Below are 57,671 nucleotides of genomic sequence, written 5' to 3' on the forward strand. Positions count from 1 at the left end.
TCCGGAGCCGGCGGCGCATCCGGAGCCGGCGGTGCATCCGGAGCCGGCGGTGCATCCGGAGTCTGCGGTGCATCCGGAGACGGCGGCAGGTCGGGAACGGGCGGGACGTCGGGTGCCGGGGGAACGTTCAAAACGGACGTGTCGCCGGCGATGCCGTCGGGAGCGGCCGGCGCCCCGGCAGGCGGAACCGGCAGGCCATCGGGTCCGATCGGAGAATCAGGAGACGAGACGAACCCCTGCTGCGGAGGCGACGGCGTGTACGACTGCTCGTAGTACTGATTCGGTTCCAGGAACTGGCTCTGCTGAGCCGTCGGGTAACCGGTGTAGTAGGCGTTCCAGTCCGGCGAGCCGTCCTGCAGCACCGGAAGCGGCGTCACGCCGTCGGCATAGGTCGGCCACTGCTGCTGAATCGGCTGCTGTTGAGCGGGCTGCTGGACCGGTGCCGCAATCGCCGCGGCGGAGCCGTAGGTCTGAGGCGCGTAGTAGCCGGCGGGCGCCGCAGGCGCCTTCTTCGGAGCGAACAACGCGTTCAGCAGCGGGATCAGTGTCGTGCCGACCGCTGCGAGTATCGCGAGCGCGACGACGATGCGCCAGTAGAGGTCGCCGTAGCGGAAGGTGTCGGGGAGCGTGAGATAGATGATGAGCATCGCGACCAGCAGCACGAGAACCGCGATCGTCACGTAGTAGATGACCGTGGTGAACGTCGTGATGTAGCGCTTGACCGCAGGAGTGAACAGTCGCACGTGCAGCAGCGCGAGTTGCAGCACGCCGATCACGAGCAGCAGCATGAAGAAGCGCCCGACGCCACCGGCGTACTCCCCCGGCTCTTCCGGCAGCCAGATCTTGATGGCGCCGACCAGCAGCGCGACGATCCAGGTGATCATGCTCGCAAGGGCCAGCCAGTCCGGCCTCTTCGGCGCGAGACCCGCCTCGAGGATCGCGATCCCGGCGAATCCCGCGAGCAGCAGGATCGTCAGGAAGGCGCGGCCGACGATGCCGTCCTGATCGCCGATCAGCACCCACACCACGCAGACGAGCGCTGCCGCGATCAGCGCACCGATGGCGATCCAGATCGCCCCTCGGATCAACAGGGAGGCGTTCGTCTCCCCCTTGGTTTCCGTGCTGACCTCTGACATGGCGTTCCCCTCTTCGGCCGACTGCTCTCATCCTGCCACGCCGTGCGGCGCGCGCGCAGGGCTCGCCGCCGGCCTGTGGGCAACTCGCGCTGAACTCAGCGTGCCTTCTTCGCGGATGCTGCGGCGAACGCCGCGACGCGAGCCTTTGCATCCGGAGTCTCGAAAGCCGCGCCGATCGAACGTGCCTCTTCATCGAGCTGCTCGGCGAACGTGCGCTCGGGACGCGAGCGGACCAGCCGTTTCGCCTGCCCGTATGCGCCCGCGGCACCGGCGAGCCAGAAGCGTGCCACCTGCTCCGCGCGTTCGCGCACGCGATCGGCCTCGTCCGCAGCATCCGCACCGCTCACGACCTCGGCGACCAGGCCCCACTCCTGCGCTTCCTCCGCGCTCAAGAGGCGATCCTGCAGCACCAACTGCAGCGCGCGCCGCTGTCCCACGGCGGCGGCGAGCTGCGCAGATACCGAGAGGTCGGGGGTGAGGCCGATGTTCGCGTAGAGGCTGCCGATCTTGGACCGCCCGCCGACGACCGCGTAGTCGGAGCAGAGCAGGATGCCGAGGCCGCCGCCCGCCGTCGTACCGTGTGCTGCGGCGACCACCGGGATGGCCGACTGCGTGAGCGCACGGATGCCGACGTTGATCACTTCGGCGAGGTCGGCGATGTCGGATCCTGCGCCCATCGTGGTCGCCATGTCGAGCACGTCGCCGCCGGCGCAGAAGGCCGGACCGGAAGCATCCAGCAGGATCGCCTTGACGTCATCGCGCGAGGTCGCCTCGGTCGTGACATCGCGCCACGCGCGAGCGAGATCCGCGTTGAACGCGTTGAGACGTGTCGGACGATTCAGCGTCAGACGCGCCAATCCATCGTCGACCGAGAACAGGATGGGATCGCTCATGGCATCTCCTTCGAAGCACAGGGTGAAGTCGTCGCGCCCAGCGTATGACTCAGACCAGCGGGTCCAGAACTCGTTTGGCGAAACCCTCCATACGACGCCGTGTCCCGTCGAGGCGAACGTCAACCTGGCCGGGGACGCGGATCTCATTCGGGGCGAGCGGATGCGCGAGCCGCACGTTCTCATGACACGACAGATCGGCGCAGATGTAGGTGCCGACGCTGTCGCCACGGCGTCCGGCATCCCCCGCCCGGCGCGCGGAGAACAGGGCGACCTGATTGCCGGGCTGCATCGTGTGGCAGATGTTGCACATGCCCGTACGTGCAGGTCCGGGGTCGGTGGAGCGCAGTACGACGCCGACGAGGCGCCCGTCGATCTCGACGACGACGCATCCGCGCTTGCTCGACGCCGGATCGCGCCAGGCGAGGAAATCGTGGAAGTCCCAGTCGACGAGCACGAAGTCGTGCGGCATCTCGATGAGCCGCAACTCCTCCTCCGTGGCGTTGACGAACGCCCCGCGGACATCGGATTCGGTGAGCGCTCGCATCGAACCAGTCTATGAATGCCGCAGTGCTATGAGGCCATCGCGGTCTGCGGTTCGCGCTCGCGGATGAGAAAACCAAACGCGAACGCCACGAAGAACATCAGCACGCCGTAGACAGCGGCCGGCAGGCTGAGCTCCGTCGATCCGAGGACGCTCTGCGCGATGACGATCGCCAACGTCGCATTGTGGATGCCGATCTCGAACGAGGTGGCGATCGACTCCCGCTTGCCGATTTTCAGCATCCGCGGCACCCAGAACCCGATCGCGAGGCTGATGAGGCAGAACAGGATCGTGATCAGTGCCAGCCCTGCGAAGTTCGCCGCGAGGAGTTCCCAGTTGGATGCGACGGCTCCCGCGACACGACGACGAGGATGACGACGCTGGCGATGCGCACCGGCCGATCCATGCCATCGGCGAACTTCGGCCAGAACCGCCGGATGAGCATTCCGAGGGCGACCGGGAGCAGCACGATCGCGAACACCTCGAGTGCTTTCGCCCACTGCAGACCGAGTTGATCGTCGAACGGCTGGAAGTACATGATCGCGAAGTTCGTGATCAGCGGGAGCGTGATCACGGCGATCACCGAGTTCACCGCCGTCAGCGAGATGTTCAACGCGATGTCGCCGCGGAACAGGTGGCTGTAGAGGTTCGCCGTGGTGCCGCCGGGCGATGCGGCGAGCATCATCATGCCCACCGCGAGCACCGGTGGCAACTGAAACAGCAGGACGAGCCCGAAGCAGATCACCGGCAGAATGAGCAGCTGGCACACCAGAGCCACGAGCACGGCCTTGGGCTGCTTCAGCACACGCGTGAAGTCCGCGATGGTGAGGCTGAGGCCGAGACCCAGCATGATGATGCCGAGGGCGACCGGTAGTCCGATGGTGGTCAACGCTGATCCCATGGGGCTCAGTATGGCGGATGCCGTTGCTCGCTGTCGCCGGTATCGGCAGAAGCCGCGGGCCAGGACTTATTGCTTCCGTGGACTCGTCGAACGACCTGAGCAGGTGCACGACGTGCCCGACGGGTGCCTCGAGTTCCACGATTCGCCTCCGCTGTGCTCGATGTGCTCGATGTGCTCGATGCGCCCGATGCGCCCGATACGCTCGATACGCTCGATACGCCCGATGTGCTCGACATCGTAGAGTGTGAAGGTTGCGCGCAGAGTTCGCCTCGGTCGGAGCTCACCGCACCCCGCTCTGCTCGATGAATGACTGAAGGCCCCCGCTGCGCGGAGGCCCTTCAGTCATACGGTGGCGAGTGAGGGATTCGAACCCCCGAATGCGATGCAGTCTGATTTACAGTCAGATCCCTTTGGCCGCTTGGGTAACTCGCCAAGTGCACACCCGTCCAGCTTGTACAGCCAATCGGGGGCGCGAGTATCAAGCATACCCGCCAGAAGCGGGTGCAAGAAATCGGCAGTTCAGCTGCCGCGGACCCCGCGTTCGCCGTCCTCGAGCGACTCCGGTGTGCGCAGCAGCCCACCCTCCGCGCGGCAGGTTGCGGCGGCGACATCCATCGCTCGATCGAGCAGCTTCTGCCATTCCTCTACCGCCTCCGGACGGGCACCGACGAGTCCCTCCGCCACGGCGGAGAGCGTCGCATCCCCCGCCCCGACCGTGTCGATCACTGGTCCGGGAAGGCTGGCGATCGGAGCGGTGAGGATGCCGGCATCCGCCTCGAGGATCGCACCATCCTTACCGGCCGTCGCCAGCACAGCGTCGGCTCCCAGCGCACGCAGCCGGGCACGCAACGCATCGAGATCGCCGTCGTACAGCAGCGCGGCGTCGTCGGCTCCGACCTTCACTATCGCGGCACCTGCGACGAGCCGCTCGAACCCGCGCACGAACTCGTCGCGGTCGCTGAGCATGCCGGAGCGCGGATTCGGGTCGATCGCCACCCTGACGCCCGCCAGGGCATCGGCGACAGCATCCACCTCGGCGGGCACGTCGAACGGGAAGCAGCTGATCACCGCGAGATCGGCGTCGGCGAGCACCGCGCGCGCCTCGTCTCCGTAGCGGATGCTGCGCCCCTGAGCCGCCTCATTGAAGACGTACGTCGGCTCGCCGCCGGCATCGCGCTGCACGACCGCGCGCGACGACCCGAGCGGAGCGTCACTGGAGATCAGGCTCACGTCGTGATCGGCAAGGTACTCGCGGATGTGGGCACCGGCCTCGTCATCGCCGACCATCGCGATGAGCGTCGTGGGCACGCCGAGCCGGCGGAGTCCGACGGCGACGTTCAACGCCGCGCCACCGACCAGTTCGCGCACTCCTCCGCTGTCATGGATCTCGTCGATCAACGCATCGCCGATGACGACGGCGCTGGGGGTGCTCTGCTGCATCCTGCCATTCTCGCGTATCCCGCCGCGGCTCGTTGCTGCGCGAGTGGGCGCGACTGGGCGGGAGGTGGCGGGATTGGCCGCCTGCGACCTGTGGAGACGGCACAACGCGCCACCTCCTCGCCAGGTGCACGACGCACCGCCGCGCGAGGTGTCGCGAAGTGCCGCCAAAAACGGTCCCACGCGGCACCAAGCGCCACCTCCCGCACGGGCTCCGGCCACCACCCGCTCAGGTACGAAGAAAGCCCCAGGGCGAACCCTGGGGCTTTCTTCAGTGGGCTAGAACACTCAGTTGTAGGTACCGGGCGTCACGTCATCCGTCGAGAACGCGTCGAAGTCGACGTAACCGAAGTCGCCCTCGGCGTACGCGCCGTCGGATGCGAAGATCCGGTTCGGGTAGCGCTCGCTCTTGGCTTCCTCAGTCGCCTCGACAGTGACATCGCGGTACTTCGCGAGGCCGGTGCCGGCGGGGATGAGCTTACCGATGATGACGTTCTCCTTGAGACCGACCAGCGGGTCGCGCTTGCCCTGCATGGCAGCCTCGGTGAGCACGCGGGTCGTCTCCTGGAACGACGCAGCCGACAGCCACGACTCGGTCGCAAGCGACGCCTTCGTGATACCCATCAGCTCCGAACGGCCGGAGGCCGGACGCTTGCCCTCGGCAACCGTCTCGCGGTTGATCGCCTGGTAGCGCTTGAGGTCGACCATCTCACCCGGGAGCAGGTTCGTGTCGGCGTGATCGACGACCGTGACCTTGCGGAGCATCTGACGGACGATGACCTCGATGTGCTTGTCGTGGATCGGCACACCCTGCGAGCGGTACACGCCCTGGACGCCGCCGACGAGGTAACGCTGCACCTCGCGAGCACCCATGACGCGCATGACCTCCTTGGGGTCGAGCGTGCCCACCAGGATCGGCTGACCGACCGTGACGTGCTGGCCGTCCTCGACGAGAAGCGTCGCACGCTTCAGCACCGGGTAGATGACCTCCTCATCGCCGTTGTCGGGCGTGAGGATGACCTTCTTGGCCTTGTCGGTCTCGTCGATCGTGATGCGGCCATCGGCCTCGGCGATCGGCGATGCGCCCTTCGGCGTACGAGCCTCGAAGAGCTCCTGCACACGGGGCAGACCCTGGGTGATGTCGTCCGCCGATGCCGAACCACCGGTGTGGAACGTACGCATCGTCAGCTGGGTACCGGGCTCACCGATCGACTGCGCCGCGATGATGCCGACGGCCTCGCCGATGTCGACGGTCTTACCCGTCGCCAGCGAACGGCCGTAGCACTGCGCGCAGACGCCGACAGCCGAGTCGCAGGTCAGCACGGAGCGCACCTTGATGGTGTCGACACCGAGCTCGACGAGCTTGTCGATCAGAACGTCTCCGACGTCGTCACCGGCAGAGGCGAGGATCTCGCCCTTGCTGTCGACCACGTCAGCGGCCAGCGTACGAGCGAACACCGAGTTCTCGACGTTCGCATCGCGCACGAGGTCACCCTGCGAGTTCGGAGCGGCGATCGGGAGCTCGAGGCCCTTCGACGTGCCGCAGTCCTCTTCGCGGATGATGACGTCCTGCGAGACATCCACCAGACGACGGGTCAGGTAACCCGAGTCGGCGGTACGCAGAGCGGTGTCAGCCAGACCCTTACGGGTACCGTGCGTCGCGATGAAGTACTCCGCCACCGACAGACCCTCACGGTAGGAGGAGATGATCGGACGCGGGATGATCTCACCCTTGGGGTTGTTCACCAGACCACGCATACCCGCGATGTTGCGGATCTGCAGCCAGTTACCACGAGCACCGGAGGACACCATGCGGTTGATGGTGTTGTCCTCAGGGAAGTTCTCGCGCATCGCGACCTGAACCTCATCTGTCGCCTCGGTCCAGATCTTGATGAGCTCCTGACGACGCTCGGCGTCGGTGGTGAGACCCTTCTCGTACTGGGACTGGACCTTCGCGGCCAGCTTCTCGTGCTTGGCGACGATCTCCTTCTTGTTCGGAGGCGTGAGCACGTCGCTCAGCGCCACCGTCACACCGGAGCGCGTGGCCCAATAGAAGCCGGCATCCTTGATGCGGTCCAGCGTCGCCGCCGTCTCGACCTTCGGGTACTCCTCGGCCAGCTTGTTGACGATCTGCGACAGCTTGCCCTTGTCGGCAGGCTCACGCACGAAGGGGTAGCCCTTCGGGAGCGTGGCGTTGAAGATCGCCTGTCCGAGCGATGCGTCGACGAGGTGGTGACGCTCGTAGCCCTCAGGCGCTTCGCCCTCGAGGAACGTCAGACCCGGGATGCGGATGCGGACCTTCGCCTGCAGGTCGAGGGTGCCCTCGTCCTTGGCGAGGATCGCCTCGGATACAGAGCCGAATGCACGGCCCTCGCCCTTCGCGCCGGCCTTGACCACCGTGAGGTGGTGCAGGCCGATGATCATGTCCTGCGAAGGCAGGGTGACCGGACGGCCGTCGGACGGCTTCAGGATGTTGTTCGACGCGAGCATCAGCACGCGGGCCTCGGCCTGAGCCTCGACCGACAGCGGCAGGTGCACAGCCATCTGGTCACCATCGAAGTCGGCGTTGAATGCGGCACACACCAGCGGGTGGAGCTGGATGGCCTTGCCCTCGACGAGCTGAGGCTCGAAGGCCTGGATTCCCAGACGGTGAAGCGTGGGCGCACGGTTCAGCAGCACCGGGCGCTCGCGGATGATCTCCTCGAGCACGTCCCACACCTCGGGACGCATGCGCTCGACGGAGCGCTTCGCGGCCTTGATGTTCTGCGAGTGACCGAGGTCGATCAGACGCTTGATCACGAACGGCTTGAACAGCTCGATCGCCATCGTCTTGGGAAGACCGCACTGGTGCAACTGCAGCTGCGGACCGACCACGATGACCGAACGGCCCGAGTAGTCGACGCGCTTGCCGAGCAGGTTCTGGCGGAAACGACCCTGCTTGCCCTTCAGCATGTCGCTGAGGGACTTGAGGGCGCGGTTGCCGGTACCGGTGACGGGGCGACCACGGCGACCGTTGTCGAACAGCGCGTCGACGGCCTCCTGCAGCATGCGCTTCTCGTTGTTGACGATGATCTCGGGGGCACCGAGGTCGATCAGACGGCGAAGACGGTTGTTGCGGTTGATCACACGACGGTAGAGGTCGTTGAGGTCGGACGTGGCGAAGCGGCCACCGTCGAGCTGCACCATCGGGCGCAGCTCCGGCGGGATGACCGGAACGACGTCGAGAACCATGGATGCCGGGCTCATGCCGGTCTCCAGGAACGAGCTGACGACCTTCAGGCGCTTGATCGCACGGATCTTGCGCTGGCCCTTGCCCTCGGAGATCTGCAGGCGCAGGTTCTCCGCCTCGGTCTTCAGGTCGAACGCTGCCAGGCGACGCTGGATCGACTCCGCACCCATGTGGGCCTCGAAGTACTGACCGAACCGGTCCTGCAGCTCGTGGAACACGTCGTCCTCTGGGCGAAGCGCGCCGACCTGAAGCGTACGGAAGTCTTCCCACACGCGCTCGAGCTTGGCGATCTGCTCGTCGTGGCCCTTGCGGAGGAGAGTCATCTCCTTCTCGGCGGCGTCCTTGACCTTCTTCTTCGCGTCGGCCTTGGCGCCCTCAGCCTCAAGGGCTGCGAGGTCCTCTTCCAGACGCGAGAGGCGCTCCGCGATCTTCGAGTCGCGGCGGTCCCCGAGCGTCTTCAGCTCGAGGCGGATGTTGTTCTCCTGCGTGGCCAGGTCGCGGTGACGAGCATCCTCATCGACTGAGATGACCATGTAGGCAGCGAAGTAGATGACCTTCTCGAGGTCCTTCGGAGCCATGTCCAGCAGGTATCCGAGGCGCGACGGAACGCCCTTGAAGTACCAGATGTGGGTGACGGGCGCGGCGAGCTCGATGTGGCCCATGCGCTCGCGACGGACGGAGCTCTTGGTGACCTCCACGCCGCAGCGCTCGCACACGATGCCCTTGAAGCGGACGCGCTTGTACTTACCGCAGGCGCACTCCCAGTCGCGGGAGGGTCCGAAGATCTGCTCTCCGAAGAGGCCGTCCTTCTCGGGCTTGAGCGTGCGGTAGTTGATGGTTTCGGGCTTCTTGACCTCACCGTATGACCAACCGCGGATGTCGTCAGCGGTGGCCAGGCCGATGCGAAGCTCATCGAAGGTGTTTGACTCGAGCACTAGTTCTCCTGTGTCTCAATAAATATTTAGGGACCCGGTCCCTGAGCTTGTCGAAGGGTGCGCGTCAGATCTCGTCGATCGAGGCGGACTCGAATCGGCTGGAGATGTTGATACCGAGCTCTTCCGCTGCGCGGAATGCCTCGTCATCGGTGTCGCGGAGGTTGACCGTCGTGCCGTCCGCCGAGAGGACCTCGACGTTCAGGCAGAGCGACTGCATCTCCTTCATGAGCACCTTGAACGACTCGGGGATGCCTGGCTCCTGGATGTTCTCGCCCTTGACGATCGCCTCGTAGACCTTGACACGGCCGAGGATGTCGTCGGACTTGATCGTGAGGAGCTCCTGGAGGGCGTACGCGGCGCCATAAGCCTCAAGCGCCCACACCTCCATCTCACCGAAGCGCTGTCCACCGAACTGCGCCTTACCACCGAGCGGCTGCTGGGTGATCATCGAGTACGGACCCGTCGAACGCGCGTGGATCTTGTCGTCGACCAGGTGGTGCAGCTTCAGGATGTACATGTAGCCCACCGAGATCGGCGCCGGGAACGGCTCACCGGAGCGGCCGTCGAACAGCTGCGTCTTTCCGGTCGAGTCGATCAGGCGGTCGCCGTCGCGCGTCGGCAGCGTCGAGTCGAGGAGACCTGCGATCTCCTGCTCTTCCGCACCGTCGAACACCGGGGTCGCGACCTTGGTGCCAGGGGCAGCCTCGAACGCGTCCTTCGGCAGGTTCGCAGCCCACTCCGGCTTGCCCTCGACCTTCCAGCCCTGCTTGGCGATCCACCCGAGGTGGGTCTCCAGGACCTGGCCGAAGTTCATTCGACCGGGGATTCCGAGCGGGTTCAGGACGATGTCGACCGGGGTGCCGTCCGGAAGGAACGGCATGTCCTCGATCGGCAGGATCTTGGCGATGACACCCTTGTTGCCGTGGCGGCCGGCGAGCTTGTCGCCCTCGGTGATCTTTCGCTTCTGGGCGATGTAGACCACGACGCGGCGGTTGACGCCGGAGCCGAGCTCGTCGTCACCGTCTTCGGCGTTGAACTCCTTGACCGCGATGATCGTGCCCTGCTCACCGTGCGGCACCTTCAGCGAGGTGTCACGGACTTCGCGGCTCTTCTCGTTGAAGATCGCGCGGAGCAGACGCTCCTCGGCCGACAACTCGGTCTCGCCCTTCGGCGTGACCTTGCCGACGAGGATGTCGCCGGGGCGGACCTCGGCGCCGATGCGGATGATGCCGCGCTCGTCGAGATCCTTCAGCAGCTCAGGGCTGACGTTGGGGAGGTCACGGGTGATCTCCTCCTTGCCGAGCTTCGTGTCGCGGGAGTCGACCTCGTACTCCTCGATGTGAATCGAGGAGAGGGTGTCGTCCTTCACGAGGTCCTGGCTGAGGATGATCGCATCCTCGAAGTTGTAGCCCTCCCATGTCATGAACGCGACCAGCAGGTTCTTGCCGAGCGCGAGCTCACCGTTCTGGGTGGCCGGGCCATCGGCGATGACCTCGTTGACCTCGACACGCTCGCCGGCCGAGACGAGAACCTTCTGGTTGTAGGAGGTTCCCTGGTTCGAGCGGTCGAACTTGCGGAGGTAGTACTCCTTGGTGCCGCCCTCATCGAGCTGGAGCACGACGCGGTCTGCGGACACCTCGATGACCACACCGGCCTTCTCGGCGCTGATGACGTCGCCGGCGTCGATGGCCGCGTAGCCCTCCATACCGGTTCCGACCAGCGGCGAGTCGCTGCGCAGCAGCGGCACAGCCTGGCGCTGCATGTTGGCGCCCATGAGCGCGCGCTGGGCGTCATCGTGCTCGAGGAACGGCACGAGCGAGGTCGCGACCGACACCATCTGGCGCGGCGACACGTCCATGTAGCCGATCTCCGTCGGCGCGAACAGGTCGACCTCGCCGCCGGGGCGGCGAGCCAGGACGCGCTCTTCGCGGAAGTGACCGTCGGCCTTGAGCGGCGCGTTGGCCTGAGCGACGATGAAGTCGTTCTCCTCGGAGGCGGTCAGGTAGTCGATGTCATCGGTGACCTGGCCGTCGACGACGCGACGGTACGGGGTCTCGATGAAACCGAAGGAGTTGATGCGCGCGAACGTGGCGAGCGAGCCGATCAGACCGATGTTCGGGCCTTCAGGAGTCTCGATCGGGCACATGCGGCCGTAGTGCGACGGGTGAACGTCACGGACCTCGACACCTGCGCGGTCACGGGACAGACCGCCGGGGCCCAGCGCCGAGAGGCGGCGCTTGTGGGTCAGACCCGCGAGCGGGTTGTTCTGGTCCATGAACTGCGACAGCTGCGACGTTCCGAAGAACTCCTTGATCGCGGCGACGACGGGGCGCACGTTGATCAGGGTCTGCGGAGTGATCGCCTCGATGTCCTGCGTGGTCATGCGCTCGCGGACGACGCGCTCCATACGGGAAAGACCCGTGCGGACCTGGTTCTGGATGAGCTCGCCGACGGCGCGGATGCGACGGTTGCCGAAGTTGTCGATGTCATCGGTCGACATGCGGATCTCGGCCTTCTTGCCGCCGCGGAGACCCTCGAAGGTCTCATCGCCACGGTGCAGACGCACGAGGTACTTGATGGTCGCGACGATGTCCTCGATGGTCAGCACCGAGGAGTCCAGGGGCTGGTTCAGGCCCAGCTTCTGGTTGATCTTGTAGCGACCGACCTTCGCGAGGTCGTAGCGCTTCGCGTTGAAGTAGAAGTTGTCCAGCAGCGCGCGGGCGGCCTCGGCGGCGACCTGCTCGCCCGGACGGAGCTTGCGGTAGATGTCGCGCAGCGCGTCTTCCTTGGTGAGGATCGTGTCCTTCGCCAGGGTCTCCTCGATGGAGGGGTAGCCGGCGAACTCGACGAGGATCTCCTCGCTGGTCATGCCCAGCGCCTTGAGGAAGACCGTGACGGACTGCTTGCGCTTGCGGTCGATGCGCACGCCGACCTGGTCGCGCTTGTCGATCTCGAACTCGAGCCATGCACCACGGCTCGGGATGACGCGAGCGGAGACGATGTCCTTGTCGGAGGTCTTGTCGGGGCTCTTGTCGAAGTAGACACCCGGCGAGCGCACCAGCTGGGACACGACGACACGCTCGGTGCCGTTGATGATGAAGGTTCCGCGGCTGGTCTGCAGCGGGAAGTCACCCATGAAGACGGTCTGAGTCTTGATCTCACCGGTCTGGTGGTTCATGAACTCGGCCTCGACGTAGAGCGGAGCCGCGTAGGTCTTGCCACGCTCCTTGCACTCGTCGATCGAGTACTTCTCAGGCTCGAGGTACGGGTTCGTGAAACTCAGCTGCATCGTCTCGCTGAGGTCTTCGATCGGAGAGATCTCCTCGAAGATCTCCTCCAGACCGCTGAACTCGTTGAGATCCTTGCGACCGGCCTTCTTGCCTTCTGCGACACGAGCCTTCCAGGCGTCGTTGCCGACGAGCCAGTCGAAGGACTCCGTCTGCAGCGCGAGAAGGTCAGGGACCGTCAGCGTGTCGGAGATCTTGGCGAACGAAAGACGGGAAGCTCCGCGTCCGTTCTTGTTGGTGGTGGATGTGGATGCGTTGCGAGCAGCAGCCAAGGGAATAACCTCCGTGAGCCCCGCAGGGCTTCTCGATTCCTTTGTCGTCAGGTGGAGTGCGCACTCAATTGCTCAACATCTGCCGACCACCATATGAGGGCAGGGAGAACCGAGGCGCAAAGAACAACTATACGTCCGATTTCACGACATGGCAAGCTGAATCCTTGACCAATTCCGGATGCTGCGGTAAAAGCATCCGGATCGACAGCCCCGCGCTCGTCCGCGGGGGCAGCGCGGGTCAGGCGATGCCCAGTTCGTTGCCCGGGATCGAGGCCAGAAGGCGACGGGTGTACGGGTCGCGCGGGTTCGTGAAGATCTCCTCGCTCGTCGCAGCCTCCACGAGAGCGCCGTCCTTCATCACGCAGACGTAGTCGCTGATCAGGCGCACGACCGCGAGGTCGTGCGAGATGAACAGGTAGCTGAGCCCGTACTCGCGCTGCAGATCACCGAGCAGTCGGAGGATCTGATCCTGCACCAGAACGTCGAGCGCCGAGACCGGCTCGTCGCACACGATCAGATCGGGCGAGAGCGCCAGCGCCCTTGCGATCGCGACGCGCTGACGCTGACCGCCGGACAGCTCGGACGGATACCGCCTGAGCATCGACTGCGGCAGCGCGACGTCATCGAGCAGTTGCCGCACGCGCTTGCGGCGATCGGCGCTGCTGCCTCGTCGGTAGAACTCCAGCGGCTCGGCGATCAGGCGTTCGATCGTGAACATCGGGTTCAGGCTCGAATACGGATCCTGGAAGATCGGCTGCACCCGCTGACGGAAGTCGCGCGTCTCCGCGCGGCTGAGCGTGGACACGTCCTTGCCCTCGAACCTGATCAGTCCGCTGGTCGGCTCGATCAGCTTCAGCAGCATCCGTGCCGTCGTGGTCTTGCCGGAGCCGGACTCCCCCACGATCGCGACGGTCTCGCCGCGCGGGATCACGAGCGACACATCCTTCACCGCGACGAAATCCTCGCCTCGGCCCCGCACCGGATACACCTTCGTGAGGTTCTCGAACTCGACGATGTTGTCGGATGCTGTGGCGGATGCTGAGGTCTCGGATGCTGCGGTCTCGGATGCTGCGGACGAGGGGGTCGTTTCGACGCGCTCCGCTTGCTCAACGCGTTTCGTCTCGCTTCGCTCGCTCAACGACCCGTCAGCGGAGTCGCCCCCCACGGGTCGTTGAGCGGAGTCGCCCCCCACGGGTCGTTGAGCGGAGTCGCCCCCCACGGGTCGTTGAGCGGAGTCGCCCCCCACGGGGCGTTGAGCGGAGGCGGCGGAGCCGTCGGAGACGAAACGGGGTGAGCGACCGAAGGGAGTCGAAGCCTTTCCGTCCGACTTCACGAACGTCTCTGGCCGCAGGCGCGCGACGGCGACAGACGGCGCGGCCGCGACGAGCGACTTCGTGTACGGATGCTGCGGGTCCTCGAGGATCTGCTTCGCATCGCCCTGTTCGACGACCTTGCCGCGGTGCATCACGATCACGCGCTCCGCACGCTCTGCGGCAAGCCCCAGATCGTGCGTGATCAACAGCACGGCCGTGCCGAGCTCACGCGTCATCGCACCGATCTGATCGAGGATCGTCTGCTGCACGGTGACGTCCAGCGCGCTGGTCGGCTCGTCCGCGATCAGCAGGCGCGGCTTGCAGGCGAGACCGATCGCGATCAGCGCGCGCTGTCGCATGCCGCCGGAGAACTCGTGCGGATACTGCTTGGCGCGCTTCGCCGCGTCGGGCAGACCTGCGGCCTCGAGCGCCTCGACGACCTTCGCGGAGACGTTCTGCCGGTTGGCGAGGCCGTGCGCGAGCAGCGTCTCGGCGACCTGCGTGCCGATCTTCGCGACCGGATTGAGGTTAGACATCGGGTCCTGCGGCACGAGCCCGATGTGGCGTCCGCGGATCGTGCGCATCTCGTGCTCCGGAGCCTTCGAGATCTCCCGACCGTCGAGACGGATGCTGCCGGAGGCGATGCGTCCGCCACCGGCGAGGAGGCCGATGATCGCCATCGCGGTCGTCGACTTGCCCGACCCGGACTCCCCCACGATCGCGACGGTCTCGCCCTCGGAGATCTCGAGGTCGACGCCCTCGACGGCGTGCACGACGCCGTCGGTGGTGTTGAAGTCGACGGCCAGGCCTTCGACCGACAGCAGCGGAGTGCTCATCTTCGGTTCCTTGGTGATATCGGCCATCTCAGCGCGCCCTCGTCCTCGGGTCCATCGACTCTCTCAGCGCTTCACCGAACAGCGTGAAGCCGAGAGCGGTGACCGCGATGCAGATGCCGGGGAAGAACGCCAGCCATGGCGCGATCGCGAGCTCGCTCTGCGCGTAGGTCAGCATCCGCCCCCACTCGGCGGTCTCGGGGCGTCCGCCGCCGAGGCCGAGGAACGAGAGCGCTGCCGCGTCGATCACGGCCGTCGCGAGCGTCAGAGTGCCCTGAACGATGACAGGGCCGATCGCGTTCGGCAGCACGTGCGACATCGTGATGCGCCCTCGTCCGAGTCCGAGCGTCTGCGCCGAGAGCACGTAGTCGCTCGAGCGCTGCTGCAGCATCGACGCGCGAAGCAGGCGCGCGAAGATCGGCACCTGCGACGCACCGATCGCGATCATCACCGCGTACGGGGTCTGGCCGAGGATCGCCGCGATCGAGACTGCGAGCAGCAGGTTCGGCACCGACAGGATGATGTCGACGATGCGCATGATGACCGTGTCGACCCAGCCGCCGAACGTGCCGGCGACGAGTCCGAGGATCATGCCGCCGACCAGGCCCATCGCGGTCGAGATGACACCGACCATGAGAGAGGCCTGTGCACCCCAGATGAGCTTGGACAGCACGTCGCCGCCGAAGCGGTCGAGTCCGAGCGGGAACTCCGCGAGTTCACCGGGGCCGGGAATGTTCGTCGGTGTGATGAACTTCGCGCCGGGCAGCGCGGTCTCGGGATACGGCGCGAGGATCGGGGCGAGCGCCGCGACGAGCAGGAACAGCAGCACGATCACGGCGCCGATCCAGGCTGTCGGGCTGTGGCGCAGGCGCCGGAAGACGTCCTGCCAGAAGCCGCCGCCGGCATCCTTCAGATCGGTCTGGGCGAGCGAGACCGTGTCGATGATCTCGCCACCCTGCGCGGGGGGAAGGGGAATGCTCATTGGACCCTCACTCTCGGGTCGATCAGGCTGTAGGAGACATCCACCGCGAGGTTGATCAGCGCGTACGCGATCGCAATGAAGATGATGAAGCCCTGCAGCACGGGGAAGTCACGCGTGAAGATCGCCCTGGCGAGGAACGATCCGATACCCGGATAGGCGAACACGGTCTCTGTCAGCACCGCTCCGGAGATCAGCAGACCGGTCTGCAGACCGATCGTGGTGACGACGGGGAGCAGGGCGTTGCGCAGGATGAACCGCCCTCGCAGCGTCGAATTGGCGACGCCCTTCGCCCGACCGGTGCGCACGTAGTCGGCGTTCTGCACTTCGAGGACGCTGGCCCTCGTGATGCGCACGATGATCGCGAGCGGGATCGTGCCGAGCGCGAGCGCGGGGAGGATCAGGTGCAGGATCGCATCCCACGACGCGTCGAACTCGCCCGTGATGATGCCGTCCCACACGTAGAACCCGGTCGGGTGGGTGGCGTCGATCCTCGGATTCTGCCTGCCGTCGGCCGGAAGCCAGCCCAGCTGCACCGCGAAGATGTATTTGAGGATGAACGCGAGGAAGAACACCGGGATCGTGATGCCGACCAGGCTCAGAATGACGGCGGCATGATCGCTGAACCTGCCGTGCCGCCTCGCGGCCCAGTAGCCGAGCGGGACGCCGATGCCGATCGCGATGATCAGCGCTGCGATCGACAGTTCGATCGTCGCGGGGAAGCGCCGGAAGAACTCCTCCAGCACCGGGCGGTTGGTCTGGATGGATGTGCCGAAGTCGCCCTGCAGCAGTCGTCCGATCCAGACGAAGTACTGCTCGATGAGGGGCCTGTCGAATCCGTAGAGCTTGTTGACCCGTTCGATCGCGTCGGGGGTGGCCTTCTCTCCGAGAAGCGCCACGGCCGGCCCGCCGGGTAGGGCCCTGACCCAGGCGAAGAGCAGGATGCTCAGGCCGAAGAGGGTGGGGATGAGGAACAGCAGTCGCCTGCCGATGGTGCGCAGCAAGAAGTACTCCCAGCTTTTCAGGTGCGGCGTCGCCCTGTTCCGGTCCCTTCGACAGGCTCAGGGACCGGAACAGGTGACGCCGCGTGAACCCTTACTTGGTGAGGACGATGTCCGTGAAGACCTCGTCGTTCACCGGGCTGGCGGGGTAGCTCTCGACCCGTGAGTCGAATGCCAGCGTGGGAGCGGGGTGCGCGAGCGGGACGCCGGGGATGAACTCGGCGACCATCTCGTTGATGTCCTCGTACAGCGGAGTCTGCTCATCGAGATCGGCGACACCGCGCGCCTCGTCCAACGCCGCGAACAGCTCGGGGTTGTCGAAGCCCCACTCCGAGCTCTGCGCGCCGAAGAAGACTCCGACGAAGTTGTCGGTGTCGTTGTAGTCGCCCGTCCAGCCGAGCAGGTGGATGCCGTGGTCCGCGGTGCCGGTGGTGCGGTCGAGGTATTCGACCCACTCCTCGGCGACCGGTGTGGTCTCCACGCCCGCCTCAGCGAGCTGCGACGAGAGCACGGTGAAGATCTGCTCGGGGTCGGGCATGTACGGACGCGAGACGTTGACCGGGTAGTTGAAGTCCAGCTTCAGCGGGTTGGACTCGTCGTAGCCGGCCTCGGCCAGCAGCGCCTTCGCCTTGTCGACGTCGTACTCGTAGGTGGTGACGTCGTCGTTGTAGCCGTTGACGACCTCGGGGATGAACTGCGTCGCCTTCTGCGTGCCCTCCGGGAGCACCTGGCTGATCAGCGCATCCTTGTCGATCGCGTACGACAGCGCCTCGCGCACCTTCGGGTCCTGAAGCGCAGGGACCTGCTGGTTGAACGCCAGGTACAGGATCGTGAACGGAGGACGCGGGACCATCGTGAAGCCGTCTTCTTCGAGTGCTGCCGTATCGGCGGGGCCGACCAAGTCGTAGCCGTCGATGTCGCCGGCCTCGAGGGACTGACGACGAGCGGTCGGGTCATCGATCGTACGGAAGATGATCTCCTCGATCTGCCCCTTGTCGCCCCAGTAGTCGGGGTAGGACTTCAGCGTGACCTGCTCACCGGGTGCCCACTCCTCGAACTGGAACGGTCCGGTGCCGACCGGGTTGCCCATGGCGTACTCGGAGAGCGCAGGCGCCTCGGCCGAGCCGCCGACCTCATCTGCCGCGAACTCCTGCATGGCCGCGGGGCTCTGCATGGCGAACGCCGGCAGCGAGAGTGCCGGGATGAACCCGGCGAACGGCTTGTTCAGCTCGACAGTGACGCTGTAATCGCCCTCTGGCGTGCACGACTTGTACACCGCGTCGGCGGCGTTGGATGCGTAGCCCTTGAACAGCTTGTTGTAGTAGTAGCCGAACGCCTCGGATGCTGCGAGGCCGGTCCAGTTGTACCAGCGGTCGAAGTTGACGCAGACGGCCTCGGCGTTGAACGGAGTACCGTCCTGGAACGTGACGTCCTCCTTCAGCGCGAAGGTGTACGACAGGTTGTCCTCGGATGGCTCCCAGGACTCGGCGAGCAGCGGGGCGGGGTCCGCCGTACCCGGCTCGGTGCCGACGAGACCCTCGAAGATCTGGCGAGAGATGCGGAACGTCTCGCCGTCCTGCGCGAAGGCAGGGTCGAGGCCGGCCGGGTCGGACGATGCCGCGAAGACGAACGTGCTGTCGACGTCGCCCTGTGCGGCTCCTGAGTCGTCGCCGCGGTCGCTGGCGACGCAACCCGCGAGCAGCATCGCTGCGATCGCGGTGCCGGTGACGGCGATCAGCCCTCGCCGACGCATGGATGTGTGGTGCATGCTGTGTACCTTCCCTGTTGGGGCGCTTCATTGCGCGTGCCGAGGCGTCGATGCCGCGATACACGTGATGCATCGACGTTACCCAGCACGCTCCTGGAATCCAAACGCATCCATGTTGCGATCCGGTATCAGCTGCGTAACGGCCCCGTGTTAGCGTCAGGCAGGATCGGAGGACTACGGATGAAGAAGGTGCCTGATGCACTCCACCGCTCGACGGTCGCTCGCCATGCGACGCTGCCTTCACCCAGCCGGACATCGACCGGCCTGAAGCTGCTGGGCGCCGCGCTCGGCGCCGTACTGGTCGCGGCGATCGGCGTCGGCGCGTTCATCACGATCGACCTCGCCACACGCGCGACGGCGGATGCCGTCGGCCTCGAGGGAGCCCCCGAGATCGCGCCACCCGCCCTCGGCGAGTTTCCCGGCCCATTCGATGTGCTCGTGCTCGGCACCGACGAGTGCGGGCCGATCTCGGACCAGTGGCTCGGCGCGCGCTGCGAGGAGGCCGATGGCGGCATCCTGAACGACGCGAACCTGCTCGTGCACGTTTCCGAGAACCCGCGCCGGGTGACGGTCGTCTCGTTCCCCCGCGACCTGATGGTCGACGTGCCAGAGTGCACACGCGAGGACGGCACCGTGGCAGAGGCGCAGGGAACACAGTCGCTCAACACCGTGTACGAGCGCGCCGGGCTGTCGTGCGTCGCGCAGACCATCACCCAGCTCACCGAGGTGAAGATCGGCTTCGCCGCCAAACTCAGCTTCGACGGCGTGATCCAGATGACCGATGCGATCGGCGGCGTCGAGGTGTGCATCGCCGAGCCGGGGATCAGCGACACTCAGACCGGCATCGACTGGCCGGCGGGTATCCGAAACGTGAAAGGACTCGAGGCCCTGCAGTTCCTGCGCACGCGGCACGGGGTCGGTGACGGAAGCGATCTCGCGCGCATCTCGAACCAGCAGCAGTACATGTCGCGCCTGGCGAGGAAGATCCTCAGCGATGAGGTGCTCAGCGACCCGTCCAAGGTGCTGCGCCTGGCGAGCACAGTGGCGGAGAACATCGTGCCGAGCGAATCCCTCTCGAATCCGCTGAGACTCGGGCAGCTCGCTCTCGCGGTCAAGGACGTGCCGTTCGACGACTTCGTGTTCGTGCAGTATCCGAGCTTCACCGATCCGAACGACCCCGACAAGGTCGTACCGGACTACGACTCCGCCGCTGCATTGTGGGACGCTCTCGCCGCCAATCAGTCGCTGGAGCTGACCGGCGGGGCGAGCCCCAACGGGGGCGTGGAGCAAGTGACACCCTCCGAGCCCGCTCCGGAGGAGCCCGCTCCGGACGGCACCGCAGCCCCAGAGGACACGGCAGCGCCGGACGATCGGGCGACGCTGCCGCCCGAGGTCTCCGGAACGAATGTCGGGCAGGACACCTGCTCTGCGGGCAACCTCAACTGAGGTCTCAGGATCGGGATGCCGCCGTGACAGCCGTTCGCGAGGTGTCTCTTCGTGCCGCGTTGGCGCCGGGGAGGCGGCACGAAGCGCCACCTCCCACGCAGTAGTCCTTCGGGCGGGCGCGATCCGTGCCGCGTCAGCGCCCGAGCAGCAGGTCGCGGGCGGCCTCGGCACCGACACGGCTGGCGGCAGCGACCTCGACGATCGGAAGGGACAGCGGATGCCGGGCCGGCAGGCCCACGTTGACCACGACGGCGTCCGCGTCACGGACGGACGCGAGCTCGACGAGCGCGCGCTGCGCATCGGCGACGTCTGGGCGGTCGATCAGCAGGACGAGTCGCCCATCGGATGCGATGGCCGCGTTCAGGGCAGCATCGCGTTCCTCATCCGTCGCGCGGTCGACGTCCAGACGCACGCGGAAGCCGTCGCCGGCGAGTCCGTCCGCGACGTACGAGGCCGCACTGTCGACCGCGAGCGTCGAGCGCCGACGCGCGTCGATGACGGACAGGACGGATGCCGCGGCATCCGGCGTCGCGTGCGACGCGCCTGTTGAGTCTGCGACACGCAATGCGCGGCGCACGATCTCGGAAGCATCGTAGGTCGCAGTGTCGGACTCGTCGTCGGCGCCACGGGGCGCATGCTCGACGGTTCCGGCGCGCTTCGCCGCCAGCATCCGCACCCGATCGCGCGCCTGCTCGACGCGCTCGCGCGGCAGAGTGCCGTCGCGCAGCGCGGCGACGACCGCCTCGCGCGCAGTGAGATAGTCGCGCTCATCCTGATCGGCGTGGGCAGCAGAGCCCGGGTTGGTCGGGTTGCCGATGCACAGCAGGTCGGCGCCTGCGGCCAGCGCCTGCACCGCTGCGCCACCGATGCCGACGGACTCGCGGACGGCTGCCATGTCGAGCGCGTCCGTGATGATGACGCCCTCGAATCCCATCTCTCGCAGGCGCCCCAGCACCGTGGGGCTCAGGGTCGCCGGCCTCTCGCCCCACGCGGGGACGACGATGTGCGCGGTCATGAGCGAGTCCACGCCCGCAGCGATCGCGGCGCGGAACGGCTCGAGGTGCACGTCCTCGATCTCGGCCGGATCCAGCGTGATCACGGGCAGCGCGTGGTGCGAGTCGAGATGGGTGTCGCCGTGGCCGGGGAAGTGTTTCACGCACGCGGCCACTCCCCCGTGCTGCAGGCCCTCGACCGTGGCCACGACGTGGCGCGAGACGAGCGCGGCATCCGCCCCGAACGCACGCACCCCGATCACGGGGTTGCGCGGGTCGGTGTTCACGTCGGCGACGGGGCCGAGCACGACGTTGATGCCGGCCGCCCGCGCGCGGCGAGCAAGCTCTGCTCCGGTGGCCGCCGTCGCGGCGACGTCGTCGACGATGCCGAGCTGTGCGGCTCCGGGGAGCGTCGATCCGGTCGCGACCTCGAGCCGGGTGACGCTGCCGCCCTCTTCGTCGATGCCGATCAGCGCGTGCGGATTCGCCGCACGGATCCGGGCGCTCAGCTCGGGAAGTTCCGCCGAGATGTTCTGGCCGAAGTACACGACGCCCGCGAGGTCGTCCTCGAGTGCTGCGAGCAGCCACGCCGGAGCGCCGTCGCCTTCGAGGCTCGTCCCGAAGAACCCCGGCCACAGCACGCTGTTGGCGAGGCGGGTGAGTTCGTCCGTCATCCCTTCACCGCTCCCGCGACCATGCCGCTGGCGAGCCGGCGCTGCACGATCACGAAGAAGATCATGACCGGGATCGTGATGATCGTAGAGGCGGCCATGATGCTGCCCCAGTCGTTGGAGTACAGGCCGAAGAACGACTTCAGACCGATCGCGACCGTGTACTGGTCGCTCGCGCCGCCGAGCATCGTCATCGCGAAGATGAACTCGTTCCACGCCGTGATGAAACTGAAGATGCTCGTCGCCACGAGGCCGGGCATCACCAGCGGCAGCAGCACGGAGCGGAACATGCGCCACCAGCTCGCGCCATCGATGTACGCCGCCTCCTCCAGCTCGACCGGGACCGCCGCGACGAAGCCGCGCAGCATCCAGATGCCGAACGCGAGCGAGAGCGCGACGTACACGATCATCAGACCGATGATGCTGTTGAGCAGGCCGAGGCTCTTCACCTGCAGGAACAGCGGGATGACCAGCGCTTCGAGCGGCACCATCTGCACCACGAGGATCATCATCAGGATCGTGGTGCGGAACTTGAACTTGAACCGCGCCACCGCGACGGCGGCGAGCAGGCAGACCAGGGCGCTGACGAGCACCGTCACGAGCGCGACGATCGCGGAGTTGCGGAGGAAGACGCCGAATCCACCCTCGGTGAGCACGAAGGCGAAGTGGTCGAAGGTGAGCTCTTCGGGGAAGAACGATCGACCACCGCTGGAGGCGTTCTTGTCGAAGGCGCTGGAGATCATCCAGTACACCGGGAAGAGGGTGAAGATCAGGACTGCGGCGACGGCGACGCCGATTCCGACCTTCGACAGGACGGACTTGTTGTTCGGATTCACAGTTCGTCCTCCTTCATGAGCGAGCGGATGTACACGATCGTGATGCCGATCAGCGCCAGTGTCAGCAGCACCGCGAGGGCTGCGCCGAAACCGTAGCGGTTCTGGCCGAACGACTCGACGTACGACCAGACGCCGAGGTTGAGCACTGAGCGATTCGAGCCGGAGCCGCCCGGCATCAGATACACCTGCGCGAACACCTTGAAGTCCCAGATGGTCGACAGGATGATCACCACCGAGAACACCGGACGCAGAGTCGGGAAGATGATGCCCCAGAAGCGGCGCCAGGCGCCGGCACCGTCGAGGGCTGCGGCCTCGAGCATCTCCTTGGAGACGCCGAGCAGGCCTGCGAGCACGGTGATCGCGACGAACGGGAAGCCGTGGTGCACGACGTTCAGCAGCACGATCGCGTAGAAGGACCACTGATTCGTGAACCAGTTCACCGAGTCGTCGATGAGGCCGAGGCTGCGCAGCACGTCGTTGAAGACGCCGCGATCGGCGTCGAAGATGAAGGTCCACACGTAGGTGCCTGTGACTGCCGGCATCGCCCACGCGATCATGATGCAACTGGAGACGATCAGGCGCCAGGTCGTGCCGAGCCGCTGCAGCAGCAGCGCCACGAGTGTGCCGACGGTCACCGTGGTGAACACGGCGACGGCCGCGAAGCCGACGGTGTTCGGCAGGACGACGATCCACAGAGTGGGGTCGGTCAGCGCCTCGACATAGTTGTCGAAGCCGATGAAATTGCTCTCCCCTGTGTTGATCTCCCGCAGCCCGTAGTCCTGCAGCGAGTAGATGAAGACCTGCACCAGCGGCCACAGCATGAGCCCTGCGAGGATCGCGAGCCCGGGGGCGAGGAGCAGCCAAGGACGGGCCTTGGCGATGGAGAGGAACCGATTTGATCGGCGGCCACCGGCCACGGAGGCGGGGGTGTTCCCCGCCTCCGTGGGTGTCGGCAGCGGTGCGTGCACCGTCGACATGGAGGGTATTGCCTAACTGGTCGTTACTGGTTGAGCAGCTCGGTCATCTCGGCTGCGGCATCCTTCGTCGCCGTGGCGACGTCCTTCTGCCCGCTGAGGATCGACTGGATCATCGCATTGGTGGTCTTCTTCGCCTGGACGGCTCCGAAGTTCGGGGTCACCGGCACGGACGCGCCGCCATCGACCATCTGCTCGGCGAACGGTGCGACCAGCGGGTCGGTCGAGGCGAGAGCCGCTTCCATCGCCGAGGCGACACCCGGGAAGTAGCCGGTCTGCTCAGCCCACTGCTCGGCGTACTCGCCCGTGGTCATGAACTTGACGAACTCCCACGCGAGGTCGGCGTTCTTGGTGGTGTTGAAGATCGACAGGTGCGATCCACCGAGCACCGACGGGGCGATGCCGCCGTCTTCACCGGGGATGACCGCTGCGCCGAGCTTGCCCTCGAGGTCGGGGTTCGTCTCGATGAGCGCGTTGGGCGTCCACGAACCGGACAGCATCATCGCGACGTTGCCCTGCGTGAACGCGTCACGGATGTCGGTCTCCTTCCAGGTGGTGGCACCCGCGGAGGAGAAGCCGTACTTCGTGGCCAAGTCGGTGTAGAACTGGATTCCTGCCTGCGACTTCTCACTGTCCAGTTCGCTCGTCCACTCGCCGCCGTCCACCGTGGCGATCTCGCCGCCGGCGCCCCAGACCCACGGATACACGAAGAACTCGGAGTCGCCGGCGACCGGGAATGCGAGCATCTCGGGGTACGCGGCCTTGATGGCCTCTCCGGCGGTGACGATGTCATCCCACGTCTTCGGCGCCTCGAGTCCCAGCTCTTCGAAGATGTCGGCGCGGTAGACGATCGAGCGCACACCCGCGTACCACGGCATGCCGTAGAGCTCTTCTTCGTAGGTGCCGGCGACTTCGAGGCCCTCGACCAGGTCGTCGCGCAGGCCGTCTTCGGCGTCGACGTACTCGTCGATCGGAACGAGCGCACCGGCGTCGGCGAACTCCGCCGTCCAGGTGGTGCCGGTCTCGGCGATGTCGGGGGTCGTGCCGCCGGCGATCGAGGTCACGAAGCGTTCGTGGGCATCTGCCCACTGCACCTCTTCGAACTCGACGGTCGCGCCGGTCTCCTCCTTGAACGCCGAGGAGACCTCGTCGAGGAACGCGGTGGAGTCGGGGTTGGTGCCCTGCATGATCCAGACGCTGAGGGTCTGGTCCTCACCGTCGGCTGAGCCAGTGTCCGTGCCGCCCGAACACGCGGCGAGGCCCAGTGCTGCCGTGACGCCCAGCGCCACGATGGGAAGAATGCGCTTCTTCATCTGGTGAATCTCCTCATTGAAAAGTGCCTCGGCGCACAACGGTTGCATGCCGATCAGTAAAAAGTATTCACCACTAACAAAATGCCTGCAACTTGTGCGAGCGATCGTCATAGACCTGTAACACGCCCGTCCCGCATAGGCTCGGGGGCATGGGACGGACACGAGCTCGGGATGCCGAACACCCCGAGGCGCGCCTCGACCACGGCGGGATCGCCCGGGTGATCCCCTCGGAGTTCACGACCGGCTTCGAGCTGATCGTCGACGACACCCCGCAGTCCCACGTCGACCTCGACGACCCCACGCACCTGCATTTCGAGTACGTCGTGCGCATGGGTGCAGTGATCGATCAGCTGACCTCGGCGGGTGCACCGTTGACCGCCGTGCACCTCGGCGCCGGCGCGCTGACCGTCCCCCGCTACATCGAGGCCACCAGACCGGGCTCGCGTCAACAGGTGATCGAATTGGAAGCGCCGCTGGCCGCTCTCGTGCGCGAGCACCTGCCGCTGCCTCGCGGGGCGTCGATCCGCATTCGGATCGGGGATGCGCGCGCTGGTGTTCCGAAACTGCCGCCCGCGCTCACCGGCGCCTGCGACCTCGTCGTCTCGGACGTCTACTCCGGCGCGCAGACGCCCGCCCATCTGACCAGCGTGGAGTTCTATCGCGAGGTGTCAGAGCTCCTCGCCCCGGCCGGAGTGCTGCTCGTCAACGTCGCCGACGGTCCTGGGCTCGCGTTCGCGCGACGGCAGGTCACCACGATCGCGCACGTGCTCCCCGAGGTCGCGCTGCTCGCCGACACTCAGGTGCTGAAGGGCCGCCGGTTCGGGAATCTGGTGATCGCGGCATCCGCTTCTCCCCTGCCGACCGCATGGCTGCCGCGGATGCTGGCGGCCGGCCCCCACCCGGCGAAGATCGCGCAGGATGGCGAGGTCACCGCCTTCGCGAAAGGTGCGCGGATCGTCACGGATGCGGATGCTGTGGCCTCCCCGAAGCCGGACGCGTCGATCTTCCTGCGCTGAAATCGCACTCCGGGGCGTGCCGCCGGCTCGTCTGCTGATCCGACAGGCAGACTGGAGCGAGGCGCTGCGGAGGGAGAGCACATGGGTTACATCAAGGGTTACGATCCAGAGACTCTTCGTGAGCTGATCGATAAGGTCGAGTGCGCAGAACGACTGGTCGAGATCGAGTCGCAGCGCAGCCTGCCGGCGCTGCTCGAGAGGGTCTGGCTGCTCAAGGTGCTCGATCAGCTCGACGACGCGCTGAAGCTCTCGGATGAATCCGTGCGAGTGGCGCGGATGGCCGGCACGCGCAAGGACGTTCTTCGCGCACGCGTGCTGCACGCGACGATCCTGCAGTACCGCGGGGCGCACGCCGCAGCCGAACAGGAACTGGCGACCTGCGCATCCGAGGCCGAAGGGCAGGGGTGGGCGTCGATCGCGGCGTTCGCGCACCAGCACCACGGCAAGAACGCGTACGACGCCGGTGACTTCGAGCAGGCCCGCACGAGCTTCAAGCAGGCGCTCTTCCTGCGTCGGGAGGCCGGCGCAGCGGATGCCGAGCTCGAGGTCGCTCTGCTCGCGATCGACGCCGCGGAGAAGCGGCGCACGGGGCAGCTCGTCGGGAGCTGACCTGCACGGTCGCTGAGCCTGTCGAAGCGTCCGGCATCCCCATTGTCGGCGGGATGATTTACTCTTGGCGCATGGCGGAACTTGACCGTGTGCGCGTCTGGGGAGACGCACTGATCCGGCTGCACCTCGACGACTCGTGGTCGTTCGGCTTCGACCACGCCAAGCGCCGCGCCGGTCAGTGCGATTTCCGGGCGAAGCGCATCACGGTGTCGCGCTATCTCGCTGCGCGCTTCGACGATGACGAGATCCATCAAGTGCTGCTGCACGAGGTGGCGCACGCCATGGCCGGACACCGGGCCGCGCACGGGGCGAAGTGGAAGCTCATCGCCCGCGACATCGGCTACGTCGGTGGCACGACGCACCACGGCGAGACGGCAGAGGAGCTCGCTCCGTGGATCGGCACCTGCCCCGCCGGCCACGTCACTTACCGGCACCGCAGGCCGAGCCGGGCGACCTCATGCGTCAAGTGCTCGCGCACGTTCGACCCGCGCTTCGAGTTCACCTGGACCCGCCGCGAGATCACGGCGGCGGCGAAGCTGGCCGCGCAGATGCCGCGCGAGCAGTAGCCGCCGGGGGTTCCGCTACGGGGCGTTGAGCGAGCGGCAGCCGGACGGTTCCGCCACGGGTCGTTGAGCGAGCGTCAGCCGGACCGTTCCGCCACGGGTCGTTGAGCGAGCGTCAGCCGGACCGTTCCGCCACGGGTCGTTGAGCGAGCGTCAGCCGGACCGTTCCGCCACGGGTCGTTGAGCGAGCGTCAGCGAGTCGAAACCTGCCGAGCAGCGTCAGCGAGTCGAAACCTGCGTGTCTCACGCGAACGCGACGAAGACCCCGTCGCTGAGCACGGGCACGACGTCGGTCGCGTCGACTTCGGCGGCGGCCGCAGTGTCGGTCGGAACGAGACCCGCCGCTTCGATGCGCGCGGTCGCTGATACGCCGTCGGCGATCTCCTTGCCGGACCCGGATGCCGTCAGCAGATGCCTCATCGCCCGTCGCAGTCCGCGGGCCGATTCGCAGACAGCCGCGGCATCCGGCGAGGTGTGATCGGCGCCCAGGTCGCTGAGCGCCGCGATGATCGTGCCGGCGCCGAGCTGGTCTTCGACGGCGAAGCGGAGGTCTCCGGCATCCGTCAGCTCGCCCGCCGCGATCATGGCGACCGAAGTGCGCTGCTGCCGTCGGTTCTGAAGTTCGAGCACGGTCCTCGCCACGGCCGAGGCGTTGCGCAGCGAGCCAAGGAGCACGGTCGGCTCGCCCGCCGCTGCGGCCGCCGCGACCACGGCTGCGCCGTTGCGCGACCAGCCAGCGGCATCCGTGAGCGTGACCGTGCGGCCGGATGCCACGGCATCCGTCACCGTCGATGAGAAGCGGAGCACGTCGACCACGACGACCACGTCGGACGGCGCGAGACGCTGCAGTCCCGCGACACCCCACTCGAAGCGGACCTGGTATGCGGACTGATCGAACGGTTGCGGCATCCCCCCAGCCTACGAGACTCCGGCGCGCGCCATCGCGCGCCAGCCCCGCGCTGCAGGAGGTGGCGCCACGTGCCGCCTCCCGCGACCCGAAGCGACACCAAGCGACCCCTCCCGCCACCTGCATCGGCCGGCCGGCCGCCCGCCACCGCCGCGACCAGCCGGCTCAGTCCACGGCCAACGCCTCGACCGGTGCCACCCTGGTTGCGAGCCGGGTGGGCGCCGCGGCAGCCACGAGGGTCAGCACCGCAGTCGCGACGACGATCACGGCCACCGGGATCCACGGCACGGCCGGAGCCACAAGCCCCGCGGTCTCTTCGAAGTTCGGCGGCATCCGCACAGAGCCGAGCAGCGACTGCGCGGCGATCCAGCCGTACACGACGCCGAGTGCGAGACCGGTGGCGGTCGCCGTGATCGTGATGTGCAGGGCCTCGAGCAGGATCATCCGTCGCACCTGGCCGTTCGACAGCCCGATCGCGCGCAGCAGCCCGATTTCGCGTCGCCGCTGCACGACTCCGATCGTGAGCAGGTTCACCAGCCCGACCGCGGCGATCACCGCCGAGACGCCGACCAGCACCATCATGATGGCGGAGAAGCTGTCCATGATCAGGGCGAACTCCGAGTCGACCTCTCCACCCGCGGCCTTCGCCAGAAGCACCTTGACCGATTCCAGCGCGACCGCGAACATCGTCACCAGAGTCACACCCATGACGACACCGATCGCCATGCGGCTGGAGCGCTCCGGATACCGCAGCGCGTTCTCCGCGGCGAGCCGTGCCGTCGCCGAGCGCCCGAACAGCTTTCCGACCAGACGCAGCAGCGGCGGCATCACCAGTACGGCGCCCAGTGAGATCCCGGTGAACGAGAGCAGTCCGCCGAAGAACGCCACGACCACTCCCAGCGGCGTCACCAGTCCGATGAGCACGCCGAACGCCAGCAGCGCCGCACCGGCGATGAGCAGCAGCAGCGCTCCGACGTGACGCGTGGGGCGCCGTGCGGCATCCTCGTGCGAGCGCTCCACCGAACCTCCGATCGCCTGCAGCGGAGTCACCGCGAGCACGCGCCGGGATCCGACCCAGGCTGCCGCCCACGTCGTCAGCGCGACCCCGAGCGCGGGGATAAGGATCGCCGGCTGCGCCAGCGTGAACGAGGGCGCCGCGCCCAGCATCCGATCGGCGACGCCCAGTCCTATCCAGACGATGCCGAAGCCCGCGACCAGACCGACCACGGCGCCGAGTGCGCCGACGACCAGCCCCTGATTCGCGACCTCGACCCGCTGGGAACGGGCACTCCCGCCGATCAGCCGCACCAGCGCGATGTACCGCGTACGCCCGGCGATGATCGTCGAGAACGTGTTGGCGGTGACGATCGCGCCGACGTAGAGCGCGACGCCGATCAGCAGCACGGACAGCAGTGCGACCACGACGGCCAGCGTTCCGCTGTCACCGATGTACGGGTCGGCCCGCAGCATCGCACCGATGTACATCGTCGCCTCGACGAGCACGACGCCGAGCGCCGATGACAGGGCGGCGACCAGCACGCTGGCTCCCATCCCGCGGTCGCGCAACCAGGTGAGGCGCGGGCCCGTCGCACTCGTGTCCGAGACGACGGCGGCGACGGCGCTCACGCCGCCACCTCCGCGGCGAGCATGTGCGCCGCGATCTGCTCGGCGCTCTGGCGAGGATGGTCGGCGACGATGCGGCCGTCACCGAGGTACAGCACCCGGTCGGCGTGACTGGCCGCGATCGCGTCGTGCGTGACCATCGCGATGGACTGGCCGTGCTCACTGCTCGCGGTCGAAAGCAGTTGCAGCACCTCGCGCCCGCTGGCGGAGTCGAGGTTGCCGGTCGGCTCATCCGCGAACACGAGGTCGGGCGCGGTGGCGAGCGCGCGGGCGATGGCCACGCGCTGCTGCTGGCCGCCGGAGAGCTCGTGCGGACGGTGCCGCAGACGCGCGCCGAGACCGAGGGTCTCGACGAGTCCGTCGATCCTGGCGCGTTCGATCGCGCTGGGCCGGCGACCGTCGAGTTCGAAAGGCAGCAGGATGTTGCCGATCGCATCGAGCGTCGGCACCAGGTTGAACGCCTGGAAGATGAAGCCGACCCTCCGCCGCCGCAGGATCGTGAGGTCGAGGTCGCCGAGTCCGGTGATCTCGGTGTCGCCGATCCACGCGCGCCCCTCGGTCGGCGCATCGAGGCCGGCCATGATGTGCATGAGCGTCGACTTGCCCGATCCGCTCGGCCCCATGATGGCGGTGAACTGCCCGCGGCGGATGCCGACGCTGATGTCGTCGAGAGCAGTGACGGCGCTCTCGCCAGAGCCGTATGACTTCGTCAGGTGCTGCACACGGGCTGCGAGCCCGAGGTCTGTGGTCGTGATCTCCATACCTACGACGTTAGGAAGAGCGGATGCTGCGCCGCATCGCCCGTGCGCATCATCCGCATACATCTCAAGGATGATCCTGCGCGTCCTTCGGTTCCACGAAACAACACGACCGATGGACTAGACTAAGCGGACTCAGTCCAGGAGATTTCATGCACACTGTCAACATGCACGAGGCGAAGACCCACCTTTCGAAGCTGGTCAATGCCGCCTCCGACGGCGAAGTGGTGATCATCGCGAAGGCCGGCAAGCCCGTGGCGAAATTGACGCGCATCGATTCTCCGACCGCGCGCAGACGACTCGGTTTCCTCGCCGGCGACGCACAGGTTCCCGACGACTTCGACGAGATCGCCGGCGCCGATATCGCGGCCCTGTTCGAGGGCGAGGACGCCTGAATGCGACTGCTGCTCGATACGCACCTGCTGTTGTGGGCCGGGCTGCAGCCGGACCGGCTTTCGCCTGCCATGAGCGAACTGCTCGAGGACGAGTCCAACCTTCCCATGTTCAGCGCTGCGAGCGTCTGGGAGATATCGATCAAAGCCGGTCTGGGCCGCGCCGACTTCACAGTGGATTCTCGTTCGTTCCGCAGGGCCCTGATCGACAACGGCTACGAAGAGCTGTCCATCACGAGCGCGCACGCCGCCGCGATCGCCGATCTGCCTGCGATCCATCGAGACCCTTTCGATCGCATGCTCGTGGCCCAGGCACGAGTGGAGGGAATCACCCTCTTCACCTCGGACCGTGCCGTGAGCGCATACGGCTCACCAGCTCGACTCGTCTGAGAGCTCGACCACCCGGTTTCGCAGTCAGTTCAGACCGTGCTCGAACGCGAAGACCACCAGCTGCACGCGGTCGCGCAGCGCGAGCTTGGTGAGGATACGGCTGATGTGCGTTTTCACCGTGGCCTCGCTGAGGAATTCGCGTCCGGCGATCTCCGAGTTCGACAGCCCGCGCGCGGCGAGCGCGAAGATCTCCCGCTCGCGATCGGTCAACGACGCATAGGCCGAAGGCACTGGTTTCGCCGCCTCGGTGAAGTGCGCGAACAGCTCACGAGTGGCGGATGCCGCGATCACATTCGACCCTGAGTGCACGGTGCGGATCGCGGCGAGCAGGAACTCCGGCTCGGCATCCTTCAACAGGAACCCGCTCGCCCCCTGCCTGATCGCACGTGCTGCGGCCTCGTCGAGGTCGAAGGTCGTCAGCATCACGACCTTCGGGGCATCCGGCGACTTGAGGATCTTGGCTGTGGCCGTGAGACCGTCCATCACCGGCATTCGGATGTCCATGAGCACCACGTCCGGTGCCGTCTGCGCCACGACGGCGAGCGCCTCCTGCCCATCGCCCGCCTCTGCGACCACTTCCATGTCAGGCTGGGACGACACCAGCATCCGGATGCCGGCACGGAACAGCGCCTGGTCGTCGACCAGCAGCACCCGGATCATGCGCGTCCCTCCGATGGTTGCGTCGCCCCGATGGGCAGTGCCGCATGAACGACGAACTCGTCGCCGGTGCGCTCGGCCCGCAGCGAGCCGCCGACGAGCTGCGCGCGCTCTCGCATGCCGACCAGGCCGTGTCCGCCGGGAGCGCCGACGACCTGAGCGACCGCGACCGCATTGCGCACTTCGACCTCGACCCGGTCGGGCAGCCACGCCAGGCGGATGTCGACCGCCCCGCCAGAGCCGTGCCGGATGGCATTGGTCAGCGCCTCCTGCAGGATGCGGTACACGGCGAGCTGGATGGCACCTGGTGGCTCTCCCGGCGGCATCGGATCGACCGTGACGCGCGGTTCGACGCCCGCCTGCCGCACCTGCGCGAACAGCTGCTCGAGGTCGGCGATGGTGGGCTGGGGTCCGTCGCCCTGGCGATGCCGCAGTTGAGTGAGCAGCATCCGCACGTCTGAGAGCGCGGAGCGCGCGGTCTGCGAGATCGTGCCCAGTGCCTCGACTGCGACCTCTGGTGAGGAGGCCGCCGCATAGCGCGCTCCATCGGACTGCGCCACGATCACGGCGAGCGAGTGCGCGACGACGTCGTGCATGTCGCGGGCGATGCGCACCCGCTCCTGCTCCTCGGCCGTGGCGAGTTCGGCTCGCGTCTGCGCTTCGCGGCTGACGCGCCAGCGCAGCACCATGCGCCAGCCGAATCCTCCCAACCATGGTGAGCCGAGCGCGAGGATGCTCATGAAGGCGATCAGCACGAAGCTCGCGACGGTGCTGGAGATTCCGACCCCGACGAACTGGTCGTTGCTGAAGGTGATGTACGTCGCGGCGATGACCCCGCCGACGAATGACGAGACGAGACCTGCCCAGAAGACGCGGGTCGTGCCCCATGCGGCGGCCGCGTACAGCACGCCGAGGATCGCGACATTGATCGGAAGGGGCCCGAGTCCCGCCGCCATCTGCACGAGCGCGCCGGCCCACGCCACAGCCAGGGCGATGCCGGGCGCGAGCCGCCCGATCGCCACCGCGCCGCATTGCAGCACCGCGGCGACGACGAGCCCACCGATGCCGACAGCCTCGGGGACTGTGGTGCTGAGGTTTCCCGGCGCGTAGAACGCGAGCGATGTGGGCACGAGGACCGCGAACAGCACGAACGCCCCGACGATGTCGAGGACGAGCGAGGTGCGGGACAGCGGGCGGATCACCCTTTCACGCTACGCGAGGCGCCCGTGCGCCAGCATCCGTCCAGCGATGTATCCCGAGGGTGGATCCGTGCGCGGGTGCGACGTTTGGCGGAGGGTGCGACGTTTGGCGGAGATATTCGTCCAGAACCTCCGACGTCCGTGACATCCTCCGCCATCCGCAACAGGGCGTACGCCAGCCGACGTCAGGCGCGGCAGAGGATCTCGCCGTGCCCATGGGTGTACGTGGCCATGGTCTCCCTTTCCGGAGCTCGCCTTCTCGGAACTCAGTGCAGTTCGGCGACCAGGCGACGGATCGCCTCACGGTCGGGCTTTCCGGAGCTCAGCGTCGCCATCTCGTCGACGATGATCATCCGGGCGGGACGAGCGGGCTTGCCCAGCTGCTCCGCGACGACCTCGCGCGCATGCCCTAGTTGCTCGGATTCGCTGCGCCGCAGCGCCTCGCCGCGCTCGGCGACGATGACGGATGCCTCGCCCCATCGCTCGTCGTCGACGCCGACCACGACGGCACTTGTCAGCCCCGGGATGCCGCGGACGATGCGTTCGACTCGGTCGAGGGAGATGTTGACGCCACCCGAGACGATCACGTTGTCGGCGCGGCCGTGCACGCGCACGACACCGTCTTCGACGATGCCGAGATCGCCGGTGCGATACCAGCGGATGCCGTGCTCGTCGCGCTCGAAGGTGGCCCCGGTGAGGGCAGGATCACCGAGGTAGCCGTCGGCGAGCATGGGTCCGGCGATGCGCAGTTCGCCGTCGACGGTCTTCACTGCGACGGTCTCGAGCGGGACGCCGTCGTACACGCATCCGCCGCTCGTCTCTGTCGAGCCGTAGGTGCGCACGAGGTGCACGCCGAGCTCGGTGGCGCGTTCGCGCACCGGCTCAGGGAGCGCCTGGCCTCCGACGAGGATCGCGGAGTACGCCTGGAGTGCGGCGAGGACGGTCGTATCATCGACGGCCGCATCGAGCAGGGTCGCAACCTGCGCCGGCACGAGCGACGTGAACAGCTTCTCGCCCCGGCCGCGCAGCATCGGCAGGGTCGCCTCGGCGAAGCTTCGGGCCGAGAACCCGTCTCTCAGCACCACCGGAGTGGTACCGGAGAGGATCGAGCGCGCCAGCACCTGCAGACCTGCGACGTATCCGGCCGGCAGCGCGAGCAGCCAGCTGCCCGATCCGATGCGGAGTGCGGTCGCCTCGGCTCCGGCGCGCAGAGCCTCTGCGCTCAGCACGACGCGCTTCGGGATGCCGCTGGATCCGGACGTTCCGATCACAACGGCCGTGCCCTCGTCCACGACCTCCGGCTCGTCGTCCGAGGCACCGAGGCCGAGCATCCCCAGTGCCAACGCCGGGCCGCCGTCGAGCGCTCGAGCGAGATCCTGCTGCAGCTGCACGGCGTCGTCGGCCTGCGTGGAGATCAGTCCTGTCATCGGTGGGCCTCTTGCATTTCGACTCGCTTCGCTCGCTCAGTGTTGACCCGGCTCGCATCAACGCTTCGCATTGATCCGAACCGCGTCAAAAGTGCCAGGGGAACGACGTCCAGTCGGGGTCGCGCTTCTCGAGGAAGGAGTCGCGGCCCTCGACGGCCTCATCCGTGCCGTAGGCCAGGCGGGTCGCCTCGCCGGCGAACACCTGCTGGCCGACGAGCCCGTCATCGACCGCGTTGAAGGCGAACTTCAGCATGCGGATCGCGGTGGGCGACTTCGTCAGCACCGTGCGCGCCATCTTCAGCGCCTCGCGCTCGAGCTCGGCGTGCGGCACGACCCGGTTCACGGCGCCCATCTCGTAGGCGCGCTGCGCGGAGTACTCCTCGGCGAGGAAGAACACTTCGCGCGCGAATTTCTGCCCGGTCTGACGGGCCATGTACGCCGAGCCGTATCCGGCGTCGAAGCTGCCGACATCGGCATCCGTCTGCTTGAACTTGCCGTGCTCTGCACTCGCGACGGTCAGGTCGCACACCACGTGCAGCGAATGCCCGCCGCCCGCGGCCCACCCGGGGACGACGGCGATGACGACCTTGGGCATGAAGCGGATCAGCCGCTGCACCTCGAGGATGTGCAGACGCCCCAACGACGCAGCGGCTGCGGGACTCTCGATCGCTGACCCTTCGACAGGCTCAGGGGTCGAAGGGTCGGTTGCTGAGCCTGTCGAAGCATACTTGTAGCCGTCGCGGCCGCGGATGCGCTGGTCGCCGCCGGAGCAGAACGCCCAGCCGCCGTCCTTCGCGCTCGGCCCGTTGCCGGTGAGCAGCACGGCGCCGATCTTCGGATCCTGGCGGGCGATGTCGAGCGCCCGGTACAGCTCGTCGACCGTGTGCGGCCGGAAGGCGTTGCGCACCTCCGGTCGGTGGAACGCGATGCGGGCGACGCCGCCGTCATGCGTGACGTGCGCGGTGATGTCGGTGTAATCCTCTGCACCGGGTGCCAGCACCCATTCAGCGGGATCGAACAGGTCTGAGACGGATGCTGTGGCCACGGCATCCACCCTATTCCCCGCGCCCGCGTACCTCACGCAGGAAGCGCCGCCTCGATCGGGTTACGGTTGCAGGATGCTCGAACTCATGCGGATCGACCCGTTCGACAGCCGCGAGGTGAACCTCTGGTGGGACATCTACGCCGCCGCCGAACGTGCGGATCGCGGTGCCGGCACTGCGGTGTGGACGCGCGACGAATCCCGGCACGAGTTGCAGCACGACACCGCGACGATCGATCGCCGCGCGTACCTCGCCCGGATCGACGGCGAGGTCGTCGCGGGAGGGCGCCTCGCGCTGCCGATGCGCGACAACCTGCGGGTCGCGATGCTCGGCGTGCACGTCGCACCGGAACTGCGGCGCCGCGGCATCGGTACGGCAGCGCTCACGGCGCTCGAGGAGGAGGCGCGAAGCGCAGGGCGCAGCATCCTGAAGGCGAACGCGTCGTGGCCGTGCAGTGCGGGCGATGACGGATCCGGAGTTCCTGGTCGTGAGTTCGCTCGACGGCACGGCTACGCGCTGGCACTCGGCGATGTGCAGAGCCGCCTGCCGCTCCCCGTCGCAGCAGCGCATCTCGATGCGCTCGGCGCCGAAGCATCCGCTCGCTCCCAGGACTACTCGCTGCGCTCATGGATCGGCAGCGTTCCCCAGGTGCTGGTCGACGGATGGGCCGAGCTCGACGCCGCCGTCGACACGGAGGCGCCGGTCGGCGACCTCGAGATCGAGCGGGCCACGGTCGACACGAGTGAGATCCGCCGAAGCGAGACGCTGATCGCCCAGCAGAATCGACGCAGTTTCGGAACCGTCGCATGCGACCGCGGCGGCCGCGTCGTCGCTTTCACGCAGCTGGTCGTGTCGGGCGATGACGGCAACGCCTACCAATGGGGCACGCTCGTGCGTCGCGAGGCCCGCGGCAACCGGCTGGGCATGGCCGTCAAGATCGCGAATCTGCGGATGCTGCTGGCGCACGCCTCTGACGTGCGCGCCGTGTACACGTACAACGCCGGCGTCAACGAGCACATGCTGTCGATCAACCGCCGCCTGGGCTTCGCACCCTCCGAACTCATGGCCGAGCTGCAGAAGCGGCTGGTCTGAGCGCCGGACACGCCGCACGGCACACTCGTCAGTTCAGATCACAGGTGTCAGTCGAGAACTGCGTTTCTGGACTGACATCCGTCTTTTGAACTGACAGGTGTCGCGGCGCTTACAGGTGTCGCGACGCGAGCCCTGGCTCGGCACGGCACCCGGCCCGATGAGTTCGATGAGGGCATGATGGTGACATGACCCCGTCGCTCGCAGAGCTGCTCGACACGGCCCGTGTGGTCGCCCTCCCCATGACGACGCGCTTCCGCGGCGTCGACGTGCGCGAAGCGCTGCTGTTCGAGGGTCCAGAGGGCTGGGCCGAGTTCTCGCCGTTCGTCGAGTATGCGGATGCCGAGGCATCCGTCTGGCTCGCTTCGGCGATCGACTACGCCTGGAACGCCCAGCCGACTGCGCTGCGGCAGTCGATCGGCGTGAACGCGACGGTTCCCGCGGTCGCCGCCGCCGAGGTCGCCGGTGTACTGGCACGATTCCCCGGATGCCGGACGGCGAAGGTCAAGGTCGCCGATCCCGGCCAACCGCTGAGCGACGACGTCGCCAGGGTGCGTGCGGTGCGCGACGCGCTGGGACCGGAGGGGCGCGTGCGCATCGACGCCAACGGCGCATGGAACGTCGACGAGGCGGAGCACGCGATCCACGCACTCGCCGAGTTCGATCTCGAGTACGCCGAGCAGCCATGCGCCACCGTCGACGAGCTCGCCGAGCTGCGCATGCGCGTGAAGTACATGGGCATTCCGATCGCCGCTGATGAGAGCATCCGCAAGGCCGAGGATCCGCTCGCCGTCGCCCGCGCAGGTGCTGCCGACCTCATCGTGATCAAGGCGCAGCCGCTCGGCGGCCTCACCCGCGCGCTGCAGATCGTCGTCGCTGCCGGCCTTCCGGCTGTCGTCTCCAGCGCACTCGACACCGCCGTCGGACTCTCACAGGGCGCAGCTCTCGCGGCCGCTCTCCCCCACCTCGACTACGACTGCGGCCTCGGCACCGGGGCGCTGTTCGTCGAGGACGTCGCCGATCTCTCGCCGTCGGACGGCACGATTCCCGTCGGCCGCATCACCCCTGACGCGGCGCGACTGGACAGGCTCGCGGCATCCGTCGAGCGTCGCGACTGGTGGCTCGACCGCCTCGAACGCTGTCACGCTCTGCTCGCCGCGGAGTAGACGGCGGGCGGCACGAGACCGAGTCTGCAGCACGAAACAGCGCCAGGCACGGTCGGTCTCGTGCCATAAAGTCGGTCTCGCCGCAGAGCGCCGCGCGACTCAGTCGGCAGCGGGCGCGATGAGCAGCTCGACGAGCTGACCGAGCGCCTCGGCGCCGGCGCGATGCAGCTTCTCGCCGTCCCAGCCGGACACCGCCGCGCGCACCATGCACCCCTCCCACTGGACCATGAGCATCTGCGCCGCGGTGGGCACATCGATCCGCAGCGCGAACAGGCCCGAGTCGACGATGCCCTGGATGATCTCCTCGATGCTGGCGGTCATCGCCCGATCCTGCGCGAGGTAGGCCTTCCCGAAGACCTCATCACGCAGCGCGCGGATGCGGATCTCACTCATCAAGAGCACGCTCAGACGGTCGTCCAGGCCGGAGTCCATGACCTTCTGCACCAGTTCGATGGGGTCGGCGTCGCCGTTCAGCACACCTGCTGCGACGAACTCCTCAATGCGCCCGCGCACAGAAGCCAGACGCTGCTCGGTCACGGTCGAGACCAGCTCGAGGAAGAGCTCGTCCTTGGAGTCGAAGTTCGAGTAGAAGGCCCCACGCGTGAAGCCCGCGCGCTCGCAGATCGCCTCGACGCTGGCGCCCTCGAGTCCGACCTCGGCGAACACCTGCGCGGCGGCATCCATCAATCGCACTCGCGTGTTCTCGCGCCGCTTCGTCACGGGGATCGTCATGGTCTCACTTTCACATCCGAGGCACAGTTTCGCACATCCGACTCACCGTAGGATACACAGGTGTATCGGATACATCTCTGTATCCATTCTCCCGTCCGCCGTCTCGGAGGAACCTGTGTCCACTCTCCTGTCGTCACTCGGGCGCTGGTCGTTCCGTCACCCGTGGCGCGTGCTCGTCGCCTGGCTCATCATCCTCGGTGTCGCCGGCGGCGGCGCGCTCGTGCTCAACCAGGGCACGGACAACTCGTTCAGCATCCCCGGCACAGAGTCGCAGGACGGTCTCGAGCAGCTTTCGCGCTCGTTCCCGCAGGTCAGCGGCACGAACGCGCAGTTCATCGTGGTCGCCGCGGACGGCGATTCGATCACGGATGACGAGTACCGCGACCCGATAGCGGATGCCGTGGACGAGCTGAGCGACCTCGACGGCGTCCTTGCCGTCACCTCTCCCTACGACGAGATGATCGACGGGATGATCAACGAGGACGAGACCGCGGCGATCGTCCAGCTGCAGTTCGACGGGCAGGCCACCGACGTCTCGGCCGAGACGAAGGATGCGCTGACCGCCTCGGTCGACACGCTCGTAGGCGAACTGCCCGACGGTTCGCAGACCGAGCTCGGCGGAGATCTGTTCGCCATCTCGATCCCGGGGGTGACCCTCACGGAGGCCGTCGGCGTGGTCATCGCCCTGCTCGTGCTCATCGTCACGTTCCGGTCGTTCGTCGTCGCCGGGCTCCCCCTGCTCACGGCGATGCTGGGCGTCGGCATCTCCATGGCCGGCATCTTCGCCGCCACCGCCTTCGCCTCGGTGTCATCGACGACGCCGCTGCTCGCGCTGATGCTCGGGCTCGCGGTCGGCATCGACTACGCGCTGTTCATCATGGCCAGACATCAGGACCAGGTGCGCGACGGCGTCGACCCGGAAGAATCGGCCGCGCGCGCGGTCGGCACCGCGGGATCCGCTGTCGTGTTCGCGGGCATCACCGTGCTGATCGCCCTGATCGGCCTCGGGTTCGCCGGCATCCCGTTCCTGACGACCATGGGCATCGCCGCATCCGTCGCGGTCGCCGTCGCCGTCGCGATCGCCGTGACACTGACACCTGCTGTGCTCGGATTCCTGAAGGGGCGCATCGTGGGCCGCCCGAAGAAGGTGCGCGCGACCCTTCGACAGGCTCAGGGATCGGATAGACCGGCCCAGGGCTCGTCGAAGGGTCCGCGGCGCGGATTCAGCGAGCGCTGGGTCGGCGGAGTGACGAAGCATCCGATCCTCACCTCGCTCGCGGTCGTGATCGGTCTCGGCGTCGTCGCCGTCCCCGCACTCAGCCTCAATCTCGCGCTGCCGAACGCCGGCGTTCTCGCCGCCGATGACGAGGCACGGCAGAGCTACGATCTCGTCGCGGACGAGTTCGGCCCCGGTTTCAACGGCCCTCTCGTGCTGACCGGCACGATCGTCACGTCCACCGACCCGCTCACGCTGATGGAGGACCTCGGCGATGCTGTGGCCGAGATCGACGGGGTGAAGGAGGTCGCGCTCGCCACTCCGAACGAGACTGCCGACACCGGGATCGTGCAGGTGATCCCAGAGACCGCGCCGGATGACCCGGCGACCAGCGACCTCGTGCGTGAGCTGCGCTCGCACCACGACGAGTGGCTCGAGGAATTCGGCATCGACGTCAAGGTGACCGGCTTCACCGCTGTCGCGATCGACATCTCCGACCAGCTCGGAAACGCCCTGCTGCCCTTCGGCGTCTTCGTGATCGGGCTGTCGCTCATCCTGCTGACGATCGTGTTCCGCTCGCTCTGGGTGCCGATCACCGCCGCCCTCGGCTACCTGCTGTCGATCGTCGCGGCGTTCGGCGTCGTCGGCGCGGTGTTCGAATGGGGCTGGTTCGCCGACGCGCTGCACGTCGCGAAGGTCGGCCCGATCATCAGCTTCATGCCGATCATCCTCATGGGTGTGCTTTTCGGGCTCGCGATGGATTACCAGGTGTTCCTCGTGTCGCGCATGCGCGAGGACTTCGTGCACGACCCGGACGGTCGCTCGCCCGACAGAAGCGTGCGCCGTGGGGCGGCTCTGCGCGCCGTGCGCAGCGGCTTCACCGGCTCTGCGAAGGTCGTGACCGCTGCGGGACTCATCATGTTCGCGGTGTTCGTGGCATTCGTGCCAGAGGGCGATTCGTCCCTCAAGCCGATCGCGCTCGGCCTCGCTGCCGGCATCGCGATCGACGCGTTCCTCGTGCGGATGACGCTGATCCCCGCGCTCATGGCGATCCTCGGCGAGCGCGCCTGGGAGATCCCGAAGTGGCTGGAGAAGATCCTGCCCAGCGTCGACATCGAGGGCGAAGCCGTCGAGCGTGAGCGGCATCTTCTCTCCTGGCCTGGCGATGACTCGATCGTCGCGGCGGACGATCTCGTGCTGAGCGCGGATGCGCCGATCCTCGAAGGCGTGACCCTGCGGATCGCCCCCGGCGCGGCACTCATCGCCACAGGTCTCGACGGCCGCGTGCGGCGTGCACTCGCGTTGGCGGTCGCCGGCAGGCTGACACCGGATGCCGGCAGGCTCCGCATCGCAGGACATCTGCTGCCCGGCCGGGCGCCCTGGGTGCGAAATCACGTCGGCTGCGTGCTGGTCGACGATGCGGATGCTGCGCTCATCGACCTTCGCGAAGCCCTGCGCGGCGCCCCGACTCTCGTCGTGATCGACGGCTTCGACCGCTTCACCGGTGGTCAGCGCGATCAGGCGACGGCGATGCTGCAGGATGCCGCGGCCGCAGCCGCTTCACGGGTGGAAGCGGGGACCTCGCGCCCGCTCGCGGTCTTCGCGACAGCATCCGACCCCGCGCTCGCACGCACGATCCTCGCGGAAGCCGCCTGGCCCGCCGCCCAGCTCGTCGACCTCCGCACCTTCATCGACGCTCCCACCGACATCACCGAGGTGAACGCATGACCCTCCCGATCGAGCGCGCCCGCTCGCGCAAGCCCATCACCTGGTTGACGATTCTCGGCATCGTGCTGCTGCCGGCAGCTGTCGGCGGCATCCTGGTCGCGGCCCTCCAGAACCCGACCGAGCGGCTGGGCACCATGACCGCCGCCATCGTGAACCTCGACGAGCCCGTCACGATCGACGACCAGTACACGCCGCTCGGGCGACAGTTGGCGTCTGGGCTCGTGGAGGGTTCGGACGAACTCGACTCCAACCTCACCTGGGTCATCTCGAACGAGGACGACGCCGCCGAGGGTCTTGCCGACGGCAGCTACCAGGCCGTCATCACGATTCCCGCGGAGTTCTCTGCAGCGGCCACCTCTTCCGGACAGGCGATCTCCGACGGCGGCGGCACCGCTGAGCAGGCGACGATCGAGGTCACCACGCCGGATGACGGACTCGTCGCCGATGACCTCATCACCCAGCAGATCGCATCCGTCGCGACGTCCACGATGGGGACGATGCTGTCTGAGGCGACCATGGAGAATGTGCTGGTCGGCTTCACGACGATCGGCGACCAGATCGGCGAAGCCGCGACAGGTGCGCGGGAGCTGGCGACAGGTGCACGAAGCGCAGCGGATGGCGCGGCCGCCCTTCCCGAGGGTGCGACTCAGCTCGCCGACGGTGCGTCGCAGCTCGGCACCGGTGCGTCGGAGCTCGCAGGCGGGCTCGGCACGATCGCTTCTGGGACGCGTGGTGCTGCCGACGGCGCCTCGACGCTGGGCTCGGGGCTGACCTCCGGGGCGGCGGCGCTCGAGGCTGACGGTCTCGTGCCGGCAGCGTTGTTCACCGCTGCAGACGGCGCCCAGACAGCGACTGCGAGAGTCAACAGCGGCGTCACAGGCTTGGATGCGCAGTTGAAGACGCTCTTGGCCAGTTGCGATGCGGACACAACTCCCGAATTCTGCCGAGAGCTTGCGCTCGCCTCCGGCACGGCAACCGCGCTCGTAGGCCCCGCTGGCCAAGCAGCTCAGGTGGCGGCAGGTACAGCATCCGGACTCGTGGCCTTCAACACCGAAGCATCCGCAATGCTCACCTCACAGCTGCGAACCGCCGGAGACGGCGCACTCTCCCTCGCTGACGGCCTTTATCGACTTGCCGATGGCACGGATCAGTCCGCTGCCGGCGCGAACTCCTTGAGCACGGGCGCCGTGGCGTTGAGCGACGGTGCGACTGCGCTGTCCGATGGCGCGACCGAGCTGGCCTCTGGCGTGGACAAGCTCGCGACCGGGACCGGCGACCTCGCCGGCGGATTGAAGACGGCATCCGAGTCTCTCCCCTCGTTCGACGATCAGGAATCGTCTTCGCTCGCATCCGTCATCGCCGATCCTGTGTCGTCGAACTCGTCGATGAACACGATCTTCGGTCCGACCGCCATCCCGCTGCTCGCAGCGGTGGTGCTGTGGTTCGGTGGTCTCGCATCGTTCATCGTGATGCGCGCCCACACCGCGCGCACGCTGACGTCGCGGCGATCGTCGGCCGGACTCGCGTTGCGTGCCTTCGCCCCCGCGGCCGCGATCGGCGCAGGACAGGGCGTGCTCGTCGCACTCATCGTGCAGTTCGTGGCGTCGTACGATGCCGCGGCGTGGTGGGCCTTCGCAGGCACGGCGGTCCTCGCTGGAGTCGCGTTCGCCGCAGTGAACCAGGCGCTCGTCGCACTGTTCGGCGGGATCGGACGCTGGGTGAGCGCCCTCATCGGAGTCGTCGCCGTCGCGACCGGACTCATCTCCACAGTGCCGGGGTGGCTCGCGTCGATCGGCCAGGCGCTGCCGACCGCCCCGGCGTTCACAGGACTGATCGCTGCGAACGGCAGCGCGCTCGCGAGCCTCGTGGTGTGGGGCGTGCTGTCGCTCATCGCCACGACGCTGATCGTCGCCGTGCGCCGGTCGACCTCGACGAAGGCCGTGCTCGCCGGCGCCTGAGCCGCAGCCCCGGCGGGAGGTGGTCCTTGACGCCGCTTCCCTGGGCGAGAGGCGACAAGTACAACCACCCCACGACGCCCCGCCACACGGGTCCCCTCAGCGGGTGGTCCTTGACGCCGCCTCCCGGCGGATGGAGCGGCACCACGCGACACCTCCCCGCCGCGCACCCTCGGTCGTCTATGCCAAGACGCTGGATGCGGATGCCTGGGCCGCCCTCGCGCGATCAGTGACCCGCGGGTACGACGAGCGTCCGACCGAGGTCGTCGGTGAGGCGGAGTTCGTCTGGTACTCGGACGGTGTCGAGCACCATGAGGTGATCGTGCTGGGGTGAGCCCGCTCAGCTCAGGCCGGAGTACGCGTGCAGACCCTTGAAGAAGACGTTGACGATCGTGAAGTTGAAGATCACGGCGGTGAAGCCGATGATCGCCAGCCACGCCGACCGGCTTCCGCGCCAGCCGCGGGTGGCACGTGCGTGGATGTATCCCGCGTAGAGCACCCAGATGATGAAGGTCCAGGTCTCCTTGACGTCGAAGCCCCAGTAGCGGCCCCAGGATTCCTGCGCCCAGATCGACCCGGCGATGAGCGTGAAGGTCCACAGGACGAACCCGACGGTGGCGAAGCGGAAGGCGAGTCCTTCGAGGCGCTCTGACCCCGGCAGCGTCGCGAGGAATCTCGGCCCCGGCTTCTCGACTTCCTCGGCGATGCGGCGCTCGCGGCGATGCTGCATCAGCTGCAGGATCGACAGCGCTGCTGTCAGGGCGAAGAAAGCGGTGGCGAGCGATGCCACGAACACGTGGATCACGAGCCACACGCTCTTGAGCGGGTCCATCAGAGGAACCACCCCGACGTAGAAGCTCACCGCTGCAGCACCCATCAGCACGACGATGAGGCCGGTGATGAACGTGCCGAGGAATCGCAGGTCGACGCGCGTGAGCACCAGCAGGTAGACGAACACGATCAGGAGCGTGCCGATCATCGCGAACTCGTACAGGTTCGCCCACGGCACGCGCTCGGCGGCGATACCGCGCAGCACGGTCGCGGCGAGATGGAACACGAAGGCGAGCCCGGTGAGCGTGGTACCGATGCGCTCCATCACGTGGCGCGGCTTCGCCGTCTCAGCGGATGCTGCATCATCGGCCGCACCGGATGCGTCGGCAGCACCGGCGCCCCCCGCACCGACGAGCGCGGTCTCGCGCGCGCGGAGGCGGGCGTTGGACGTGGCCTCTGAGCGACGCGCGAGATCGAATGCGTAGGCGACGAAGGCTGCGGCGTAGATCGCGATCGCCGTCCAGAGGAACAGGATCGAGAGGGAATCGAGGTCGGGCATGGTGCCAGTCTACTTTCTGAGGTCTTCGTCAGGAAGGTCGGACCCTTCGACAGGCTCAGGGGCCGAGCGTGTGGTGGAATCACGAGGCGCATCCAGCAGACGGGCATGACCCGCGACCAGACTGTCGACGGCTGCAGCGAGCGTCGGATCCTCACCGCGGGCGAGACCCGCGTACTCGAGGTTCACGGCGCTGTCGGAGGATGTCGCTTTGACCCACATGCGCCGTCGAGGAACGAACAACGCGAGCATGAGACCCGTGAGCGCGAGCAACGCGAACACCAGTACCCACACGGCCGAGTCGTCGCGGTGGATCTGGAGCGAGGCGAACCGCTTCACGGACTCCCTGGAGTCGGTCGCACCGACCGGCGATTCATCCTCGAACGTGATCGTCCCGAGCCCGTTCGGCAGGTCGGCCGTCTCGCCCGGTACGAGCTCGATGGAGTCGACATCAGTTGTACGACCGGTGAGCTTGGTCAGCTTCTCGGTGTCGAGCACGTACACCGAGCGCGGCGTGCCATCGTCTATGCCGAGATCACCTTCGTAGACGTCGACCGTGAGCAGCGGCGACAAGAGGTCGCCGTGCGCAGAGGTGAAGGCCCCGCTGTCCAGCTTCGCGGCACTCGGGTAGAAGAAGGCTGCGATGCCGAGCTGCTCGGGCATGCCGTCGGTCACCTTGATGACACCGAGCGAAGTGAGGTTGCTGTCCTGTGGGAGGAACGGCACTGAGTTGTTGTACACCACATCGCCGTCCGCGTTGCGGACCGTGATGGTCGGCGCGTATCCGTTGCCGAGCAGGTAGATCTTGTCTCCTGCGATGCCGACCGGATAGTTCACGCGCACGGACTCCTGTCGCGTCTCGCCGTTCTCGCGCACCGACACGTTGGCTGAGAAGTCGCCGGGCTGGCCGGACGCAGCGGTGCCGTACTTCTGGTACGTGACGTCGAACGAGTCGAGCGTCATCGCGTACGGGCGCAACACATCGTCACTGACGAAGCGACCGCGGTTCATCGACTCGTAATCGAGCAGCGTGTTGACGAACGTCTGCCCCTCGACGATCACGCGCTGCCCTGTGTATGCGAAGCTGCCGCCGATGCCGACCGTCAGCAGCACGCCGACGAGCGCGAGGTGGAAGATGAGGTTGCCCGTCTCGCGCCAGTACCCGCGTTCCGCAGACACCGAGTACGTGCGACCCCTGTCGTAGCGCTCGACGCGGTATCCGAGCGCCTTGAGCTGCTTCTGCGCGACATCGATCGACCGGGCAGCCTCGGTGTCGGCATCCGCAGTTTCGCGCGTCACCTCACGGTGGTCCTCGAGTCGCCCCAGCCGCGCCGGAGTGCGCGGCGGACGTGCGCGCAGCGCCTTGAGGTGATGCTTGATGCGCGGGATGACGCAGCCCACGAGCGAGATGAACAGCAGCAGATATATCGCTGAGAACCACGGCGACAGGTACACGTCGAACATCTTCATCGAGTCGAGCACCGGGAACAGATCGGGATTGTTGGCCTCCCACTGCGTGACGCCGTTCGGGTCCGCCATCCGCTGCGGGAAGATCGACCCGGGGATCGCCGCGATCGCGAGTACGAGCAGCAGGATGATCGCCGTGCGCATCGATGTCAGCTGCCGCCAGCCCCATCGCAACCACCCGACGAATCCGAGGCGCGGCTGGGTGATGGCGGAGTCGTCGCCGTCGATGTGGTCGGACGGACGGAGCGGATCGGAAGACGTCACGGCATCCTTCTGGTCGGCAGGTGAATCGGTGCGGAAATCAGAGCGGGAGGATGACACTGCTCATCACCGCCCCGAGACGCGACATGATGTCGGTCCAGATTCCGGTGACCATGAGCACGCCGAGCAGGATCAGCAGCACGCCGCCGATGATGTTCATGAGGCGGATGTGGCGGCGCAGGAAGTCGATCGCCCTGGTCGCCCAGCCGAAACCGAGCGCGACGAGCAGGAACGGGATGCCGAGACCGAGGCTGTACGCGAGGCCGAGGAAGCCGGCGCGAGCGGGATCTCCGACGTTGATCGACAGCGCGATGATGGCCGCGAGTGTCGGCCCCATGCACGGAGCCCATCCGATACCGAGTGCGACTCCGAGCAGAGGCGCACCGAAGATTCCGGCCTTGGAATCGACCTGGAAGCGGAATTCGCGCTGCATGAAGCCGAACAGTCCGAGGAACACGAGCCCCATGAGGATGATCACGACGCCCAGGACGCGGGTGATGATGTCGCCCCACCGCAGGAAGAACACGCCGGCCGTTCCGCTCAGCGCGGTGTAGGCGACGAACACGACGGCGAAGCCGAGGATGAACAGCAGCACGCCGAGCACGAGGCGGCCACGCCCGGCCTGGGCGGTCCCGTTCGCTGACCGCGGGGCCACCGCTCCCCCGAGGAACCCCAGATATCCCGGAACGAGCGGAAGCACGCAGGGTGAGACGAACGACACGAGTCCCGCGAGCATCGCGACCGGGATGGCGAGCCAGAGCGCACCGGAGCCGATCAGCTCCTGAGTGTTCACGCGCTCTCCGCGAGCGCGTCTTCGACGAGCGTGGAGAGGATCGATGGGCCGTCGAGCGGTCCGACGATGCGGGCCGCCACACGCCCCTGCTTGTCGAGTACGAGTGTGGACGGAGTCCCCTGCAGGGGAGCGTCGCCCGCGAAGGCGAGCTTCGCCGCACCGCTGTCGACGTCGATGATGCTCGGGTACGTCACGCCGTACGTCTCGGCGAACGCTTTGGCGGTGTCGGCCTGATCGTAGATGTTGATGCCGACGAAGGAGACGTCTTCATCCTCGTTCGCCTGCCAGACGGATTCGAGGTCTTTCGCCTCGACGCGGCACGGGGCGCAGCCCGCGTACCAGAAGTTCACGACCGTGACGTCGTCGGCGATGTCCTCGCTGTTGAACTTCTCACCGTCTTCTGTCACTCCGCCGAAGACGATCGGCTCACCGCGGTCCTCCGGAGCGATCTCCACGACCGCACCGTCGGCCGAGATGTAACCTTTGCCGTCGCCGGAGAGGTACTGCTGGGCGACCGGATCCGGTGCGCACGCGGTCAGAGCGACGGCGAACAGCGCGGCGAGCGCGGCTCCGACCAGACGAGCGGGGCGCCCGGTACGGGAGGAGCGGCCGCTGCGAATCGGTCGAATCGTCGAGGCGAGTGGCACATTCCCAGTCTAGACACGGGAATCTATGGGTGATCTGGGTGCGAGCCGGCGCTCAGACCGCTCCGACATCGACCGCGTCGCCGGTCGCGGCGGGTTCGGCGTATCCCACTTCGCGCCAGACGTCGCCGACCCGTTCGAACGATGTCACGCTCGACAGCGCGCAGCGGCGGGTGCGGGGATCATGACGCAGCGGCAGGCCCGCAACGTACAGGTGCGTGATCCAGATCGGCGCCTGATGAGAGACGATCACGACATCCCCGCCGTCTGCCTCGTTCCACCCGCTGTTCATCGCCTTCTCCATGCGGTCGGCGATCGTGAGGTACGGCTCGCCCCAGCTCGGCACCGACGGCCGTCGCAGATGCCACCAGTTGCGCGGATCGCGCAGCGATCTGCTCATCCGCGTGCCTTCGAACACGTTCGTGGGCTCGATGACCCGCTCATCGATGACCGGCTCCAGCCCGAACATCTCCGCGAACGGCTCGGCCGACTCCTGCGCGCGCTCCAGCGGCGAGCAATGCAGCGAGGTCACTGCCCGATCGAGCGTCGCGACGTACTCCGCAGCCGACCGGGCCATCCGCCGTCCGTCCTCGCTCAGCCGGTAGTGCGGCAGTCGTCCGTACAGCACCCGCTGCGGATTGTGCACTTCGCCGTGGCGGACCAGATGGAGACGTTCGGCTGGCATGGCCCCAGTCTAGGGATGCCGTCCGCTGACGCCCGCGAGCGCCCACGTAGAATGGCGGAATGCTGCGTACACACACGACAGGCTCCCTGCGAGCCGAGAACATCGGTCAGACCGTCACCCTCTCGGGTTGGGTCGATCGTCGTCGTGACCACGGCGGCGTCGCATTCATCGACCTCCGTGATGCGTCGGGCATCGCGCAGGTGGTCATCCGTGACGAGGAGACGGCACATCCGCTGCGCAGTGAGTTCGTACTGAAGGTGACGGGCACGGTTTCCGCCCGACCCGCCGGCAACGAGAACCCGAACCTGCCCACCGGCGAGATCGAGGTCATCGCGACCGAGGTCGAGGTGCTCAACGAGTCCGCTCCCCTCCCCTTCCAGGTCTCCACCGGGCTCGGCGACGCCGACACCATCGGCGAGGATGTGCGGTTCAAGCACCGCTATCTCGATCTGCGGCGCCCGTCATCGGCATCCGCTCTTCGTCTGCGCTCCGATGTGAACAAGGCGATCCGCGACGTGCTGCACGATCGCGACTTCCTCGAGGTCGAGACCCCGACGCTCACGAAGTCAACTCCGGAGGGCGCCCGCGACTTCGTCGTCCCCGCACGCCTGCACCCCGGCAGCTGGTATGCCCTGCCGCAGAGCCCGCAGCTGTTCAAGCAGCTGCTCATGGTCGGCGGCGTCGAGAAGTACTACCAGATGGCCCGTTGCTACCGCGATGAGGACTTCCGCGCCGACCGTCAGCCGGAGTTCACGCAGCTCGACATCGAGATGAGCTTCGTCGACCAGGAAGACGTCATCGCGTTGATGGAGGAACTCATCCCGGCGATGTGGGCGACCATCGGCGTCGAGGTTCAGACTCCGCTGCCGCGCATCACCTACGCCGACGCCATGGCGAAGTACGGCTCTGACAAGCCCGACCTGCGCTTCGGTCTCGAACTCGTCGAGGCGACGGAGTACTTCAAGGACACGACGTTCCGGGTCTTCCAGTCCGACTACGTCGGCGCCGTTCTCATGCCCGGCGGCGCATCGCAGCCGCGCAAGCAGCTCGACGCCTGGCAGGACTGGGCGAAGCAGCGCGGAGCTCGCGGTCTCGCGTACGTGCTCTTCAACGAGGACGGCTCGCTCGGCGGCCCCGTCGCCAAGAACCTGTCGGATGCTGAGAAGGCCGGCCTCGCCGACCTCGTCGGCGCCGCAGCGGGCGACTGCGTGTTCTTCGCCGCCGGCTCAGCGAAAGACGGCCGCGCACTCCTCGGCGCCGCCCGTGTGGAGATCGGCCGCCGCCTCGGCCTTCTCGACCCCGACGTCTTCGCGTTCACCTGGGTGGTCGACGCCCCGATGTTCGAGCCTGCGGCGGATGCCGTGGCATCCGGTGACGTGGCCGTCGGCGCCGGCGCGTGGACAGCAGTACACCACGCCTTCACCGGCCCGAAGCCGGAGTTCGCCGACACGTTCGACACCGACCCCGGATCCGCGCTCGCCTATGCGTACGACATCGTCTGCAACGGGTCGGAGCTCGGCGGCGGGTCGATCCGCATCCATCGCGAGGACGTGCAGAAGCGCGTGTTCGAGGTCATGGGCATCTCGGATGCCGTCGCTGACGAGCAGTTCGGCTTCCTGCTCGACGCATTCAAGTTCGGTGCCCCGCCGCACGGCGGGATCGCGCTGGGCATGGACCGCGTGCTGCAGCACCTGACCAAGACCGACTCGATCCGCGAGGTCATCGCGTTCCCGAAGACCGGCAACGGCTTCGACCCGCTGACCGCTGCACCTGCGCCGATCACCGACGCGCAGCGCGCCGAGGCCGGCGTGGACTTCGTCCCTGAGGACGACGAGGCCTGAGGCTGTTCTTGTCGGACGTTTCGACTCGCTTGCGCTCGCTCAACGCGTTTCGTCTCGTCGCTGCGCTCCTCGCTCAACGACCCGAAACAGGCTGAGCGACCGCAGGGAGTCGAAGCAGCGAGACGCTACCCCGCGGGTCGTTGAGCGAGCGCAGCGAGACGCTACCCCGCGGGTCGTTGAGCGAGCGCAGCGAGACGCTACCCCGCGGGTCGTTGAGCGAGCGCAGCGAGACGAAACGGGCTGAGCGACCGCAGGGAGTCGAAGCCTGAGGCTGTTCTTGTCGGACGTTTCGACTCGCTTGCGCTCGCTCAACGCGTTTCGTCTCGTCGCTGCGCTCCTCGCTCAACGACCCGAAACGGGCTAGCGACCGCAGGGAGTCGAAGCCGCGAGACACTACCCCGCGGGTCGTTGAGCGAGCGCAGCGAGACGAAACGGGCTGAGCGACCGCAGGGAGTCGAAGCCGCGTCAGAGCGTCAGACCTTCCGGTACTGCGCAGAGCCGAAGCCGATGATGAGGTGCCCGATGAACGGGAACAGCCAGAGCAGGAAGAACGAGAACACGCCGCCCTTGCCGAAGTTGGCGCCCACCTTGAAAGCGACGACGATCGCGAAGATGATGTTCACGAACGGGATCAGGTAGAGCAGGGCGAACCACCCCGACATGCCTGCGATCTTCACCAGGAACACCCAGTTCACGATCGGGATCAGCGCGAGGATACCCGGGTAGCCCGCCTTCACGAATACCTTCCACATCGTGATCGCGTAGATGACGTAGTAGATGACGTAGAGGACGGAGGAGCTCGTCGAGAAGATCTGCTCCGACAGAAGGTTCGAATCCATGGCTCTCACCATGGCGGGGGCGCCGATGGCTTGTCAACCGTCGAGCCGGCCGCGACCTGCGCCCCCCTGCCTGCCACAGGTCGGACACGTTCCGTTTACCGGCTCCGCGCCCGCACGTCACCCCCGACTGATAGTTTGCTATCGCAACCCGATTCCGGCCTACCCGTGGCCGGACGCCGAGAGGATACCCATGGCCACCATTCCCCGCCGCGCGCGACTCGTCGCCGGCATCGCCCTCGCAGCGACCGCGACGCTCGCTCTCAGCTCGTGCGCGGCCGCCACCGGCGACAGCACCGATGACGCCGCAGCGGATGCCGCGACAGCCACCTCGATCGAAGACTTCGGCTCGTTCGAAGACCTCGAGTCCGCAGCGAAGGCCGAAGGCCAGCTGAACGTCATCGCCCTCCCGCGCGACTGGGCGAACTACGGCGAGATCCTCGACCTGTTCGCCGAGCAGTACCCCGAGATCACGATCAACGAGCAGTCGCCTGACATCTCCAGCGCCGAGGAGATCACCGCGGCGGAGACGAACGAGGGCCTCGACACCGCTCCGGACGTCTTCGACCTCGGCCTCGCTGTCGCGCTCTCCAGCACCGACCAGTTCGCGCCGTACCAGGTGCAGACCTGGGACGAGATCCCCGACGCTCTCAAGGAGTCGACCGGCCTGTTCGTCGGCGACTACGGCGGATACATGTCGATCGGCTACGACTCCTCGAAGTTCGACGAGCCCGGCTCGCTCGACGACCTGCTCGGCGCCGACTACAAGGGCGCCGTGGCGATCAACGGCGACCCGACGCAGGCAGGCGCCGCCTTCGCTGCGGTCGGCCTCGCAGCGGTGCAGTCCGACGGCACGCTCGACGACTTCCAGCCCGGCATCGACTTCTTCGGCGAACTGCAGAAGGCGGGCAACTTCCTCAAGGTCGACGTGACTCCGGCCACGATCACCAGCGGCGAGACGCCCGTCGTGTTCGACTGGGACTACCTGAACGCTGCGGCCGGTGCGGACAACGAGAACTGGAAGGTCGCCGTGCTCGACGGCGTCGGCTACGCCGGTTACTACAACCAGGCCATCAACAAGGACGCCCCGAACCCCGCGGCAGCCCGTCTGTGGCAGGAGTTCCTCTACAGCGACGACGTGCAGAACCTGTGGCTCAAGGGCGGCGCGCGTCCGGCACGCATGGAGGCCATGACCGAGGCCGGCACGATCGACGCCGACCTCGCGGCTGCTCTGCCCGAGGTTCCGTCAGAGACGGTCGTCCCGACCGAGGAGCAGTCGACGAACGCCGGCACCCTGCTCGGCGAGAAGTGGGCAGCGGCGGTCCAGTGACCACTGTGCTTCCGGGGGCGGATGCTACGGCATCCGCCCCCTCGATCGCCGGGCCGTCTCGCACGGCCCGGCGATCCGGCATGTCCGTGGCGTGGCTGGGGCTCGTGCCCTTCGCCGCCTACGTGCTGCTCTTCCTCGCGGTGCCGACCATTCTCGCCGTCGGCTCGGGTTTCTTCACCGACGACGGTGCATTCACCTGGACCAACGTCACCGCCCTCGCCGACCCGGTCGTGCTGAACACGTTCGCGAACTCCGCAGGCCTCTCGCTGCTGACCGCCGTCGTCGGCGCCGTCGCCGGTGCACTGGTCTGCTACGCCTTGCTCGGCATGAACCCGCAGGGTGCGGTGCGCTCGAGCGTGGATGCCGCGGCCGGTGTGCTCGCCCAGTTCGGCGGCGTCATGCTCGCGTTCGCCTTCATCGCCACGGTCGGCGCGCAGGGCGTCATGACGCTGTTCCTGCAGGACGCGTTCGGGCTGAACATCTACGAGAACGGCATGTGGCTCTACGAGGTGCCCGGCCTGATCATGCCGTACATCTACTTCCAGGTGCCTCTCATGGTGATCACGTTCATGCCTGCCCTGGCCGCCTTGAAGCCGCAGTGGACCGAGGCGAACCTCACGCTCGGCGGCACCCGCGCGAGCTTCTGGCTGCGCATCGGCATCCCCGTGCTCGCGCCGTCGTTCCTCGCGAGCCTGCTGCTGCTGTTCGCGAACGCGTTCTCGTCGTACGCGACGGCGGCCGCCCTCGCCAGCCAGGGGTCGCAGATCGTTCCGCTGCAGATCCGTGCCGCCCTCACCAGCGAGACCGTTCTCGGCAGGGAGAACCTCGCCGGCGCCCTGGCACTGGGCATGATCGTCGTCGTCGGCATCGTGATGGCGCTGTATTCGCTGGTGCAGCGCCGGGCAGCGAGGTGGCAGTCATGAACCGGCTCGGACCCTCGCTCGCCACGCGCTGGATCATCGGTGTCGTGGTGGGAGCGTTCTTCGCGATCCCGCTGATCTCGACTCTGCTCTACACGCTGCGCGGCAGCACTTCGAACGGCGGCGAAGGCGGCCTGTCGTTCGAGCGTTGGGCCGCGCTGTTCGACCCCGCGGCATCCGCGGCCATCAAGCCCATCTGGACGGGCCTGGGCAACTCGCTCGTGCTCGCTCTCATCACGGTGCTGATCGTGCTGCTGCTGCTGGCGCCGACCATGATCCTGGTGAACCTGCGGTTCCCGAAGCTCAAGCCGTTCTTCGAGTTCGCGGTGCTGCTGCCCATCTCGATACCGGCGATCGTGCTCGTCGTCGGCCTCGCGCCGATCTACCTGCAGATCGGACGCGCACTCGGCACCGGCACCTGGACGCTGGCTTTCGCCTACGGCGTCACCGTGCTGCCGTTCGCATTCCGCTCGATCCAGGCGTCCATCGACGCCGCAGATCTGAAGACACTGGCCGAAGCTGCCCGTTCCCTCGGCGCGAGCTGGCCGGTCGTGGTCGTGAAGGTACTCGCTCCGAACATCCGTCAGGGTCTGCTCGCGGCATCCCTCATCTCCATCGCGGTCGTGCTCGGCGAGTTCACGATCGCGTCGCTGCTCAACCGCCAGGTGTTCCAGACAGCGATGGTGGTGGTGCAGAAGCAGGACGCCTACGCTCCGGCGATCTTCACTCTGCTCGCGCTGCTGTTCTGCTTCCTCCTGCTGCTCATCATCGGCCGCGCTGCACGCGGCAACGGAAAGGCCCGCTCATGACCGCTCTTCCCGCCACTGCCGACAACGTGCTGCTCGCCGAGGCCGGCGAGGGCACGCGCGTGCAGTTCCAGGGCATCGAGAAGAGCTACGGCTCCAATCAGGTGCTCCACGGCGTCGATCTCGACATCGCACCTGGCGAGTTCGTCTCGTTGCTCGGGCCGTCCGGATGCGGCAAGACCACCGCGCTGCGCGTGCTGGCGGGTCTGGAGAGCGCAGACGGCGGCGCCGTGCTGCTCGGAGGGCAGGACGTCTCGCGCATCCCCACCAACAAGCGCGACATCGGCATGGTCTTCCAGTCGTACTCGCTCTTCCCGCACCTGCGCGTCGATGACAACACCGCGTTCGGGCTGCGTCGTCGGGGCGTCGGCAAGGCCGCTGCGGCGAAGCGCGCGCTCGACGCTCTGGCGCTGGTCGGACTCGAGGGTTTCGCCGATCGCTATCCGCACCAGCTCTCCGGCGGTCAGCAGCAGCGCGTCGCTCTCGCCCGCGCTCTGGTCACCGAGCCGCGTGTTCTGCTGCTGGATGAGCCGCTGTCGGCGCTCGATGCGAAGGTGCGAGTGCAGCTGCGCGACGAGATCCGCCGCATTCAGCTGCGGCTCGGTATCACGACGGTGTTCGTCACTCACGATCAGGAGGAGGCGCTGGCCGTCTCGGATCGGATCGCGGTGATGGATGCCGGTCGCATCGACCAGATCGACACCCCCGAAGAGCTCTATCTGCGCCCCGCGACCGCGCACGTCGCCGCTTTCGTCGGACTCTCCAGCGTCGTCCCCGGTGTCGCGTCGGGTGGGCACGTGACGGTGTGGGGCCGCGAGCTGCCGACGAACGCGCCCGCCGATGGGCCGGTCGAGGTGCACCTGCGGCCCGAGAACCTGCGGTTCTCCGGAGAGGCGAATGCCGCGATCGGCGGCGTCGTGGAGGAGAGCACGTTCCTCGGCAGCATCCGCCGCACGCTCGTGAAGACGGATGCCGGCGACCTGGTCCGCGTGCAGCACGATGCGCACCAGCATCCGTCCTTCGGAGACCGCGTGCACCTCGCGATCGAGCCGGTGCCGGTGGCGGTGCGCGCCACGGGCTTAGGGTGACCGAGAATCGAGACCTCAGGTTTGTGTCGCGCATCCCGCGGCACAATTCTCACATCATCCATCGACAGTTCACGCGTTCGTCTTCTTCTCCCCCTTGGCTGAATCTGATGCCGACTGCGGCGTCTTTCCCGTAGAGCTACCGAGGAGATACCCATGCTCGTGTCCAGAGAACGCCGCCGCGGCACATTGTTGGCCGTTGGCATCACTGCGCTGATGGCAGCCACGCTGATGACTCCGACGATCGCGATGGCCGCGGACGATGGCGCCACCGACATCACTGAGAACGGAGGTGCGACACGCAACACGGAAGACCGCACGGCCGCCGTGCGCGAGGCCCTCGTCGACGGCCCCGCCAAGAACGTCATCCTTCTCATCGGTGACGGCATGGGTGACTCCGAGATATCACAGTCGCGCGCAACTACGCCGAAGGCGCATCCGGAGCATTCGCCGGGATCGATGCCCTCCCGCTGACGGGCTCTTACACGACCTACTCCCTGCGCGAGGACGGCACCGCGAACTACGCCTCCGAGTCCGCTTCGACCGCAAGCGCATGGTCGACCGGCACGAAGGGGATCAACGGTCAGCTGAGCATCGACATCAACGGCGTGGCACAGGCGACCCTCCTCGAGCTTGCGAAGGCGAACGGGATGAGGACGGGCGACGTTTCCACCGCCGAGATCCAGGACGCGACCCCAGGTGCCCAGATCTCGCACATCTCCCAGCGCGGATGCTACGGACCGGACAAGACGTCGGCGAACTGCGCCTCGGAGGCGCTCGAGAACGGCGGACTCGGCTCGATCAGCGAGCAGCTGCTGAACCTTCGTCCTGACGTCACGCTCGGCGGCGGCTCGGCGAGCTTCACGCAGACTGCGAAGGCGGGTCCGTGGGAGGGCGCAACCCTGTTCGAACAGGCCGCGGACCGCGGCTACCAGGTGGTTGACGACGCTGAAGGGCTTGCCGGGGTCACCGCGGCGGACCAGAACGCGCCATTGCTCGGCCTCTTCACGCCGGGCAACTTCCCCGTGCGCTGGCAGGGCCCTGAGGCCACCGTCGGCGGTGGCGATGCAGCCCCAACCGCGTGCACCGAGAACCCCGAGCGTCTCGACACCGGTCTCTCGCTGGGTTCGCTCACGCAGAAGGCGATCGAGCTCCTCGACAACGACAACGGCTTCTTCCTGCAGGTGGAGGGCGCGAGCATCGACAAGCAGAACCACGCCGCAAACGCGTGCGCTCAGATCGGTGAGACTGTCGACCTCGATGAGGCCACGCAGGTGGCTCTGGCATACGCACAGCAGAACCAGGACACCTTGGTCGTCGTCACCGCCGATCACGCTCACACGAGCCAGATCGTCGGCTCGACCCCTCCTGGACTCAGCGTCAACCTGCAGACCGTCGAGGGCGGATCGATGATCGTGTCCTACGGCACGGCAGAGGCGGGCGGATCACAGCAGCACACCGGTTCGCAGGTGCGCGTCGCCGGGTACGGCCCCGGAGCTGCCAACCTGCTCGGGCTCACGGACCAGACAGACCTCTTCTTCACCTCGGCAGGCGCACTGGAACTCAACCGCGACCTGAAGTCGCTCAGCGCTGACGCAACGATCTCGGCCAGTGCTGCGGAGGTCGCACCCGGTGCAACTGTGACCGTGAGCGTTGATGGTCTCGACGCGGACTGGCAGGCGAGCGTTGCATCGGATGCGGCTGCCGCAAAGCTTGCAGCCGCTTCGAGCCCGCAGCGCGACGTGCTGTCTGGTCGCGCCGAGTTCACCGTCACGGCCCCTACTGAGGTCGGAACGCACAGCGTGACGGTGACCGGAGCGCAGACGGGCGTTGTTCTCACGACAGACATCACCGTCACTGAGACTCCGACGACGCCGGCACCCACTGACCCGGCTGACGGCGGCGCAGGCGCTCTGCCCGGCGGACAGGGTGGCGCCGGCGCCGGCGGCGGACTCGCCATCACCGGTGCGGCCGTTCCGTACGTGCTGCTGGCGATCGCTGTCGCGATGATCGCTGTCGGCGGCTACACGATTCACCGTCGCCGCATGATCTGAGTGTGAACCGGTCGCCTCTCGGCGGCCCCAGCGAGGCTGGCGCTACACCTTTCAGCGTCCGCGGCATCGATCGATGTGGCGGATGCTGGAAGGTGTAGCTGTTTCGCCTGACTGTGGCGCGTGGTGACGTTACAGAACGCGGGCGAGGAAGTCCTGCGTGCGCGGATGCTGCGGGTTCGCGAGCACCTGGCGCGGGTCGCCCTCCTCGACGATCACGCCACCGTCCATGAAGATCAGGCGGGATCCGACCTCGCGCGCGAAGCCCATCTCGTGCGTGACGACGAGCATCGTCATCCCCTCGTCGGCGAGAGTGCGCATGACCTGCAGCACCTCGCCCACCAGTTCGGGGTCGAGCGCGGAGGTCGGCTCGTCGAACAGCATCATGTCGGGGTTCA

49 protein-coding genes and 1 tRNA gene (1 of these 50 running past the window's edge) are annotated in these 57,671 nt (G+C 67.2%); 18 read left to right on the top strand and 32 right to left on the bottom strand.

All coding sequences use genetic code 11. The features are described 5' to 3' along the window. From J1M43_RS13280 to J1M43_RS13335, 13 genes are all read right to left on the bottom strand, one after another. Positions 1–1,136 (bottom strand): hypothetical protein (locus J1M43_RS13280; protein ID WP_206476983.1); only part of this gene is annotated, 1,136 nt, incomplete at its 3' end. Positions 1,137–1,231: 95 nt separating this feature from the next. Beyond that, positions 1,232–2,029, bottom strand: a complete 798-nt coding sequence (locus J1M43_RS13285; RefSeq protein WP_206476984.1) for an enoyl-CoA hydratase/isomerase family protein — start codon at positions 2,027–2,029, stop codon at positions 1,232–1,234. A 49-nt stretch (positions 2,030–2,078) separates the two neighbouring features. Next, on the bottom strand, positions 2,079–2,573 hold the full coding sequence (locus tag J1M43_RS13290) for an FBP domain-containing protein (RefSeq protein ID WP_206476985.1): 495 nt from the start codon (positions 2,571–2,573) through the stop codon (positions 2,079–2,081). A 26-nt stretch (positions 2,574–2,599) separates the two neighbouring features. Further along, a complete protein-coding gene (locus tag J1M43_RS16815; RefSeq protein WP_241245235.1) occupies positions 2,600–2,812 on the bottom strand; it encodes a hypothetical protein in 213 nt (70 codons plus the stop codon). A gap of 53 nt (positions 2,813–2,865) precedes the next feature. Then, positions 2,866–3,471, bottom strand: coding sequence for a bile acid:sodium symporter family protein (locus J1M43_RS13295; protein WP_241245236.1), 606 nt, complete (start codon positions 3,469–3,471; stop codon positions 2,866–2,868). 350 nt (positions 3,472–3,821) lie between these two features. After that, positions 3,822–3,903 (bottom strand) — tRNA-Tyr (locus J1M43_RS13300). An 87-nt stretch (positions 3,904–3,990) separates the two neighbouring features. Beyond that, positions 3,991–4,911, bottom strand: coding sequence for a PfkB family carbohydrate kinase (locus tag J1M43_RS13305; RefSeq protein WP_206476986.1), 921 nt, complete (start codon positions 4,909–4,911; stop codon positions 3,991–3,993). Between the two features lie 285 nt (positions 4,912–5,196). After that, positions 5,197–9,072, bottom strand: coding sequence for a DNA-directed RNA polymerase subunit beta' (gene rpoC, locus J1M43_RS13310; protein WP_033105090.1), 3,876 nt, complete (start codon positions 9,070–9,072; stop codon positions 5,197–5,199). 64 nt (positions 9,073–9,136) lie between these two features. Beyond that, entirely contained in the window at positions 9,137–12,631 is a 3,495-nt protein-coding gene (locus tag J1M43_RS13315; protein WP_206476987.1) for a DNA-directed RNA polymerase subunit beta, read from the bottom strand. Positions 12,632–12,869: 238 nt separating this feature from the next. After that, positions 12,870–14,780: an ABC transporter ATP-binding protein gene (locus tag J1M43_RS13320; RefSeq protein ID WP_241245237.1), complete on the bottom strand. Its 1,911-nt coding sequence runs from the start codon at positions 14,778–14,780 to the stop codon at positions 12,870–12,872. Positions 14,781–14,808: 28 nt separating this feature from the next. Continuing rightward, a complete protein-coding gene (locus tag J1M43_RS13325; protein WP_033105092.1) occupies positions 14,809–15,759 on the bottom strand; it encodes an ABC transporter permease in 951 nt (316 codons plus the stop codon). Next, positions 15,756–16,760 carry an ABC transporter permease gene (locus J1M43_RS13330; protein ID WP_033105093.1) on the bottom strand — a complete coding sequence of 335 codons (1,005 nt, stop codon included), beginning with the start codon at positions 16,758–16,760 and terminating at the stop codon, positions 15,756–15,758. The genes J1M43_RS13325 and J1M43_RS13330 overlap by 4 nt, the downstream gene beginning before the upstream one ends. Positions 16,761–16,851: 91 nt before the next feature. Continuing rightward, the gene (locus J1M43_RS13335) at positions 16,852–18,525 is read right to left on the bottom strand and encodes an ABC transporter substrate-binding protein (protein WP_033105094.1); all 1,674 of its coding nucleotides are present in this window, start codon (positions 18,523–18,525) and stop codon (positions 16,852–16,854) included. 180 nt (positions 18,526–18,705) lie between these two features. Here J1M43_RS13335 and J1M43_RS13340 point away from each other — a divergent pair, with 180 nt between their 5' ends. Beyond that, positions 18,706–19,971: an LCP family protein gene (locus J1M43_RS13340; protein ID WP_206476989.1), complete on the top strand. Its 1,266-nt coding sequence runs from the start codon at positions 18,706–18,708 to the stop codon at positions 19,969–19,971. 133 nt (positions 19,972–20,104) lie between these two features. Here J1M43_RS13340 and J1M43_RS13345 read toward each other — a convergent pair whose 3' ends face one another. The 4 genes from J1M43_RS13345 to J1M43_RS13360 are packed head-to-tail and all read right to left on the bottom strand — an operon-like array spanning position 20,105 to position 24,757. After that, positions 20,105–21,637 (bottom strand): glycoside hydrolase family 3 N-terminal domain-containing protein, encoded by a 1,533-nt coding sequence (locus tag J1M43_RS13345; RefSeq protein ID WP_206476990.1) that lies wholly within the window; start codon positions 21,635–21,637, stop codon positions 20,105–20,107. Beyond that, positions 21,634–22,470: a carbohydrate ABC transporter permease gene (locus tag J1M43_RS13350; RefSeq protein ID WP_033105097.1), complete on the bottom strand. Its 837-nt coding sequence runs from the start codon at positions 22,468–22,470 to the stop codon at positions 21,634–21,636. The genes J1M43_RS13345 and J1M43_RS13350 overlap by 4 nt, the downstream gene beginning before the upstream one ends. Beyond that, positions 22,467–23,447, bottom strand: coding sequence for a carbohydrate ABC transporter permease (locus tag J1M43_RS13355; RefSeq protein WP_033105098.1), 981 nt, complete (start codon positions 23,445–23,447; stop codon positions 22,467–22,469). The genes J1M43_RS13350 and J1M43_RS13355 overlap by 4 nt, the downstream gene beginning before the upstream one ends. Before the next feature lie 23 nt (positions 23,448–23,470). Continuing rightward, complete coding sequence (locus tag J1M43_RS13360; protein ID WP_033106273.1) at positions 23,471–24,757, bottom strand: sugar ABC transporter substrate-binding protein; 1,287 nt, start codon at positions 24,755–24,757, stop codon at positions 23,471–23,473. 149 nt (positions 24,758–24,906) lie between these two features. Between J1M43_RS13360 and J1M43_RS13365 the strand changes: the two genes are divergently transcribed. The 3 genes from J1M43_RS13365 (at position 24,907) to J1M43_RS13375 (ending at position 26,948) form a co-directional block, all read left to right on the top strand. Next, positions 24,907–25,773, top strand: coding sequence for a spermidine synthase (locus tag J1M43_RS13365; RefSeq protein WP_206476991.1), 867 nt, complete (start codon positions 24,907–24,909; stop codon positions 25,771–25,773). Between the two features lie 81 nt (positions 25,774–25,854). Then, positions 25,855–26,382 (top strand): hypothetical protein, encoded by a 528-nt coding sequence (locus J1M43_RS13370; RefSeq protein WP_033105100.1) that lies wholly within the window; start codon positions 25,855–25,857, stop codon positions 26,380–26,382. Between the two features lie 71 nt (positions 26,383–26,453). Beyond that, entirely contained in the window at positions 26,454–26,948 is a 495-nt protein-coding gene (locus J1M43_RS13375; RefSeq protein ID WP_033105101.1) for a SprT-like domain-containing protein, read from the top strand. Positions 26,949–27,188: 240 nt separating this feature from the next. Here the strand turns inward: J1M43_RS13375 and J1M43_RS13380 are convergent, their stop codons facing one another. The 3 genes from J1M43_RS13380 to J1M43_RS13390 all read right to left on the bottom strand — a co-directional run bounded on the left by J1M43_RS13380 (position 27,189) and on the right by J1M43_RS13390 (position 30,236). After that, positions 27,189–27,854 carry a 2-phosphosulfolactate phosphatase gene (locus J1M43_RS13380; RefSeq protein ID WP_033105102.1) on the bottom strand — a complete coding sequence of 222 codons (666 nt, stop codon included), beginning with the start codon at positions 27,852–27,854 and terminating at the stop codon, positions 27,189–27,191. Between the two features lie 163 nt (positions 27,855–28,017). Then, positions 28,018–29,478 (bottom strand): ABC transporter permease, encoded by a 1,461-nt coding sequence (locus tag J1M43_RS13385; RefSeq protein ID WP_307823464.1) that lies wholly within the window; start codon positions 29,476–29,478, stop codon positions 28,018–28,020. Continuing rightward, positions 29,475–30,236 (bottom strand): ABC transporter ATP-binding protein, encoded by a 762-nt coding sequence (locus J1M43_RS13390; RefSeq protein ID WP_033106274.1) that lies wholly within the window; start codon positions 30,234–30,236, stop codon positions 29,475–29,477. Before J1M43_RS13390 ends, J1M43_RS13385 begins: the two co-directional genes overlap by 4 nt. Before the next feature lie 149 nt (positions 30,237–30,385). On the opposite strand from J1M43_RS13390, the gene J1M43_RS13395 reads away from it, so the two are divergent. After that, the gene (locus J1M43_RS13395) at positions 30,386–30,628 is read left to right on the top strand and encodes a type II toxin-antitoxin system Phd/YefM family antitoxin (protein WP_206476992.1); all 243 of its coding nucleotides are present in this window, start codon (positions 30,386–30,388) and stop codon (positions 30,626–30,628) included. Further along, on the top strand, positions 30,629–31,015 hold the full coding sequence (locus J1M43_RS13400) for a type II toxin-antitoxin system VapC family toxin (RefSeq protein ID WP_033105105.1): 387 nt from the start codon (positions 30,629–30,631) through the stop codon (positions 31,013–31,015). Between the two features lie 24 nt (positions 31,016–31,039). Here J1M43_RS13400 and J1M43_RS13405 read toward each other — a convergent pair whose 3' ends face one another. From J1M43_RS13405 to J1M43_RS13420, 4 genes are all read right to left on the bottom strand, one after another. Then, the gene (locus J1M43_RS13405; RefSeq protein ID WP_206476993.1) at positions 31,040–31,675 is read right to left on the bottom strand and encodes a response regulator transcription factor; all 636 of its coding nucleotides are present in this window, start codon (positions 31,673–31,675) and stop codon (positions 31,040–31,042) included. Then, complete coding sequence (locus J1M43_RS13410) at positions 31,672–32,874, bottom strand: sensor histidine kinase (RefSeq protein WP_206476994.1); 1,203 nt, start codon at positions 32,872–32,874, stop codon at positions 31,672–31,674. The genes J1M43_RS13405 and J1M43_RS13410 overlap by 4 nt, the downstream gene beginning before the upstream one ends. Positions 32,875–33,137: 263 nt before the next feature. After that, positions 33,138–34,298 carry an AMP-binding protein gene (locus J1M43_RS13415; RefSeq protein WP_206476995.1) on the bottom strand — a complete coding sequence of 387 codons (1,161 nt, stop codon included), beginning with the start codon at positions 34,296–34,298 and terminating at the stop codon, positions 33,138–33,140. Between the two features lie 85 nt (positions 34,299–34,383). Further along, positions 34,384–35,343 (bottom strand): 1,4-dihydroxy-2-naphthoyl-CoA synthase, encoded by a 960-nt coding sequence (locus J1M43_RS13420; RefSeq protein WP_206476996.1) that lies wholly within the window; start codon positions 35,341–35,343, stop codon positions 34,384–34,386. 73 nt (positions 35,344–35,416) lie between these two features. Here J1M43_RS13420 and J1M43_RS13425 point away from each other — a divergent pair, with 73 nt between their 5' ends. Next, entirely contained in the window at positions 35,417–36,433 is a 1,017-nt protein-coding gene (locus J1M43_RS13425) for a GNAT family N-acetyltransferase (RefSeq protein WP_033105108.1), read from the top strand. Positions 36,434–36,618: 185 nt separating this feature from the next. Beyond that, complete coding sequence (locus tag J1M43_RS13430; protein ID WP_033105109.1) at positions 36,619–37,596, top strand: o-succinylbenzoate synthase; 978 nt, start codon at positions 36,619–36,621, stop codon at positions 37,594–37,596. Positions 37,597–37,695: 99 nt separating this feature from the next. Here the strand turns inward: J1M43_RS13430 and J1M43_RS13435 are convergent, their stop codons facing one another. Beyond that, positions 37,696–38,328, bottom strand: coding sequence for a TetR/AcrR family transcriptional regulator (locus J1M43_RS13435; protein ID WP_206476997.1), 633 nt, complete (start codon positions 38,326–38,328; stop codon positions 37,696–37,698). Positions 38,329–38,443: 115 nt separating this feature from the next. On the opposite strand from J1M43_RS13435, the gene J1M43_RS13440 reads away from it, so the two are divergent. From J1M43_RS13440 to J1M43_RS13450, 3 genes are all read left to right on the top strand, one after another. Then, positions 38,444–41,272: an efflux RND transporter permease subunit gene (locus J1M43_RS13440; RefSeq protein WP_206476998.1), complete on the top strand. Its 2,829-nt coding sequence runs from the start codon at positions 38,444–38,446 to the stop codon at positions 41,270–41,272. Further along, a complete protein-coding gene (locus tag J1M43_RS13445; RefSeq protein ID WP_206476999.1) occupies positions 41,269–43,230 on the top strand; it encodes a YhgE/Pip domain-containing protein in 1,962 nt (653 codons plus the stop codon). The genes J1M43_RS13440 and J1M43_RS13445 overlap by 4 nt, the downstream gene beginning before the upstream one ends. Before the next feature lie 103 nt (positions 43,231–43,333). Next, the gene (locus J1M43_RS13450; RefSeq protein ID WP_206477000.1) at positions 43,334–43,561 is read left to right on the top strand and encodes a hypothetical protein; all 228 of its coding nucleotides are present in this window, start codon (positions 43,334–43,336) and stop codon (positions 43,559–43,561) included. A 6-nt stretch (positions 43,562–43,567) separates the two neighbouring features. Here J1M43_RS13450 and ccsB read toward each other — a convergent pair whose 3' ends face one another. Genes ccsB through J1M43_RS13475 form a run of 5 tightly spaced genes read right to left on the bottom strand, consistent with a single transcriptional unit; the run spans position 43,568 to position 48,404 of the window. Beyond that, entirely contained in the window at positions 43,568–44,557 is a 990-nt protein-coding gene (gene ccsB / locus J1M43_RS13455; protein WP_206477001.1) for a c-type cytochrome biogenesis protein CcsB, read from the bottom strand. A gap of 9 nt (positions 44,558–44,566) precedes the next feature. Continuing rightward, a complete protein-coding gene (locus J1M43_RS13460) occupies positions 44,567–46,285 on the bottom strand; it encodes a cytochrome c biogenesis protein ResB (RefSeq protein ID WP_206477002.1) in 1,719 nt (572 codons plus the stop codon). Between the two features lie 37 nt (positions 46,286–46,322). Further along, entirely contained in the window at positions 46,323–47,075 is a 753-nt protein-coding gene (locus J1M43_RS13465) for a cytochrome c biogenesis protein CcdA (RefSeq protein WP_206477003.1), read from the bottom strand. After that, positions 47,072–47,722 (bottom strand): TlpA disulfide reductase family protein, encoded by a 651-nt coding sequence (locus tag J1M43_RS13470; protein ID WP_206477004.1) that lies wholly within the window; start codon positions 47,720–47,722, stop codon positions 47,072–47,074. Before J1M43_RS13470 ends, J1M43_RS13465 begins: the two co-directional genes overlap by 4 nt. Before the next feature lie 52 nt (positions 47,723–47,774). Beyond that, entirely contained in the window at positions 47,775–48,404 is a 630-nt protein-coding gene (locus tag J1M43_RS13475; RefSeq protein ID WP_033105115.1) for a histidine phosphatase family protein, read from the bottom strand. 59 nt (positions 48,405–48,463) lie between these two features. Between J1M43_RS13475 and aspS the strand changes: the two genes are divergently transcribed. Further along, on the top strand, positions 48,464–50,245 hold the full coding sequence (gene aspS / locus J1M43_RS13480) for an aspartate--tRNA ligase (protein ID WP_033105116.1): 1,782 nt from the start codon (positions 48,464–48,466) through the stop codon (positions 50,243–50,245). 473 nt (positions 50,246–50,718) lie between these two features. Here aspS and J1M43_RS13485 read toward each other — a convergent pair whose 3' ends face one another. Beyond that, positions 50,719–51,084: a DUF5684 domain-containing protein gene (locus J1M43_RS13485; RefSeq protein ID WP_052166737.1), complete on the bottom strand. Its 366-nt coding sequence runs from the start codon at positions 51,082–51,084 to the stop codon at positions 50,719–50,721. Between the two features lie 190 nt (positions 51,085–51,274). Between J1M43_RS13485 and J1M43_RS13490 the strand changes: the two genes are divergently transcribed. The 6 genes from J1M43_RS13490 to phoA all read left to right on the top strand — a co-directional run bounded on the left by J1M43_RS13490 (position 51,275) and on the right by phoA (position 57,276). Beyond that, entirely contained in the window at positions 51,275–52,411 is a 1,137-nt protein-coding gene (locus J1M43_RS13490; protein ID WP_033105117.1) for an ABC transporter substrate-binding protein, read from the top strand. Further along, entirely contained in the window at positions 52,390–53,334 is a 945-nt protein-coding gene (locus J1M43_RS13495) for an ABC transporter permease subunit (RefSeq protein ID WP_033105118.1), read from the top strand. Before J1M43_RS13490 ends, J1M43_RS13495 begins: the two co-directional genes overlap by 22 nt. Continuing rightward, positions 53,331–54,140 (top strand): ABC transporter permease, encoded by an 810-nt coding sequence (locus J1M43_RS13500; protein ID WP_206477005.1) that lies wholly within the window; start codon positions 53,331–53,333, stop codon positions 54,138–54,140. The genes J1M43_RS13495 and J1M43_RS13500 overlap by 4 nt, the downstream gene beginning before the upstream one ends. Next, complete coding sequence (locus J1M43_RS13505) at positions 54,137–55,225, top strand: ABC transporter ATP-binding protein (RefSeq protein ID WP_033105120.1); 1,089 nt, start codon at positions 54,137–54,139, stop codon at positions 55,223–55,225. The genes J1M43_RS13500 and J1M43_RS13505 overlap by 4 nt, the downstream gene beginning before the upstream one ends. A gap of 153 nt (positions 55,226–55,378) precedes the next feature. Continuing rightward, the gene (locus tag J1M43_RS16820; RefSeq protein WP_241245238.1) at positions 55,379–55,696 is read left to right on the top strand and encodes a hypothetical protein; all 318 of its coding nucleotides are present in this window, start codon (positions 55,379–55,381) and stop codon (positions 55,694–55,696) included. After that, a complete protein-coding gene (phoA, locus tag J1M43_RS13510) occupies positions 55,678–57,276 on the top strand; it encodes an alkaline phosphatase (RefSeq protein ID WP_307823537.1) in 1,599 nt (532 codons plus the stop codon). Before J1M43_RS16820 ends, phoA begins: the two co-directional genes overlap by 19 nt. Before the next feature lie 129 nt (positions 57,277–57,405). Here phoA and J1M43_RS13515 read toward each other — a convergent pair whose 3' ends face one another. Further along, positions 57,406–57,671: the 3' portion of an amino acid ABC transporter ATP-binding protein gene (locus tag J1M43_RS13515; RefSeq protein ID WP_206477006.1), read on the bottom strand. 490 nt of this gene lie beyond the right edge of the window; 266 of the gene's 756 nt are visible here — the last part of the coding sequence; the start codon falls outside the window, past its right edge; its stop codon occupies positions 57,406–57,408.

Origin of the sequence: Microbacterium sp. KRD172 (assembly GCF_017168295.1) — a bacterium.
Taxonomy (GTDB): domain Bacteria; phylum Actinomycetota; class Actinomycetes; order Actinomycetales; family Microbacteriaceae; genus Microbacterium; species Microbacterium profundi.

Coding starts and splice junctions, on each gene's coding strand:
- J1M43_RS13345 (WP_206476990.1), bottom strand. CDS start 21,637: ATGACGGACGAACTCACCCGCCTCGCCAACAGCGTGCTGTGGCCGGGG.
- J1M43_RS13290 (WP_206476985.1), bottom strand. CDS start 2,573: ATGCGAGCGCTCACCGAATCCGATGTCCGCGGGGCGTTCGTCAACGCC.
- J1M43_RS13320 (WP_241245237.1), bottom strand. CDS start 14,780: ATGAGCACTCCGCTGCTGTCGGTCGAAGGCCTGGCCGTCGACTTCAAC.
- J1M43_RS13445 (WP_206476999.1), top strand. CDS start 41,269: ATGACCCTCCCGATCGAGCGCGCCCGCTCGCGCAAGCCCATCACCTGG.
- J1M43_RS16820 (WP_241245238.1), top strand. CDS start 55,379: ATGCTCGTGTCCAGAGAACGCCGCCGCGGCACATTGTTGGCCGTTGGC.
- J1M43_RS13405 (WP_206476993.1), bottom strand. CDS start 31,675: ATGATCCGGGTGCTGCTGGTCGACGACCAGGCGCTGTTCCGTGCCGGC.
- aspS (WP_033105116.1), top strand. CDS start 48,464: ATGCTGCGTACACACACGACAGGCTCCCTGCGAGCCGAGAACATCGGT.
- J1M43_RS13505 (WP_033105120.1), top strand. CDS start 54,137: ATGACCGCTCTTCCCGCCACTGCCGACAACGTGCTGCTCGCCGAGGCC.
- J1M43_RS13415 (WP_206476995.1), bottom strand. CDS start 34,298: ATGACAGGACTGATCTCCACGCAGGCCGACGACGCCGTGCAGCTGCAG.
- J1M43_RS13370 (WP_033105100.1), top strand. CDS start 25,855: ATGGGTTACATCAAGGGTTACGATCCAGAGACTCTTCGTGAGCTGATC.
- J1M43_RS13285 (WP_206476984.1), bottom strand. CDS start 2,029: ATGAGCGATCCCATCCTGTTCTCGGTCGACGATGGATTGGCGCGTCTG.
- J1M43_RS13335 (WP_033105094.1), bottom strand. CDS start 18,525: ATGCACCACACATCCATGCGTCGGCGAGGGCTGATCGCCGTCACCGGC.
- J1M43_RS13425 (WP_033105108.1), top strand. CDS start 35,417: ATGCTCGAACTCATGCGGATCGACCCGTTCGACAGCCGCGAGGTGAAC.
- J1M43_RS13340 (WP_206476989.1), top strand. CDS start 18,706: ATGAAGAAGGTGCCTGATGCACTCCACCGCTCGACGGTCGCTCGCCAT.
- J1M43_RS13305 (WP_206476986.1), bottom strand. CDS start 4,911: ATGCAGCAGAGCACCCCCAGCGCCGTCGTCATCGGCGATGCGTTGATC.
- J1M43_RS13490 (WP_033105117.1), top strand. CDS start 51,275: ATGGCCACCATTCCCCGCCGCGCGCGACTCGTCGCCGGCATCGCCCTC.
- J1M43_RS13380 (WP_033105102.1), bottom strand. CDS start 27,854: ATGCCGCAACCGTTCGATCAGTCCGCATACCAGGTCCGCTTCGAGTGG.
- J1M43_RS16815 (WP_241245235.1), bottom strand. CDS start 2,812: ATGCTGAAAATCGGCAAGCGGGAGTCGATCGCCACCTCGTTCGAGATC.
- J1M43_RS13295 (WP_241245236.1), bottom strand. CDS start 3,471: ATGGGATCAGCGTTGACCACCATCGGACTACCGGTCGCCCTCGGCATC.
- J1M43_RS13325 (WP_033105092.1), bottom strand. CDS start 15,759: ATGAGCATTCCCCTTCCCCCCGCGCAGGGTGGCGAGATCATCGACACG.
- J1M43_RS13485 (WP_052166737.1), bottom strand. CDS start 51,084: ATGGATTCGAACCTTCTGTCGGAGCAGATCTTCTCGACGAGCTCCTCC.
- J1M43_RS13375 (WP_033105101.1), top strand. CDS start 26,454: ATGGCGGAACTTGACCGTGTGCGCGTCTGGGGAGACGCACTGATCCGG.
- J1M43_RS13400 (WP_033105105.1), top strand. CDS start 30,629: ATGCGACTGCTGCTCGATACGCACCTGCTGTTGTGGGCCGGGCTGCAG.
- J1M43_RS13360 (WP_033106273.1), bottom strand. CDS start 24,757: ATGAAGAAGCGCATTCTTCCCATCGTGGCGCTGGGCGTCACGGCAGCA.
- J1M43_RS13390 (WP_033106274.1), bottom strand. CDS start 30,236: ATGGAGATCACGACCACAGACCTCGGGCTCGCAGCCCGTGTGCAGCAC.
- J1M43_RS13435 (WP_206476997.1), bottom strand. CDS start 38,328: ATGACGATCCCCGTGACGAAGCGGCGCGAGAACACGCGAGTGCGATTG.
- J1M43_RS13500 (WP_206477005.1), top strand. CDS start 53,331: ATGAACCGGCTCGGACCCTCGCTCGCCACGCGCTGGATCATCGGTGTC.
- J1M43_RS13395 (WP_206476992.1), top strand. CDS start 30,386: ATGCACACTGTCAACATGCACGAGGCGAAGACCCACCTTTCGAAGCTG.
- J1M43_RS13430 (WP_033105109.1), top strand. CDS start 36,619: ATGACCCCGTCGCTCGCAGAGCTGCTCGACACGGCCCGTGTGGTCGCC.
- J1M43_RS13475 (WP_033105115.1), bottom strand. CDS start 48,404: ATGCCAGCCGAACGTCTCCATCTGGTCCGCCACGGCGAAGTGCACAAT.
- J1M43_RS13365 (WP_206476991.1), top strand. CDS start 24,907: ATGGGACGGACACGAGCTCGGGATGCCGAACACCCCGAGGCGCGCCTC.
- J1M43_RS13355 (WP_033105098.1), bottom strand. CDS start 23,447: ATGTCGACGGTGCACGCACCGCTGCCGACACCCACGGAGGCGGGGAAC.
- ccsB (WP_206477001.1), bottom strand. CDS start 44,557: ATGCCCGACCTCGATTCCCTCTCGATCCTGTTCCTCTGGACGGCGATC.